Annotated in this window: 56 protein-coding genes and 3 pseudogenes (1 of these 59 only partly in view); 32 read left to right on the top strand and 27 right to left on the bottom strand. The window is 65.3% G+C overall.

From position 1 onward, the window contains the following. Positions 1–337: 337 nt before the first annotated feature. From rpsN to rpmB, 3 genes are read right to left on the bottom strand one after another with little or no spacing between them, the layout of a single operon-like run. The gene (rpsN, locus tag ABIB27_RS09310) at positions 338–643 is read right to left on the bottom strand and encodes a 30S ribosomal protein S14 (RefSeq protein WP_190991948.1); all 306 of its coding nucleotides are present in this window, start codon (positions 641–643) and stop codon (positions 338–340) included. Positions 644–647: 4 nt separating this feature from the next. Beyond that, positions 648–815, bottom strand: coding sequence for a 50S ribosomal protein L33 (gene rpmG / locus ABIB27_RS09315; protein WP_013602737.1), 168 nt, complete (start codon positions 813–815; stop codon positions 648–650). Further along, on the bottom strand, positions 815–1051 hold the full coding sequence (rpmB, locus tag ABIB27_RS09320; RefSeq protein WP_011693744.1) for a 50S ribosomal protein L28: 237 nt from the start codon (positions 1049–1051) through the stop codon (positions 815–817). Before rpmB ends, rpmG begins: the two co-directional genes overlap by 1 nt. 327 nt (positions 1052–1378) lie before the next feature. On the opposite strand from rpmB, the gene ABIB27_RS09325 reads away from it, so the two are divergent. After that, entirely contained in the window at positions 1379–2365 is a 987-nt protein-coding gene (locus ABIB27_RS09325) for a ferric reductase-like transmembrane domain-containing protein (protein WP_354217741.1), read from the top strand. Beyond that, entirely contained in the window at positions 2362–2502 is a 141-nt protein-coding gene (locus ABIB27_RS09330; RefSeq protein WP_354217740.1) for a hypothetical protein, read from the top strand. Before ABIB27_RS09325 ends, ABIB27_RS09330 begins: the two co-directional genes overlap by 4 nt. On the opposite strand, the gene ABIB27_RS09335 is transcribed toward ABIB27_RS09330, so the two are convergent. Together ABIB27_RS09335 and ABIB27_RS09340 are read right to left on the bottom strand one after the other, a co-directional pair. Further along, a complete protein-coding gene (locus ABIB27_RS09335; RefSeq protein WP_354217739.1) occupies positions 2499–3260 on the bottom strand; it encodes an SGNH/GDSL hydrolase family protein in 762 nt (253 codons plus the stop codon). The genes ABIB27_RS09330 and ABIB27_RS09335 overlap by 4 nt on opposite strands. Before the next feature lie 2 nt (positions 3261–3262). Continuing rightward, on the bottom strand, positions 3263–3754 hold the full coding sequence (locus ABIB27_RS09340) for a MarR family winged helix-turn-helix transcriptional regulator (protein WP_354217738.1): 492 nt from the start codon (positions 3752–3754) through the stop codon (positions 3263–3265). Positions 3755–3824: 70 nt separating this feature from the next. On the opposite strand from ABIB27_RS09340, the gene ABIB27_RS09345 reads away from it, so the two are divergent. Continuing rightward, on the top strand, positions 3825–4112 hold the full coding sequence (locus ABIB27_RS09345; protein WP_354217737.1) for a YciI family protein: 288 nt from the start codon (positions 3825–3827) through the stop codon (positions 4110–4112). Here ABIB27_RS09345 and ABIB27_RS09350 read toward each other — a convergent pair. Both ABIB27_RS09350 and ABIB27_RS09355 read right to left on the bottom strand, forming a co-directional pair. Continuing rightward, the gene (locus ABIB27_RS09350; RefSeq protein WP_354217736.1) at positions 4109–4951 is read right to left on the bottom strand and encodes an SGNH/GDSL hydrolase family protein; all 843 of its coding nucleotides are present in this window, start codon (positions 4949–4951) and stop codon (positions 4109–4111) included. The two genes, ABIB27_RS09345 and ABIB27_RS09350, sit on opposite strands and share 4 nt — an antisense overlap. 9 nt (positions 4952–4960) lie before the next feature. Beyond that, positions 4961–5260, bottom strand: a pseudogene (locus tag ABIB27_RS09355) (hypothetical protein); the annotation flags it as partial. A gap of 122 nt (positions 5261–5382) precedes the next feature. On the opposite strand from ABIB27_RS09355, the gene ABIB27_RS09360 reads away from it, so the two are divergent. Together ABIB27_RS09360 and ABIB27_RS09365 are read left to right on the top strand one after the other, a co-directional pair. Next, complete coding sequence (locus tag ABIB27_RS09360) at positions 5383–7356, top strand: MFS transporter (RefSeq protein ID WP_354217735.1); 1974 nt, start codon at positions 5383–5385, stop codon at positions 7354–7356. Continuing rightward, entirely contained in the window at positions 7353–7898 is a 546-nt protein-coding gene (locus ABIB27_RS09365) for a TetR/AcrR family transcriptional regulator (RefSeq protein WP_354217734.1), read from the top strand. Before ABIB27_RS09360 ends, ABIB27_RS09365 begins: the two co-directional genes overlap by 4 nt. An 81-nt stretch (positions 7899–7979) precedes the next feature. Here the strand turns inward: ABIB27_RS09365 and ABIB27_RS09370 are convergent, their stop codons facing one another. From ABIB27_RS09370 to ABIB27_RS09380, 3 genes are read right to left on the bottom strand one after another with little or no spacing between them, the layout of a single operon-like run. After that, positions 7980–11441, bottom strand: coding sequence for an ATP-binding protein (locus ABIB27_RS09370; protein WP_354217733.1), 3462 nt, complete (start codon positions 11439–11441; stop codon positions 7980–7982). Next, a complete protein-coding gene (locus ABIB27_RS09375; protein ID WP_354217732.1) occupies positions 11438–12244 on the bottom strand; it encodes a DUF4194 domain-containing protein in 807 nt (268 codons plus the stop codon). The genes ABIB27_RS09370 and ABIB27_RS09375 overlap by 4 nt, the downstream gene beginning before the upstream one ends. Continuing rightward, positions 12244–13707 carry a DUF3375 family protein gene (locus ABIB27_RS09380; RefSeq protein ID WP_354217731.1) on the bottom strand — a complete coding sequence of 488 codons (1464 nt, stop codon included), beginning with the start codon at positions 13705–13707 and terminating at the stop codon, positions 12244–12246. Before ABIB27_RS09380 ends, ABIB27_RS09375 begins: the two co-directional genes overlap by 1 nt. Positions 13708–13946: 239 nt before the next feature. Here ABIB27_RS09380 and ABIB27_RS09385 point away from each other — a divergent pair, with 239 nt between their 5' ends. From ABIB27_RS09385 to ABIB27_RS09395, 3 genes are all read left to right on the top strand, one after another. After that, positions 13947–14246 (top strand): hypothetical protein, encoded by a 300-nt coding sequence (locus ABIB27_RS09385; protein WP_354217730.1) that lies wholly within the window; start codon positions 13947–13949, stop codon positions 14244–14246. 61 nt (positions 14247–14307) lie between these two features. Beyond that, positions 14308–16338, top strand: coding sequence for an acyl-CoA dehydrogenase family protein (locus ABIB27_RS09390; protein ID WP_354217729.1), 2031 nt, complete (start codon positions 14308–14310; stop codon positions 16336–16338). Between the two features lie 51 nt (positions 16339–16389). Beyond that, positions 16390–17277 (top strand): YrzE family protein, encoded by an 888-nt coding sequence (locus ABIB27_RS09395; RefSeq protein WP_354217728.1) that lies wholly within the window; start codon positions 16390–16392, stop codon positions 17275–17277. Here the strand turns inward: ABIB27_RS09395 and ABIB27_RS09400 are convergent. Then, positions 17274–17669 (bottom strand): YchJ family protein, encoded by a 396-nt coding sequence (locus tag ABIB27_RS09400; protein WP_354217727.1) that lies wholly within the window; start codon positions 17667–17669, stop codon positions 17274–17276. The genes ABIB27_RS09395 and ABIB27_RS09400 overlap by 4 nt on opposite strands. A gap of 243 nt (positions 17670–17912) precedes the next feature. Here ABIB27_RS09400 and ABIB27_RS09405 point away from each other — a divergent pair, with 243 nt between their 5' ends. The 3 genes and pseudogenes from ABIB27_RS09405 to ABIB27_RS09415 all read left to right on the top strand — a co-directional run. Continuing rightward, a complete protein-coding gene (locus ABIB27_RS09405; RefSeq protein WP_354217726.1) occupies positions 17913–18488 on the top strand; it encodes a hypothetical protein in 576 nt (191 codons plus the stop codon). A 77-nt stretch (positions 18489–18565) separates the two neighbouring features. Continuing rightward, positions 18566–19570: an aldo/keto reductase family protein gene (locus ABIB27_RS09410; RefSeq protein WP_354253824.1), complete on the top strand. Its 1005-nt coding sequence runs from the start codon at positions 18566–18568 to the stop codon at positions 19568–19570. A 62-nt stretch (positions 19571–19632) separates the two neighbouring features. Next, positions 19633–19950: pseudogene (locus ABIB27_RS09415) on the top strand (Rossmann-fold NAD(P)-binding domain-containing protein); the annotation flags it as partial. A gap of 207 nt (positions 19951–20157) precedes the next feature. Here ABIB27_RS09415 and ABIB27_RS09420 read toward each other — a convergent pair. Then, a complete protein-coding gene (locus tag ABIB27_RS09420) occupies positions 20158–21042 on the bottom strand; it encodes a cytochrome c oxidase assembly protein (protein ID WP_354217724.1) in 885 nt (294 codons plus the stop codon). Between the two features lie 140 nt (positions 21043–21182). Here ABIB27_RS09420 and ABIB27_RS09425 point away from each other — a divergent pair, with 140 nt between their 5' ends. The 5 genes from ABIB27_RS09425 to ABIB27_RS09445 are packed head-to-tail and all read left to right on the top strand — an operon-like array spanning position 21183 to position 24776. Further along, positions 21183–21944 (top strand): phosphatase PAP2 family protein, encoded by a 762-nt coding sequence (locus ABIB27_RS09425; protein ID WP_354217723.1) that lies wholly within the window; start codon positions 21183–21185, stop codon positions 21942–21944. Positions 21945–21970: 26 nt separating this feature from the next. Then, complete coding sequence (locus ABIB27_RS09430; protein WP_354217722.1) at positions 21971–22684, top strand: DedA family protein; 714 nt, start codon at positions 21971–21973, stop codon at positions 22682–22684. Positions 22685–22688: 4 nt separating this feature from the next. After that, a complete protein-coding gene (locus ABIB27_RS09435; protein ID WP_354217721.1) occupies positions 22689–23363 on the top strand; it encodes a response regulator transcription factor in 675 nt (224 codons plus the stop codon). Further along, the gene (locus ABIB27_RS09440; protein ID WP_354217720.1) at positions 23356–24351 is read left to right on the top strand and encodes a sensor histidine kinase; all 996 of its coding nucleotides are present in this window, start codon (positions 23356–23358) and stop codon (positions 24349–24351) included. Before ABIB27_RS09435 ends, ABIB27_RS09440 begins: the two co-directional genes overlap by 8 nt. Positions 24352–24395: 44 nt before the next feature. After that, positions 24396–24776, top strand: coding sequence for an RNA-binding S4 domain-containing protein (locus ABIB27_RS09445; protein WP_354217744.1), 381 nt, complete (start codon positions 24396–24398; stop codon positions 24774–24776). Here the strand turns inward: ABIB27_RS09445 and ABIB27_RS09450 are convergent. After that, on the bottom strand, positions 24763–25284 hold the full coding sequence (locus tag ABIB27_RS09450; RefSeq protein ID WP_502909158.1) for a hypothetical protein: 522 nt from the start codon (positions 25282–25284) through the stop codon (positions 24763–24765). The two genes, ABIB27_RS09445 and ABIB27_RS09450, sit on opposite strands and share 14 nt — an antisense overlap. A 480-nt stretch (positions 25285–25764) precedes the next feature. Between ABIB27_RS09450 and ABIB27_RS09455 the strand changes: the two are divergent. Together ABIB27_RS09455 and ABIB27_RS09460 are read left to right on the top strand one after the other, a co-directional pair. Further along, positions 25765–26328: pseudogene (locus tag ABIB27_RS09455) on the top strand (HNH endonuclease); the annotation flags it as partial. Positions 26329–26567: 239 nt separating this feature from the next. Beyond that, positions 26568–27185, top strand: coding sequence for a uracil-DNA glycosylase family protein (locus ABIB27_RS09460; RefSeq protein WP_354217718.1), 618 nt, complete (start codon positions 26568–26570; stop codon positions 27183–27185). Between the two features lie 68 nt (positions 27186–27253). Here the strand turns inward: ABIB27_RS09460 and ABIB27_RS09465 are convergent, their stop codons facing one another. Together ABIB27_RS09465 and ABIB27_RS09470 are read right to left on the bottom strand one after the other, a co-directional pair. Then, positions 27254–28498, bottom strand: a complete 1245-nt coding sequence (locus tag ABIB27_RS09465; RefSeq protein ID WP_354217717.1) for a type II toxin-antitoxin system HipA family toxin — start codon at positions 28496–28498, stop codon at positions 27254–27256. Then, a complete protein-coding gene (locus ABIB27_RS09470) occupies positions 28495–28770 on the bottom strand; it encodes a helix-turn-helix transcriptional regulator (RefSeq protein ID WP_354217716.1) in 276 nt (91 codons plus the stop codon). The genes ABIB27_RS09465 and ABIB27_RS09470 overlap by 4 nt, the downstream gene beginning before the upstream one ends. A 224-nt stretch (positions 28771–28994) precedes the next feature. Here ABIB27_RS09470 and ABIB27_RS09475 point away from each other — a divergent pair, with 224 nt between their 5' ends. The 4 genes from ABIB27_RS09475 (at position 28995) to ABIB27_RS09490 (ending at position 31823) form a co-directional block, all read left to right on the top strand. Next, positions 28995–30095, top strand: a complete 1101-nt coding sequence (locus ABIB27_RS09475) for a thermonuclease family protein (RefSeq protein ID WP_354217715.1) — start codon at positions 28995–28997, stop codon at positions 30093–30095. Positions 30096–30603: 508 nt separating this feature from the next. Further along, positions 30604–31212, top strand: coding sequence for a DedA family protein (locus ABIB27_RS09480; protein WP_354217714.1), 609 nt, complete (start codon positions 30604–30606; stop codon positions 31210–31212). A 66-nt stretch (positions 31213–31278) separates the two neighbouring features. Next, on the top strand, positions 31279–31404 hold the full coding sequence (locus tag ABIB27_RS09485; RefSeq protein ID WP_354253826.1) for a type I restriction-modification system subunit M N-terminal domain-containing protein: 126 nt from the start codon (positions 31279–31281) through the stop codon (positions 31402–31404). Then, entirely contained in the window at positions 31401–31823 is a 423-nt protein-coding gene (locus ABIB27_RS09490) for an N-6 DNA methylase (protein ID WP_354217713.1), read from the top strand. Before ABIB27_RS09485 ends, ABIB27_RS09490 begins: the two co-directional genes overlap by 4 nt. An 87-nt stretch (positions 31824–31910) precedes the next feature. Here ABIB27_RS09490 and ABIB27_RS09495 read toward each other — a convergent pair whose 3' ends face one another. Continuing rightward, positions 31911–32078 (bottom strand): hypothetical protein, encoded by a 168-nt coding sequence (locus ABIB27_RS09495; protein WP_354217712.1) that lies wholly within the window; start codon positions 32076–32078, stop codon positions 31911–31913. A gap of 352 nt (positions 32079–32430) precedes the next feature. On the opposite strand from ABIB27_RS09495, the gene ABIB27_RS09500 reads away from it, so the two are divergent. The 6 genes from ABIB27_RS09500 (at position 32431) to ABIB27_RS09525 (ending at position 39194) form a co-directional block, all read left to right on the top strand. Continuing rightward, the gene (locus tag ABIB27_RS09500; protein ID WP_354217711.1) at positions 32431–33192 is read left to right on the top strand and encodes a FadR/GntR family transcriptional regulator; all 762 of its coding nucleotides are present in this window, start codon (positions 32431–32433) and stop codon (positions 33190–33192) included. 41 nt (positions 33193–33233) lie between these two features. Beyond that, entirely contained in the window at positions 33234–34298 is a 1065-nt protein-coding gene (locus ABIB27_RS09505; RefSeq protein WP_354217710.1) for an asparaginase, read from the top strand. 29 nt (positions 34299–34327) lie between these two features. Next, a complete protein-coding gene (locus ABIB27_RS09510; protein WP_354217709.1) occupies positions 34328–35752 on the top strand; it encodes an aspartate ammonia-lyase in 1425 nt (474 codons plus the stop codon). Between the two features lie 28 nt (positions 35753–35780). After that, the gene (locus ABIB27_RS09515; RefSeq protein ID WP_354217708.1) at positions 35781–37295 is read left to right on the top strand and encodes an amino acid permease; all 1515 of its coding nucleotides are present in this window, start codon (positions 35781–35783) and stop codon (positions 37293–37295) included. A 174-nt stretch (positions 37296–37469) separates the two neighbouring features. Next, positions 37470–37718, top strand: coding sequence for an SCO4226 family nickel-binding protein (locus tag ABIB27_RS09520; RefSeq protein WP_354217707.1), 249 nt, complete (start codon positions 37470–37472; stop codon positions 37716–37718). A gap of 159 nt (positions 37719–37877) precedes the next feature. Beyond that, positions 37878–39194: an ATP-binding protein gene (locus ABIB27_RS09525; RefSeq protein ID WP_354217706.1), complete on the top strand. Its 1317-nt coding sequence runs from the start codon at positions 37878–37880 to the stop codon at positions 39192–39194. A gap of 69 nt (positions 39195–39263) precedes the next feature. On the opposite strand, the gene ABIB27_RS09530 is transcribed toward ABIB27_RS09525, so the two are convergent. Beyond that, a complete protein-coding gene (locus ABIB27_RS09530) occupies positions 39264–39872 on the bottom strand; it encodes an HD domain-containing protein (RefSeq protein WP_354217705.1) in 609 nt (202 codons plus the stop codon). Positions 39873–39970: 98 nt separating this feature from the next. Continuing rightward, entirely contained in the window at positions 39971–40852 is an 882-nt protein-coding gene (gluQRS, locus tag ABIB27_RS09535) for a tRNA glutamyl-Q(34) synthetase GluQRS (RefSeq protein ID WP_354217704.1), read from the bottom strand. Positions 40853–41174: 322 nt separating this feature from the next. Here gluQRS and ABIB27_RS09540 point away from each other — a divergent pair, with 322 nt between their 5' ends. Continuing rightward, on the top strand, positions 41175–41675 hold the full coding sequence (locus ABIB27_RS09540; RefSeq protein ID WP_354217703.1) for an Lrp/AsnC family transcriptional regulator: 501 nt from the start codon (positions 41175–41177) through the stop codon (positions 41673–41675). 86 nt (positions 41676–41761) lie between these two features. Here ABIB27_RS09540 and ABIB27_RS09545 read toward each other — a convergent pair whose 3' ends face one another. Next, positions 41762–42217: an Lrp/AsnC family transcriptional regulator gene (locus ABIB27_RS09545; RefSeq protein WP_354217702.1), complete on the bottom strand. Its 456-nt coding sequence runs from the start codon at positions 42215–42217 to the stop codon at positions 41762–41764. Positions 42218–42321: 104 nt separating this feature from the next. Here ABIB27_RS09545 and ABIB27_RS09550 point away from each other — a divergent pair, with 104 nt between their 5' ends. Further along, the gene (locus tag ABIB27_RS09550; RefSeq protein WP_354217701.1) at positions 42322–42975 is read left to right on the top strand and encodes a LysE family translocator; all 654 of its coding nucleotides are present in this window, start codon (positions 42322–42324) and stop codon (positions 42973–42975) included. Here ABIB27_RS09550 and ABIB27_RS09555 read toward each other — a convergent pair. The 6 genes from ABIB27_RS09555 to ABIB27_RS09580 form a co-directional block, all read right to left on the bottom strand. Further along, positions 42972–43331 carry a nuclear transport factor 2 family protein gene (locus tag ABIB27_RS09555; RefSeq protein ID WP_354217700.1) on the bottom strand — a complete coding sequence of 120 codons (360 nt, stop codon included), beginning with the start codon at positions 43329–43331 and terminating at the stop codon, positions 42972–42974. The two genes, ABIB27_RS09550 and ABIB27_RS09555, sit on opposite strands and share 4 nt — an antisense overlap. A gap of 37 nt (positions 43332–43368) precedes the next feature. After that, positions 43369–44334: a hypothetical protein gene (locus tag ABIB27_RS09560; RefSeq protein ID WP_354217699.1), complete on the bottom strand. Its 966-nt coding sequence runs from the start codon at positions 44332–44334 to the stop codon at positions 43369–43371. A 47-nt stretch (positions 44335–44381) separates the two neighbouring features. After that, entirely contained in the window at positions 44382–44882 is a 501-nt protein-coding gene (locus tag ABIB27_RS09565; protein ID WP_354217698.1) for a DUF456 domain-containing protein, read from the bottom strand. A gap of 140 nt (positions 44883–45022) precedes the next feature. After that, a complete protein-coding gene (locus tag ABIB27_RS09570) occupies positions 45023–46222 on the bottom strand; it encodes an NAD(P)-dependent malic enzyme (RefSeq protein WP_354217697.1) in 1200 nt (399 codons plus the stop codon). Positions 46223–46512: 290 nt separating this feature from the next. After that, a complete protein-coding gene (locus tag ABIB27_RS09575; RefSeq protein ID WP_354217696.1) occupies positions 46513–47121 on the bottom strand; it encodes a TetR/AcrR family transcriptional regulator in 609 nt (202 codons plus the stop codon). Between the two features lie 103 nt (positions 47122–47224). After that, a complete protein-coding gene (locus ABIB27_RS09580) occupies positions 47225–48511 on the bottom strand; it encodes an MFS transporter (protein WP_354217695.1) in 1287 nt (428 codons plus the stop codon). A 129-nt stretch (positions 48512–48640) separates the two neighbouring features. On the opposite strand from ABIB27_RS09580, the gene rraA reads away from it, so the two are divergent. Together rraA and ABIB27_RS09590 are read left to right on the top strand one after the other, a co-directional pair. After that, entirely contained in the window at positions 48641–49135 is a 495-nt protein-coding gene (gene rraA, locus ABIB27_RS09585) for a ribonuclease E activity regulator RraA (protein WP_354217694.1), read from the top strand. A 127-nt stretch (positions 49136–49262) separates the two neighbouring features. Then, entirely contained in the window at positions 49263–50924 is a 1662-nt protein-coding gene (locus tag ABIB27_RS09590) for an MDR family MFS transporter (RefSeq protein ID WP_354217693.1), read from the top strand. A 598-nt stretch (positions 50925–51522) separates the two neighbouring features. On the opposite strand, the gene ABIB27_RS09595 is transcribed toward ABIB27_RS09590, so the two are convergent. Together ABIB27_RS09595 and ABIB27_RS09600 are read right to left on the bottom strand one after the other, a co-directional pair. Further along, positions 51523–52686: a mannitol-1-phosphate 5-dehydrogenase gene (locus ABIB27_RS09595; protein ID WP_354253827.1), complete on the bottom strand. Its 1164-nt coding sequence runs from the start codon at positions 52684–52686 to the stop codon at positions 51523–51525. Beyond that, positions 52686–54621: the 3' portion of a PTS mannitol transporter subunit IICBA gene (locus tag ABIB27_RS09600; RefSeq protein WP_354217691.1), read on the bottom strand. Its footprint extends 128 nt past the window's final position; 1936 of the gene's 2064 nt are visible here — the last part of the coding sequence; its start codon lies beyond the right edge, outside the window; the stop codon is at positions 52686–52688. Before ABIB27_RS09600 ends, ABIB27_RS09595 begins: the two co-directional genes overlap by 1 nt.

Genomic DNA, 54621 nt, shown 5'->3' on the forward strand with positions numbered 1-54621 from the left:
CCTGGCCGGAACCCGGGGCATTGCCAAGGCGATGCGGACTGCCGGACGCGATCCGGAAATCGCCCGGAACCTCACCGGACTTTGAAATAGCCCTGCAAATCAACCCCCCACAGCACCCACGACCGCGCCAACCCAGGCCAAAACCCCCACCGGCGGGCAAAACCGTGCGCCGTCGTCGTAATCAGTACCTGTGGGCTGCCCCACAGCCGCGAACGTCCGGGCGGATCTCGACAAGCTTGATCAGGTTGACCTCGATCATCAGAGGCTTAAATGCAGAAGGGCCGGCAACCATACGGTTGCCGGCACTTCTCAAGCAGTTGGAATCAGCGGTGCTGGATTACCAGGAAGACTTGGTGATGCCCGGGAGCTCACCGCGGTGAGCCATGTCGCGGAAGCGAACACGGGAGATACCGAACTTCTGGAAAGTACCGCGGGGACGGCCGTCGATGATGTCGCGGTTACGCAGACGGACGGGCGACGCGTTGCGGGGAAGCTTCTGCAGGCCGAGGCGTGCAGCTTCGCGAACTTCGTCGGTCGAGTTGGGATCAACCAGAGCCTTCTTCAGTTCGAGACGCTTTGCAGCGTAACGCTCAACAATGACTTTACGCTCTTCGTTCTTAGCGATCATTGACTTCTTAGCCATATGTTTAGCGCTCCTCTCGGAATTCGACGTGCTGGCGAATCTTGGGGTCGTACTTCTTCAGGACCATGCGGTCCGGATCGTTACGACGGTTCTTACGGGTTACGTACGTGTAACCAGTGCCCGCGGTCGACTTGAGCTTGATGATCGGACGTACGTCCTTGTCCTTAGCCACTAGAGCTTCACCCCACGAGCCAGGATTGCGGCGACGACTACGTCGATGCCGCGTACGTCGATGGTCTTGATGCCACGAGCAGAAACCTGCAGCGTGACGTTACGGCGCAGGGACGGAACCCAGTAGCGCTTCTTCTGAATGTTCGGATCGAACCGGCGCTTGTTGCGACGGTGCGAGTGCGAAATGCTGTGCCCAAAGCCCGGCTCGGCTCCGGTCACTTGGCAGTGTGCTGCCATGACTTCTCCTCAAGAATTGAAAGTAATGATCCGCATATCTGCTGCAGGATCATGCGTCTAGGCGCGACCCAAAGTGATCAGGGTGAACGGTTAGTCACGCAACTTGAGCCCCTAACTACCGGCTACCCTGGAGAAAATTACCGGGCCACCGGAGCAATTGCGCACGCTCCGCGCACTTAGCGCCTACCCAGTCTACGAGTTCCCGCAATTAAAGACCAATCCGGTTGCTGGAAGGTGTATAAGAGAGCCGGGCCTGGTCGGCCGCATCACAGCTGGCACTCCCTTGTTTTCACAGCTGTATCAAGCTTCCGGGCGCATCTTTGATACATGAAGACACAGCCCCTGCCGGCCACTCCGGCGCCAAGCCGCTCCGGCCATCCGGGGCCGCCAGTCCCCGGGCCACCCTCCCAGGAGGGCACAGCCGCTGGCCGCAGCGCCCCTGGCCGGTTTGCCCGTCAACACCGCCAGCGGATGCGCCGGGCCGACCTCCTGACGGTTATTGTTTGGGCTTCGGTGGCGACGGCCTTGGCCCTCTGGCTGGCCGACGGCGGGCTGCGGGCGGTCAATTCGTTGGCTTCCTTCTTCACCGCTGCAGGGATCGTGGCCGGCCTGGCCGGTATGGACCTGGTCCTGCTGATGCTGCTGCTGGTGGCCCGCATTCCGTTCATTGACAGGACCGTTGGTCACGACCGGGCCCTAGAGTTCCACCGCAAGCTCGGTAAACCTTCGCTGTATCTCCTCCTCGCACACGGCCTGCTGCTCGCCGTTGGCTACGGCATGGCAGAAAGGCTGGATCCTGTCAGCGAAGCGGGGGCATTGTGGACGCTGGTCCCGGACATGTGGCTCGCCTTTGTGTCCATGGCATTGTTCCTTGCAGTGGTGGTGACCTCATCGGTAGCTGTCCGGCGGCTTTTCCCCTACGAGTTCTGGTACGTGGTGCACCTGCTGACGTATGCCGCCGTCGGGACGTCCCTCCCCCACCACTTCAGCGTGGGCGGGCTATTTGCCGAGGGCAGCTGGCATCGGTGGTACTGGCTGGCGGTCTGCATCGCGACCGGCGCCGCCCTTTTCCATTACCGGTTGACCCAGCCCCTCGCAGCCACCTCCCGGCACCAGTTGACGGTGAGCCGGGTGACCGGAATCGTGGACCCCGCTGACGGCGGACTTCTGCTGGCCGGCTATCCGCTGGGCGGACGACGGCGGCACACGGCGTTGGCGACGTCGGGTTCCGCCGAGCGGGGGACCACATTTGGGGCCGGCCGCTGGATGCCACAGCTTTTGTTCAGGTTTCCGTTGCCGCGGTGGACATCGTGACGGCAGACGTCCTGGCCACGGCGATCGTCGCAAGCGGTACGCCGATGCTGGACAGGGCCGCCGACCGGTGGGATGTTGCCGTCCTCGCGGTCCGGCGTGACGGAACACTGCTCGCCACCCCGGAGTTCCGGGGCTAAGGCCGGGTCAGCCGCGGGTATTTGGGCGACAGGCCGTCGCCGGAGGACTTGCCGGTGACACGGCGTACCACCCACGGGCCGGCGAATTCGCGGACCCACCGGGCGTTCGCGCGGATGGCTTCGGTCCGGCTCAGCTCGGGAACCGGGGTCATGGGCGGGACGTCGATCGAATGGTCATGTTCCAGGACTGTGAGCACCCGCTTGGCCATGTTGGCGTGCCCGGCCGCGGACATATGCATCCGGTCCGTCGCCCACATTCCCCAGTCGTAGTATTCGCTGAACCGCCAGTAGTCCACCAGCAGCGCCCCGTGGTCCCCGGCAATGCCGCGGACCAGTTCGTTGTAGATGGCGGTGCGGCCGCGCATAGTGCTAAACACCTTGGACCCGCGGGCGTCGAAGCCCGTGAACATCACTACGGTGGCGCCGCTGGCCGTCAGCTTGCGGATGCCGGCGTCGTATTCTGCCAGCAGGTCATCGATGTCGATCCTGGGGCGCAGAATGTCATTGGCACCCGCATAAATGGTCACCAGGGTGGGGTTAAGTTCGACGGCGGCATCCACCTGCTCTGCCATGATCTGGCGGAGCTTCCTGCCGCGGATGGCCAGGTTGGCGTAGCCGAAGGCGGGATCCGCCGCGCCCAACTGCTCGGCCACGCGGTCCGCCCAGCCACGGAGTCCGTTGGGGCGGCTGGAATCATCATCGCCCACACCCTCCGTGAAAGAGTCGCCGAGCGCCACATACCGCGTGGAAAAATCCATGGCTACGGCTGGCCGTCAGTGTAGCGGAGAATCCAGTGGTCATCGTCCAGACGGGCAACAATCTTTTCGCCGATGCGGGCCAGATCGTTGACCTCGCGGTCCGACAGCGCGTCCAGGAACTTGGTGCGGACTGCCTCCACGTGCCCCGGTGCGAGGTCCACCAAAGTGGCCATCCCGATGTCGGACAGGTGCGCCGTGGTGACGCGGGCATCGTGGGGGTGCGGACGGCGCTCCAGCCAGCCGCGCTTCTCCAGCTTGGATACCACGTGCGAGAGCCGGGACAGCGACGAACTGGTACGGGCGGCCAACTGGCTCATGGGCAGGAAGTGTCCCTCGGCCTCGGACAGCATGGCCATGACGTTGTAGTCAAAGAGGGAAACCTTGCCGGCAGTGTGGAGCTGGCTGTCCAGGGCGGAGGGAAGCAGGGTGTTGATGCTCAGGATCGCCAGCCAGGCACGGCGTTCGTCGGAGTTGAGCCAGCGTGGTTCGATCATGAGTCCATTCTATGAGGACAAAGTTCTTGACGGTTCAAGTGACCCGCCCGGGCGGGGGTAGGCTGGCCGTATGTTCGTTGTGACGCTGACCTACAGGGTGCCCGAAGACATTGTCGATTATCACCGGCCCGCGCATATGGCCTGGGTCAAGCAAGCGTTCGACGACGGCGTGTTCCTCGCGTCGGGGCGCCTGGTTCCGGCGGTGGGAGGTGTGCTGCTGTCCAAGGCCGACCGGGCCACGCTGGATGCCGCACTCGCCAGGGACCCGTTTTACAGCAATGGTGTGGCGGAGTTCGAAGTCATCGAATTCACTGCCACCACCGTGGCGGAGGGCTACGAAAACATGCTGGACACCTAAGACCTTTTCGCCTTTTCGAGCTTCTCCGCGAGCTTCTTGAGGCCACCTTTCCGCGGCACCTTGACGGGCTCCGGCCAGCGCGGGTTCAGTGAATCCCCCAACGTGATGCCCCGGATCTTGCGGCCGAAGAGTGGCAGTACCCAGTCGCTGACCCAGCGCCGCTGCCGCCGTTCCCACTCGCGCAGGCTGAGTGGCGCAGGCGGGTCCCATTCCTTGGGCCGCATTTTGTGGGGCACGCCGAGCTGGTCCAGCACCTGCCCCGCGAGGTACTTGTGGCCCGCCTTGGACATGTGGAGCCGGTCCGAGTCCCACATCCGCAGGTCATGGAAGGCGTCCAGGCACCAGTAGTCCACCAGGACGGCGCCGTGCCTGGCTGCGATCTCCCGCACCCGCTGGTTGTAAATGGTATTCCGCTTCTTCAGCAGCTCCAGTACGGCCGAAACCTTGACGTCGAAGCCGGTGAACAGGACCACCGTGGCCCCGCTTCCCGCCAGCCGTGCCACAAGGTTTTCGTAGTCATCCATCAGGACGGCCATGTCCGTGCCGATATCCAGAATGTCGTTGCCGCCGGCATACAGGGTGACGAGAACTGGATTCATGGCCAGCGCCGGCTCGAGCTGTTCGGCCACGACGTGGCGCAGGCGTTTGCTCCGGATCGCCAGGTTTGCGTACTCCCACCCCGGTTCGGCCTTCGCCAGCTTCTCCGCCACCCGGTCAGCCCAGCCCCGGACCCCGTTAGGCAGCCGCTCGTTCCGGTCCCCCACGCCCTCAGTAAAGGAATCCCCGAGTGCCACAAACACCCGCCGGCCGTTCCGTGGAAGCAAAGGTTCAGGAAGCACCAGGCCAACCTAACCCGCCAAAGAAACGGCAGGGTTAACGTCGGGCGACAGGAATGCGAGAGGGTTTGGGAAGAAGAGCGGTCGGAGCCTTTTTAGCTCGGTCTTGCCCTGGCGCCGGTACCCCATGAACGCAACCTGCTTCCGGTCGATCCCGACGTCCCGCACAAGGTACCGGCGCATGCCCGTATCCACGTTGACGTCCTCGGGCTCCAGGCCTGCGCCGCCGTCGGCCGCTTTGATGCCCACCCAGCCGGGCACCGGCACCGCCGCGCGCACCGCCTCCTGCAGCAGCAGCTCACCGTGGGGGCGGACTTGGTCGTGTGACGCAATAAACAGCAGCAGACCATTGCAAGCAGGGGGTGAACGGTGGTTCACTCGTAAGGCGGTAAACGCATGTTCACCCCACCGCTCCCCCGACCGGAAAGCCACCGATGCCGCGCCCCCACGCCCCTGAATCGCAACGACGCCCCTCACCTTCCGCGATCACCGCCGTCCTGGCCCTCAGTGGCACCGTTGTTGCCCTCATGCAGACACTGGTGGTCCCGCTCCTGCCGGATTTCCCCGGGATCCTGGGCGTGACGGCCGACGACGCCTCCTGGCTGGTGACCGCCACGCTGCTATCGAGCGCCGTGGCAACGCCCATCGTGTCCCGCAGCGCGGACATGTACGGGAAGCGCAAGATGATGGTGGTGTGTCTCGCCATCATGGTGGCGGGCTCCATCGTTGCCGCCGTCGGCGGGTCCTTCCTGTTCCTCATCATCGGCCGGACGCTGCAGGGCTTCGCCTCGGCGCTGATCCCCGTGGGCATCAGCATCATGCGCGATGAATTGCCCAAAGAGAGGATGGGCTCTGCGGTTGCGTTGATGAGCGCCACCTTGGGAATCGGCAGCGCCCTGGGCCTGCCGTTGGCCGGAGTGCTGTACGAGAGCATGGGCTGGGCGTCCATATTCTGGGTTTCCGCCGCCGCAGGCGCACTCCTGCTTGTCGGCGTGGTGCTGGTGGTTCCCGAATCGAAGGTCCGCACCCCCGGGCGCTTCGACTACGCCGGGGCCCTCGTGCTGTCCGCGGCCCTGTCCACCCTGTTGCTGGCGATCTCCAAGGGCGGCTCGTGGGGCTGGGGGTCGGAGCCGGTCCTGCTCCTGTTCCTGACCGCGGCCATACTCCTGGCAGCCTGGGTCCCCTATGAACTGAAAGTCAGTCAGCCGATGGTTGACCTGCGGACCTCTGCCCGCCGGTCGGTTCTGATGACCAACCTCGCCTCGCTGCTCATCGGCTTCGCCATGTTCGCCAACATGCTGCTTACCACCCAGCAGCTCCAGTTGCCTGAGGCCACGGGCTACGGCTTCGGCCTGAGCGTGATCATCGCCGGCCTGTGCATGGTGCCGTCCGGGTTGGCCATGGTTATTTTCGCCCCGGTATCCGGGCGGATCATTCGCGTCTTCGGTGGCAAGCCCGCGCTGATGGCCGGTGCGGCGGTGATGATTGCGGGGTACGTGGGCCGTGTCTTCTTCTACGACTCGGTTGCCGCAGTGATCATCGGATCCACGGTGGTGAGCATCGGTACAGCCATTGCCTATGCAGCCATGCCCACCCTGATCATGGGGGCCGTCCCCATCACCGAAACTGCCTCCGCCAACGGGCTGAACAGCCTGGTCAGGTCCATCGGCACATCGACCTCCAGCGCCGCGGTTGCTGCTGTTCTCACGTCTGTCACCTTGACGGTCGGGGCCGCCCGCCTGCCTTCCTTCGAGGCGTTCAAGGACGTGTTCTGGATGGCCGCGGTCGCGTCCGCAGCTTCCATGCTGGCTGCAGTCTTCATCCCCCAGGCCGCTGCTGCCCACCGCACGCCAACACCCGCCGTCGCCGCCACCGAACTCGTGGTGCAGGGACGCGTTCTGGCACCCGACCACCGCCCTCTGTCTTCCGCGGTCGTGACCGTCCTGCAGACTGGCGGCGAGCCGGTGGACTGGAGCCGCCTGGACGCGGAAGGCAACTACTCGGTGGCGCTGCCCGGCGCTGGAAAATACCTGATGGTTGCCAACGCAGCGGGCTGGGCGCCCACGGCGGAGGTCATAGATTTCGACGGCCGCACGCTGCAGCAGAATCTCCGGCTGCGTGACCGTCTGGAGATCGGCGGAACGGTCACTGCCGGCGGACGGACGCTGGCCGGCGCCGTGTTGACGCTCCTTGAAGCCGGCGGCGGGCATGTGGGAAGCACGCGGACCGGTGAGGAGGGCCGGTACGCTTTCCCGCTGCCCGCGGCCGGCCGCTACGTTGTGACCATGCTGCACCCGGAAACATACGAAGCCACGGCCCAAAAGCTCACCGTGGGCATCCAGTCGACCACCCTCGACCTCGCCGCCCCACGCGCAGAGAACGCCGCCGGACAGCACGTGGGAATGTGAGCAGCCCCAGCCACGACGGGATCCTCCGCGCGGCCGGACGGCTGTTCGGGGAACGCGGCTACCGCGCGGTGACGGTGCGGGACATCGCCGCCGAAGCCGGCGTTTCTGCCGCGCTGGTCATGAAGCTGTTCCTGTCCAAGGAAAAGCTCTTTGCCGCGGTCCGGCCGGACGAATCGCAGCTCGCCGATGTGGATGTCCCGACGCCGGAACTTGGCAGGACGCTCGTGTTCCGGGTGCTGATGCGCCGGGAACGCGGGGTGCAGGAGCCGTGGGCCATCATCCCGTTCGCCGTCTTGGACGCCCCGGACCCGGAGGCTGCCCGGGCCGAGATCCGCGAACGCTACGTTGCCGCCATCGCCCAGCTGATCGGGGACTCCACGCCGGAGCGGCGTTTCGCATCCACGGTAACCGCCCTGATGACCGGCTTCGGCGAGACCGTCCGCACGCTGGGCCTCTTTGACGGCTGGAATTTTGACGAGCTGGTGGGGCACTACGGAGCAATCGTCCAGGCTCAGATCGACGCGTGCACCGCAGACCCTTAGGGAACCGCAACGCGGGGTCGGATACGGCCCATTCCGGGGGGTTTTGGGCGTTAAGTGACCCCGCGTTGCAGTAGGAAGCGGCTAGCGGAGGACGATGTCCACCGGGTTGGCCTCGGACCGCCATGCCCCTTCGGACCCGGGGTTGGGCCGGATCACCGGCGCAGTCAGCACCCCGGAGCGGTTGGTGCGCTTGTCGCGGAGGATTTCCGTGACCGAGCCCAGGTGCCGGGACAGGTCGATCACGTTTTCCGGCGCGGCCAGCAGCAGCTGGAAGCCGAACTCGTGCAGCGCCTTGATCCCGGCGCCGGCGAACTCCTCCGAGGCCAGCACAAACGCCTCGTCCATCATCACAGTGCCGTACGTGGTGAAGCCCTGCTCGGCGATGCCCAATTGGTAGCTCAGCGCCGCGGCCATGATGAAGGCAGTGAAGCGCTGCCGCTCGCCGCCGGACATCGAGCCGGTGTCGGCGTGCATGTAGACGTCGGTGCGTTTGGCGCCGCCTTTTTCAGCCGTCGTCGCACCCGGTACAGCGCGGTGCTCCTTGCACTGGATGAACAGGTGGCCGCGGACGTCCAGCACCTCGGCGCGCCAGCGCCGGTCCTCGGGCGTGGGCGATCCGAGCCGCTTCACCAGAGTTTCCAGGGTCTTGTAGCGCGCTGTGAGTTCGGCGTCGTCGTCACCCGCAGCATCCGCGCTGGCCCGCGCAGGCCGCGCGTGCCGGACTTTCAGTGCATTCTGGATGGCGTCCTTGAACTGCTTCGCAGTGGCGGGGAGCGTCTGCTTGATGTCGAGTTCCAGGAAGCTGCCCTCGTGGAAGTTAACCTCGGACAGGATGCCGTTGAGCGGCAGGATGCGGCTGGTGATGGAGCGCCGCTCCTCGTCCAGCAGGTGCAGCAAAGTGCTGAACGATTCGTGCGTGCGCTGGTTGAAGAAGTGCCGGAACTCGGACTCCTGGGCGGGCAGGCCGTCGCTGACGATGGCGTGGTAGCGGGCTTCGAACTCGCCCGCCGCGCCGATGGAGGTGCCGTGGTCCGCGGAGATCGCTGAGCCCCACTCGCGCACAAAACCTTCGAAGATCCGGGTGAGCCGCTCGGAGGTCGCCTGCCCGCGCGTCTCCGCGCTGTGCAGTTCCCCGAGCAGGGCGGTCCGGACGCGGTTGGCCAGGTTGTCGAGCTCATGCATCTCGCTGACGTCGCCGAAGTCCGTAAAGTACGGTTCCAGCGAGGTGATGGTAGCGTCCGACGGCGGCGCCTGCGCCAGGCGGGCACGCGCGGCTTCGAGCAGCGAATCGGCTGCGCTCAACTGACGGTCCAGTGCCTTGTATTCGCTTTGCAGGACGGCCGCGGCCTCGGTGCTAGCCTGGTGTTTCTGCCGCGCCGTTTCGATGTTTGCCCGCAGCGGTTCCAGGTCCGCTTGGGCCGCGAAGGCGTCCTTAAGCCGCTGCTCAATCCTGGTGAGTTCCCCGGCAGCCACCGCAGCTGACACCTGATCCCAGGGCCGGTGGTCTTCGGCGATGCGGCGAAGGGCTTCGAGCTGCCGGCTCATGCCTTGATGCGACTCTTCACGGCTCTGCGCAAGCTCGGCCGCCCTGGCCAGTTCGTGCTGCAGATCCTCCACCTGGGCGGCCACCAGCTCCAGCTTGGCGGCGTTGTCGAACCCGAGCACGTAGTCCTGCCGGCTGGTGAAGCGGTCATCCTTTTCCACCGTGTGGCGGTTCCGTTTGACCACACCGCCCAGGCTCAGGCCCTTGTCCAGCTTCCTCAGTTCGTCGGGATCCTCCACGCATGGGTACGCGAAATCGAGGGCGATCCGTTCGCGGATCCATTCCCCGGCCTCGGTCGCCGCGCCGCTCGCGAGGATGTCCAGCTTGGTGAGCAGGTCGCCGTCGCGCACGTCCTCCACGCCCAGCGCACCGCCAGCGAGCGGCTTGGACACATCCACGGCGCGCAGGGCACCGCGTACTTTGTGGCCGTTCAGGTAGCCGGTCACCGCGGCGAAGTGTTCGCCGGGAACTAGCAGGGTGGTGGCCAGGTTCCGGAGCGCACGCTCCGCCGCCGGCCGCCACTGCTCCTCCCCTTCGGCGAGGTCGATCAGCTCGCCGCCGAACGCCATCCGGTCCTCGGGAACGCCGGTGGCCGCGGCGATCGCCGCACGGTTCTCAATGCTCGACGGCGGCAGCAGGGACTTGCGCGTCTGCAGCGAAACGAGTTCCTGCTGGGCGGCCGCCAGCTCGCGTTTCTTCGTGGCGTGCCCGTCGAAGGCTTCGAAACGGAGTTCCTGCAGGGCCTGGGAATCATCCTTGAGCTCGGCAGACCTGGCGGCGGCCTGTTCATGGGCCTGTTCCCAGCCTTCGGCGGTCCACTCGAGCTGCAGGCCGGCGTCGGACAGGGCCTTGCGAGCCGCTTCCTCCACCTGCTCGCGGAGCCTCAGGCCAACTTTCGCGTTTTCCAGCGCCTGCTCGATCGCGGAGATCGCGTTGCCGCCCTGGTTGTTGTAGTCGGTTTCGAGCTGCCGCAGTTCGTTGGCCAGGCCGTCGCGGACAGAACGTTCCACGCCCAATTCCATGGCCTTGGCCTGCGCCAGCTCCTTGAACCGGGCCAGGGTTTTCTGGTGCACGGTAACCGACAGCTGCTGCTTGTAGGCCTCGAATTCCTCGCCCGCGAGGTCCCGGAGCCGGTTCGCGCCGAGCAGCGACTGCGCATATTCTTTATTCAGGGCGGGGACCGGAGCCAGCTGGTCCCGCTGCTGCCGCACATCCTCCAGCCGCTGCCTGATGGACATCAGGTTGCTGAATTCCTCCACCACGTCATCGGCCGCGGCCAGGGTTGCCGGCGCATCCAATACCTGATCGCGGAAGAAGGTGTTAACGCTGCCACCGAGCCCCTTGCCGGCCTGGATAACGCGCAGCAGCGGCAAGGCCTGGTCCGAACTGATGCCCAGAAGCCGGCGGAAACGCTCGGCAAAGGCCTTGTGCACATCGAAAACCTGGGCGTCCGGGAAGATGGTCTCCAGCGTGGCCTTGGTGAAGCGCCTGTCCGCGATGTCCTCGATGGCCGGGAGGTCCAGCGGCTTGGTGTCGATTAGGTAGAACCGCCCGACACTGGATTCCGTGCCGTTCTTGGGCACATCAAACAATGCCGACACGGTGACGCGGGTGCCCGCGGCATTATCGAACGTCAGCCCGACGGCGGACCACGTGGCGCCCGGGCGCTGGAAGGCACTGGCCGAGCCTTCGCCCACCGCCTTGTCGCCCACCTTCCCGCGCATGTACGTGTACGTGGTCCTCTTGTCCTCCACAGCACCGCCGGCGCGCTGCGCCGCTGCCTCGTTGGACCGCGGCCGGGCGTCGAAAACCCGCAGCATGGCGTCAAACAGCGTGGACTTGCCCACACCCGAGTTGCCTGTCAGCAGCGTGCCGCTGCGGTCCACGCGCATCGTGTGCGCGCCATGGAACGTTCCCCAGTTGACCACCTGCACCAACGCGAGGCGCATCTGGCCCGGGTTTGTCAGTTCACCAATCGGCAGCATGGTTGCGATGCTCACTTGGTTTCCCCTCCTGCGTCGGTGTGGTCGCCTTCCGCGTCGCTGTCCTCGTCATCCTCGGTTTCGACAGGCTCAACCTCCGGGTCCGGATCGAGGTCTATCAGTGGCTCTGTGCCGGCGGGGTCTGTTGTGGCTGCTACCAGGGCTACGATTTGGGCTGGGATGTCGCCGATGTTTTCGAAGGGGAGGGCCAGCGGGAGGGCGTTGGAGATGGTGTAGACGTCCTCCAGGCCGGTGGTGAGGAGCAGTTGGCGGGCCAGGAGTTTGGTAATGGCGCGGTTGACTACATCCGAATCGCGGAGGGCGTCCTGCTGGCCTGCTGGCTGGTAGTGGGCCACGAGGTCCGCGATTTCCTCGCGGGTGATGGTGGGATCGGTCTGGGCCGTGACGTGGCGGTCCAGCAGCAGGCGCAGGCGGAGAAGGACGATGGTCTCGACCCGGCTCAGCGCACGCTGCTGGCGCAGGATGCTGGAACGGGTGCTGCCGCCGATGGCCTCCGGGTCCACCGGTCGCAGCACGGCGATCTTGCGCTCGTGGTCCAGCTGCAGCGTCAGGAAAACCTCGGACAGCCGGCTGCGCAGGATCAGCTGGTTATCCAGAAGCGTGGTCCACAGTTTTTCGTCGCGGCCGCCATCAACATACGGGCCCTTCAGCAGCTTCACCAGGGCCTGGCGCACTTTCATTGAGAGCACGCCGGTGTCGCCCGGGAACAATGCCGCGCCGTCCACGAAGGCGTCCCGGGGCGTAGCTCCTCCGCTGCGTTCAACCACCGGAGCGGTCGCCGTCGTCATTTCTTCAGTCATCATGAATCCTTTTTGAGGGTGACCACGGGCAGGTACGCCGTGCGGGTGGTGCGGTCGATCTGTTCGAAGTCCAGGCCGCCCCAGGCGTCGCGGTCGAAGGCCGCGCCTTCCTGGAGGGCGTGGGAAAGAAGGGCGCGGATGGAGTTGATGTGCTGTTCCTCGGCCGGCAGCTGCGCCCAGGCTTCAGCCAGGGTGCAAGCGCCTGCGACGGCGGCACGGATCGCGACCGGCCGGGCTTTCCCGGTCCTCGGCGAGCGCACGCGGTCGGAGTCGCTGAAAGCGATGGGATCCGCGAGCTTCGGCGGGACGGCGAACTCGTCCGGGTCGTAGAGCTTGACCATGGCGAGGGATTCGAAGCCGGCGTTGAACAGCACCGGCCCGCGGACCAGGCCGGGCCGCTCACGTTCGTAGGGCAGGGACCTGATGGCCTGCTCGGCCTCGCGCAGGACCTTCCGGAGGCGGACGGACTGGCGGAAGTCGTCGCTCTGGACGTAGGTGTTCAGGCTCTCACTGAGCTTGCCGTAGATGCGCTGGATCTGGCCGTGCTGGTGGCGCAGCTCGGCCACCAGGTTTTTCAGGGTCTCGCGGTCCTCAGCCGAGAGGTCATCGGCGAACTGTCTGCTGAGGACCTCGCCGATCGCCGAACGGAACCGCAGCTGCTGCTGCGGGTCCTCCAGGAACGCGGTGAAGGAACGGAAGGTCCTGCCTTCAGGACTCTGCCGGAGCCGCTTGTCCGCCTTCAGCACCTGGGCCATGGTGGCGCCTTTACTCAGCGACTCCTCGATGATCTGGTTGCGCAGCGCGCCCACCAGTTCCTCAATGCGGTCGCGCATTTTTTTGTAGTCGGCGGGCAGGCTCGCGGCGAGGTCCAGGATGTTGCCGGCGGCTTCCACGGCTTCGTCGTCGTCCAAGAGGCCGTCGAAGTCGCCGGAGCTGATGTCCTGCATCAGCTGTTGCCGCTCCTCGATCTCTTCCCCGAGGGATTCCAGCCGGGCGCTCTGGTCCGGGTTGGTCTCGTTGGCGAGCTTCTCCACGTCGCCGAGCAAAGTTCCCAGCCGGGATCCGTTCAGGGTGGACCGCTCGCTGGAGAGGCTGTCCAAAAACGCGAGCACGCGCGCGGCGGGTTCGGTGACTTCGTAAACGATCTGCCCGGACTGGTTGCGCCGGGTCAGGAACTGCTTGCGCGTCCATTCGTCCGCATAGTTCCGGCCGGAAGACGTGCCGATGGCGGCGCCGCCTTGCCCGGGCTCCTGGCTCCGGAGCTGCTCAAGGAAGGAGTCGACGTCGGCGTGGAACTCCTCAAGCGGAGCCTGCGGGCGGGTGCGGGTAAACGACGCCTGCAGCACCGCGATGACCCACGGCGCGGAGCGCGTAAGCGCCCAGGCAGGTCCTTTGGTCAGGAGTTCGAGGTCCCGGAGCCGGGCGCTGATCGCGTCAGCGGATGACCTGGCGGAGCGGGGCACGCACTCTCCTTAATCTGCTGGGGGGATGGTTGGGCAGGAAACTGCCAACTACAAGGTTAACGCAGAGCCCTTGCACCCCTAACAGTGATCGTTCCGCGACCGCCCTGTGACCTACCTCCGGGTAGCATTGCGATCCCGTATCAACCCGCCTGCCAGGCAGGGCGCGTCTGGTTGGGGACGCCCGGCACCCCCTACGCTCAGTCCTATTGATTCAACGAGGCAATGGCGCAGGGGGAAGAATGCAGTTCGACTTGAGTTCAGTGGAAACGGCCACCATGGTGTTCGTCGGAACCTTGGGGTTTGCCTTGGTACTGGTGGCGTTCGTCCTGACCGCGGGGTTTATTGCCTTGGTCCTGGTCGGTGTCGGCAAGCTCGCCTGGTTCCTCGTGTCGACGTCGCTGATCGCGGTGGTCCACGGCATCAACCAGGGCTGGGACCGTCTGGTGCATCACGCCGCCACGGGATCCCCGGGGGACTTTCAAGGGCAGGCATCCCCTAGCACTGGAAGCTACCCGCGGGTAATGTTGGGAGACAGCTGAAGGGTTCTCCAACCCGGCGGATCCTGGCTTCAACCGGCCACCTGGGCGAAGGAGATACCCCATGAGCTCCGCCACTGACAGTCCCGCCACCACAGCAGTTGGCACCGAGGTTCCACCCACGGATGCCCCGGCCGCAGAGGTTCCCATCGCCGCGGACAATCTCGGGCCCGACGTCACTGCCGAGGACGCCCGCGCGCTTGCCGAGGCCTCCCGCGAAACCGGCTGGGACCGGCCAAGCTTTGCCAAGGGACTGTATCTGGGAAACTTCGACGTGAGCCTGATCCACCCCTGGCCCAAGGCAAAGGCCGAGGACGTGGAGCGCGGCGAGGCCTTTATGGAGCGGCTGACCGAATATGCGCGCACCATGTCCGGCCGGGTGATCGAACGTGATGCCAGGATTCCGGACGAATACCTCCGGGGCCTGGCAGACCTTGGCGCGTTCGGCATGAAGATTCCCCAGGAATACGGCGGCCTGGGCCTGTCCCTGGTCTACTACGGCCGGGCCCTGGCGCTCCTGGGCAGCGTCCACCCCAGCATTGGAGCACTGCTTTCCGCGCACCAGTCCATCGGCGCCCCCGAGCCGGTCAAGGTATTCGGCACCCCGGAACAGAAGCGTGAATACCTGCCGCGGTGCGCCGCCGGAGCCATCACCGCCTACCTCCTCACGGAACCTGACGTTGGCAGCGATCCTGCCCGGATGGGCAGCACCGCAGTTCCCACGGACGACGGCGAGGCCTACGTTCTGGACGGCGTGAAACTTTGGACCACCAACGGGGTGATCGCCGAGCTGGTGGTGGTGATGGCTGTGGTCCCGGCGCACACAGATGCGGACGGTACAGCACACAAGGGCGGCATCAGCGCGTTTGTGGTGGAAATGGACTCCCCCGGCATTACCGTGGAGAACCGCAACGCGTTTATGGGGCTGCGCGGCATCGAAAACGGTGTGACGCGGTTCCATCAGGTGCGCGTGCCGGCAGCGAACAGGCTGGGCCGCGAAGGCCAGGGCCTGAAGATTGCGCTGACCACGCTGAACACCGGCCGGCTCTCCATTCCGGCGCTCTGCGTTGCGTCCGGCCGCTGGAGCCTGAAGATCGCCCGCGAGTGGTCAGGCGCCCGCGTCCAGTGGGGCCAGCCGGTGGGCAAGCACGAGGCCGTGAGCAAGAAGATCGCCTTCATCGCCGCTTCGGCATTCGCACTGGACGCCGTCTTTGAGCTGTCCGCCGAAATGGCGGACGCCGGGCAGAAGGACGTCCGGATCGAGGCCGCCCTGGCCAAGCTGTGGTCCACGGAGATCAGCTACCGCATCGCCGACGAACTGGTGCAGATCCGCGGCGGCCGCGGATTCGAGACCGCCGAGTCCTTGGAAGCCCGGGGCGAGCGGGCCGTCCCTGCGGAGCAGCAGCTCCGCGACCTCCGGATTAACCGGATCTTCGAAGGATCCTCGGAGATCATGAAACTGCTCATCGCCCGGGAAGCGGTGGATGCCCACCTCGCCGCCGCGGGCGACCTCGCCTCCGTCACGGCGAGCCTGCAGGACAAGGCGAAGGCCGCCGTCGGCGCTTCTGGTTTTTACGCGAAGTGGCTGCCCAAGCTGGTGACCGGCGCCGGCATGGACCCGCGCTCCTACAGCGAGTTCGGGCGGCTGGCCAAGCAGCTGCGGTTTGTGGAGCGGTCCTCACGCCGACTGGCCCGCCAGACCTTCTACGGCATGGGCCGGTGGCAGGCCAACCTGGCCTATAAGCAGGCGTTCCTGGGCCGGGTGGTGGATATCGGCGCGGAGCTGTTCGCCATGGCTGCCTGCTGTTCACGCGCTGAAATGATCCTGCACACCGCGCCGGAACATGCCGCGAGCGCCTACGAGTTGGCTGAGGCATTCTGCGCGCAGGCCCGGGTCCGGGTGGAAGAGTACTTCGATCAGCTCTGGCGCAACACTGACGGCGGCGACCAGAAACTGTCGCGGAAGGTACTGGCCGGCGACTACACCTGGCTGGAGGCCGGCGTGCTGGATCAGTCGGAGGGCACGGGGCCGTGGATCGCGGACGCAACGCCGGGCGCCTCCACAAAGGCAAACCTGCACCGGGACTACCGCTAGCAGATAGTAAGCATCCTTGTTATCACTGGCCACCAGTGGTTGAGTTGACTCATGAGCAACCAAATGGAACCAGGGGACGGACTTCCGAGGCGCGCCCGGAATGAAAATCTGCGGAGTGAAACTGCTCGTGACGCATCCTTCGCGGGCGGGGAGCCAACGCGGGCTGCCGATCAGACGCCTTACGTTGAGCCAACCCGCGCCGATAATCAGACGGCGTACGTCGAACCGGCGTACGTCGAACCGGCGTACGCCGAACAGGATTACGTTGAGGGGGATTACCCGGCGCAGCCGTACGCTGCGGAACCGGCAGTGGATGCTCCGGTGGTGGATCCGCGCCTGACGGATCCCCAACTGACGGACCGGCAGACCGCCGTAGCCCGGGAGAAGGAACAGTTCGGCGGTGTCAAGGTGGGCTCCGCCTTCTTCGGCTGGCTGGCCGCCACTGGCATGGCCGTCCTGCTGACCGCCCTCGTGGCCGCGGCCGGTACCGCTGTCGGGCTGGCAAACAACACGGACGTCAACGAGGCCGTCAACCAGATGGCCACCAACGGCGCCGTGGGCTGGGTGGGCATCATCGTCCTGCTGGTGATCCTGTTCGTCTCCTACTATTCCGGCGGCTATGTGGCTGGCCGGATGGCCCGGTTCAATGGCGCCAGGCAGGGCATGATGGTGTGGGCTTGGGCCTTGATCGCCGCGGTTGTGGTGGCGCTGCTGGGCCTCATTGCCGGGCAGCAGTTCAATGTCCTGGCCAGCCTCAACAGCTTCCCGCGGATCCCCATCAACGAAGGTGAGCTGACGGTCACCAGCATCATCGCCGCCGTCGTCGTGGCCCTGGTGGCGCTCGTGGGCGCAGTGCTCGGCGGCCTCGCGGGCATGCATTTCCACCGCAAGGTGGACCGTGCCGGCTTCACCCCGGACGGAACATATAGCGAGAGCTAAAGCAAAGCGTCCACGTAATACCAGCGCCGGTTTTCGCGCACAAATCGGCTGGTTTCGTGGTGGACGCCGCGTTCGCCGTCGTGCCTGAAATGCGCTTTGAATTCCACGGTCCCTTCTGTGTCCAAGGGCCCGCCGCGGTGCGTGGCGAGGATGTCGAGGCGGCGCCACTCCATGGCAGGATCCAGTTCCAGGCCCGGCGGCAGGGTGTCGGGATGCCAGGTTTTCCGCAGGTATCGCGCGTCCAACAGCACAAACGCGCTGTAGCGGGAGCGCATCAGCTGTTCCGCTGTGCTGGCTTCCGCGCCGCCGCTGTGGAACCGCCCGCAACACTCGCTGTACGCCTCGCCGGAGAGGCAAATGCAGTTGCCGCCGGTGCCTGGGTTCTCGGGCAATGGTGCTCCTTTGAAGGTTGCCTTTAACGGTCCTCGGGCCTGCGTTGCGGTGGCCTGATGATCCCTTTCGACTATAGGCGGCAGGGTGCGTGTCATATCCGGTAACAGCTTAGAAACAACCTCGGGTGCACCCCGCAGGCGGCGGCTTCGCCGAAAAATAGTCCGTAAGGTAGTGGGATGGGCTGTGGCCCTTGGTGATGGGTGGCGGCACGGACCCAGCCGCGGGCAGATTGGAGAGACGACGTGGGAGATTCAACGACGATCGCTCTGCACCTGACGTTTTTCGGGACGCTCGGCGTGGCGTTCCTGATGTTCCTGGGCCTGATCCTGCTGGTGGTCCTTACGCTGGTGCTCGCCGGCGTCGGGCGGTTGGTGGCTCTAACGGTGATGGCCCTGTTTCGTCGGCTCCCCAAAAACGAAATCCTCCCGCTGGTCCGGCTGACCGGGCCGGCCGTCCGTAAGGAACCGCCGGCGCTCGCCGAGGACTGGGCCTCAGCAGTGGCCGAAGCGGACGCCCGCGCCATGGCGCGTGCACGGGCCGCTGCTCCCGAGGTCAAAGTCGCCGTTCGTGATCTTCCTGACCCTTCCACGCCGGCAGCAAAACTGAAGGCTGTGGCCCCTCTTGCGGAGTCGGCGCTGCACCAGGACAACCCGGGATGCGACACAGCCGGTGGCAACAACGCAACCGGCGAAGCCCCCCGTTCGTTCACCAAGCCTCCTGCCCCAGCAACGCTGTCCCTGCTGGATACGGGCTCGCTCGTGTCGCTGTCCGATCATGCGAACGTCTTCAAGGCTAAATTGCCGGCAGACCGCAGCTAAGCGCCTGCTACCGGTGCGCCGTCAACCGCCACGGGAAGCCCTTACCCCGGGCAACCATCTCCGCTAGCGTGGGACCCATGGAATTCAGATACCTCGGAAACAGCGGCTTCAAAGTCTCGGAAATCACGTTCGGCAACTGGCTGACGCACGGCTCACAGGTGGAGAACGACGTCGCCACCGAGTGCGTCAGGGCAGCGCTCGACGCCGGCATCAGCACCTTCGACACCGCGGACGTTTACGCCAACACCGCAGCGGAAACAGTCCTCGGTGCGGCGCTGAAGGGGGAGCGCCGCGAGTCCCTGGAGATTTTCACCAAGGTTTTCGGCCCCACCGGCCCCAAAGGCAAGAACGATCTGGGCCTGTCCCGCAAACACATCATGGAGTCCATCAACAGTTCGCTCCGCCGCCTCCAGACGGACTATGTGGACCTCTACCAAGCCCACCGGTACGATTTCGAGACGCCGTTGGAAGAGACCATGCAGGCCTTCGCGGACATCGTCCGGCAGGGCAAGGCACTGTACATCGGAGTCAGCGAATGGACCGCCGAGCAACTCCGCGCCGGACACGCCCTGTCCAAGGAGCTTGGCTTCCAGCTGATCTCCAACCAGCCGCAGTACAACATGCTGTGGCGGGTCATCGAAGCCGAGGTGGTGCCGGCTTCCGAGGAGCTGGGCGTGTCCCAAATTGTCTGGTCCCCGATGGGGCAGGGCGTCCTGAGCGGAAAATACTTGCCTGGCCAGCCTGCACCGGAAGGCAGCCGCGCCACCGATGACAAGGGCGGAGCCAGGATGATCGAGCGCTGGATGCGCGACGACGTCCTGGCCAGCGTCCAGAACCTCAAGCCCATCGCGGCGGAGGCCGGGCTGTCCATGCCGCAGCTCGCCGTCGCCTGGGTGCTGCAGAACCCGAACGTGGCTTCGGCGATCGTGGGCGCCTCCCGTCCGGAGCAGATCGCCGACAGTGCGGCTGCCGCCGGTGTGACCCTCGAGCCCGATGTGCTGAAGAAGATCGACGACGCGATCGGCTCGCTGGCTGAGCGCGATCCGGCCAAGACCAAGTCGCCCGCTACGCGCGAAGCGTAGGAGCCGCTTTGGTTTCCTTGCCAGCCCTGGCCGTGACCGGGTCCACCGGAGGCCTGGGCGGGATGGTGGCCCGGCAGCTCGCCGCGGCCGGCACCGCCCAGCGCCTGCTGGTGCGCGACGCCGACCGCGCGCCGGAGCTCGACGGAGCGGTCCCCCTGGTGTTCAGTTACGCCGCCGCAGTTGTGGCCGGCCAGGGCGGCGGAAGCTGAGGACAGGCTGGAGCAGCACTACAGCTTTAGTGCTGCCGCGGCTGCCGCCGGGGTGCAGCACGTGGTGTACACGTCGTTCTATGGCGCGGCGCCGGACTCGGTGTTCACTTGGGCCGCGACCATTTCGCCACCGCGGAGCGGATCAGGGCCTCCGGCATGAAGTACACCTTTCCGTTGATCCGAATGGTGACCGTGCGTAAACCTGTGACGAGAGGATCGACCCGCCCACCTGGAAAACCAGCCGGGCGGTTCGCCTGGTCCAAATGGACGCTGCGGTGGGTGGCGGATCCCGGCCGCCACGAGCTCGCCTGACGGGCAACAGACACCAGCGGCTGCCCGTCAAAAGCCCCATTATCTGGACAAAAACTCGGGGGTCTCTTAGCGGCCGCGCCTCAGGTGCTCCGCGTTGAGGTCTTCAAGTTCCCGGTCCGTGAGGTCGTCAAAGCTGCGGGCCTCGCGTTTGTCGCTCCTTGAGAAACGCATGAACATCAGGATGATCAGCGGCAGGTCCACGATCTCGCAGATGAACCACAGGAGATCGCCGGCCAGCTGCTGGTCCCGGAGGGCGCCCGGGAACCAGGCGGGCGCGCCCCCCGCCACAGCCGTCACCCGGTCCAGCACCTGCCCGTTGAGCCGCAGAAGGATCCCGGGGACGGCGTCGATCAGCAGCTCAATGAAGACGAAAACGAATTCCAGGGTGATGAAGGCGCTGGAACGCTGAAAATCGGCGTCTTCGATGATGGGCAACGCCATCATCAGACCCAGCAGCGGAACCCCGACCGTGAGTAGCGCCTCGGCCACCGGATCCGTTCGCAGTGTGTAGAAGAACGGCGTGAGGAACGTTGAAAAGAGGGCCAATCCCAACAGCGGGGCAGCCAGCGAGTTGCTGAAAAAACGCACCAGGCGGTGGGACAGTGTGGCGTTCAGCCGCGTGATTCCTGCGGGTGGCAGCGCTGCACGAGCCAGCGTGATCGGTTTCCCCAGGCCGATCAGCAACGGCACCACAAAGAGCATCAATGAGATCTTCAGGGTGAACGCCCACCGCAGCTCAGCGCTGTAGACGCCGGGGAAGCCGCAGGTCAGGACCGTCAGTGATCCCAGACCCAGCAGATAAAAGGCCGCGGTCCGCCACCACGGCCAGCGGCGGCCATTGGCGGCTACCGTCCGCACGCCGAGTCCGTACAACACGCCTGAGGCAACAATGAGGACGAGTGCGGCCCAGTCGATTCGCCAGGCGCCAACAACAACTTCGAGTGGGGGCACAGGCCCAAGGATAAGGGAACTTCCTTGGAAAACGCCGGGCGATCCATCAGGGACGCCATTCTTAAGGATTCCTTAACGGCATCGGGGCAGACTGGTCTGGACGCGGCCAACGGGCCGCAGAGAGCGAGCCGGAGTATTTGATGCCTGACACCGACCACAGCCCAAGTTTCCCGCCAGGCCGCGCATGCGCCGCCCCAAGTGGCGGCAGGACGCGGCTCCTCGCGCTGCCCCAAGCCCGGCTCTGGGTCCTGTGGGGGATCCTCCTGGCCGCCGCCGTCGTCATTCTTGGCATCACTGTTGCACATGTTCCCGGCATCAGCATGGACGAACTGGGCGTGGATCAGAACCTGAGCCTGCATCACATTGCCCTGCTGACCGGAGTCGCCATGGCCTTGAACCTGTTGTTCGGCCCCATGGTGGGGGTCCTGCTGATCGCCGTCGTCGCCTTGTTTTTGCTGTTGGTGCGCCGGGCGCCCGTCAATGCTGTGGCGTTCGGCCTGGTGGCGGCGTCCGGCTGGGTGGCGAGCGAATTCTTCAAGATCCTTGTGGCCAGGCAGCGTCCGAATCCCGCGTTGCTTTTCGACCCGCTGGCACCGGAAACCGGGAGCGACAGTTTTCCCAGCGGTCACGTCAGTTTCGCTGTGACCCTTGCCTTCGCTGTGTACTTCCTGGCCCGCGGGACGCGGTGGTCGAAATTCGCCGCAGTCGCAGGCGTGGTGGTGGCCGTGGTCGTGGCGTGGTCACGGCTGTACATCGGTGTGCACTACCTGTCCGACGTCGTCGGGTCGCTTCTGGCTGGCAGCGCAGCCGTGATCCTCCTGACCGGGTGCTGGAACTGGTTGGCGCCCCTGGTGTGGAACCGTCTGCCGGTCAACGCGGCAACCAGGCCATTCTTGCTCTAGGCGTTCCCGCCCTTACGAAAGGCATCATGCAGACATTTCATGCACTGGCCACGGCGGCGGCCTCCGCTGCCATGTCCTCGCCCCTCGACCCGGCCGGGCTCCTTCAGGGCCTGGGACCGGCCGCCCTGGCGGTTATCGCCGGGATGGTCTTCATCGAATCCGGCGTCCTTTTCCCTTTCCTGCCCGGGGACTCGCTCCTCTTCACGGCGGGCCTGCTTCATCAGCAATTGAACCTCACCCTCCCGCTCCTGATCGGCGTCGTCTCAGTGGCGGCGGTGGCCGGCGACCAGGTCGGTTACTTTCTGGGCCGGAAGTTCGGCCGCCGCTGGTTCAAGGATGATGCCCGGATCCTGAAGACCTCGCACCTGACCCAGACCGAGGAGTTCTTCCACCGGCATGGCGGTGGCGCGGTGGTGATGGCGCGCTTTGTGCCGATCGTGCGTACCTATGCCCCGCTGGCAGCCGGGATCGCCCACTACACGTACCGGAGATTTACTCTCTGGAACATCGTGGGTGCGGTGGCCTGGTCGGCGTCCGTGATCCTGCTGGGGTCCTGGCTGGGGCACTTCGAAATCATCGCCAACAACATCGACCTCATCGCCGTGGCCATGGTCCTGGTGTCCGTCATCCCGTGGGGCATCGAGTACCTGAAACGCCGCAGGAACAAGGGCAACGTCAGCAAGGAACCGGCCGCAGAATCCGAAGATCGGCTCGTGGAAGAGTTGGCCGGGGAAGAATAGACCCATGACAACAGATGCCCGGCCGTCCCTTCTCCTGGTCGAGGATGATCCCGTCCTGGGCCCGCTCATTGTGGAGCTGCTGGAGGGGGATTACTGCATCCGGCTGGCAGCGGACGGAAGGCTGGGGCTCAGCGCCGCACTTGGGGAGCCCTGGGACGTCCTGGTGATCGACCGCGGGCTGCCCGGCATGGACGGGATTGCCCTGATCAGCGCACTACGGGCTAAAGGGATTTCGACGCCGGTGCTGATCCTGACAGCGCTGGGCGCAACGGATGAGAAGGTCCGCGGACTCGACGCCGGCGCCAATGACTATATGACCAAACCGTTCGACGCCGGGGAGCTGGGTGCGCGCCTGCGCGCGCTGACCCGCAGCTACACTCTGCAACAACCGACGGTGAGCATCGGCGACTGGGAGCTGAACGCCGTCGCCCGTTCCGTCCGCTCCGTCTACGGTCCGCTGGTGACGCTGACCGCCAAGGAATGCGAGCTGCTGGCCGCACTCGCCACGCAACCGGACCGGGTATTCAGCCGGGACGAACTCATCCGCGCCGTTTTCCCGCCCACCGACCAACCAAGCGTGGTGGACACGTACGTCCACCACCTTCGCCGCAAAATATCAAAAAGTGTGGTCCGGACGGTCCACGGCATCGGCTACCAGATCGGGGACGGGCATGAGTAAAACAGCCGGGCCGGCCGACCGGGACCAGACCACCCTGCGAAAGGCATCGTTAAGGATCGCCCTGCGCATCAGCGCTGCCTGCGCTGTGATGGTCATCCTCCTGCTGGCCGGAGCGGCCGTCTACCTGGCGAACCAGTTGTCGCACCCCGAAGTGCCCGGCACTCCCGGTGCCGTGGCAGACTACGCCTACCTTGACTACAAAGATCTGCTCAAGGCCTTGGTCATCGCAGGAGCCGCAGGGATTGTGCTCGCCGGCCTGATCGGCTGGCTCAGTGCCCGCAGCGCCATCCGTCCTTTGGGCGAGGCAATGGCACTGCAGCGCAGGTTCGTCCAGGATGCCAGCCACGAACTTCGCACACCCCTGACCATCCTGGACGCGCGCATCCAGCTCGCCCAACGCAATGCCCCGGCCGGCTCGGAGCAGGGGAACGCGCTGGCCCGCATCAGGGAGGACACGGGAACGCTGACGGCCATCGTCAATGAACTGCTTCTGGCGGCCACAGGCGGAGCCCCGGAAGCGCCGCCCGAGCCGACGGACGTCGCTGAGGCGGCTGCCGCCGTCGCCGACAGCATCCGGCAGATCGCCCAGGACCTGGACATCCACGTTGTGGGCACGAAGGACGGCCAGTCGCTTTGCCGGATCGATCAGAACAGTCTCCGCCGCGCCGTCCTTGCCCTGGCGGACAACGCCCTCGCCCATACGCCGCGCGGAGGAAGGGTAACTATAGCTACCACTTCGAGCCACCGCAGCGCTGTCATAACGGTGACCGATACCGGATCCGGCATCACCGGCGTCGAACAGGACAGGATCTTTGATCGGTTCGTGCGGGCACCCGGTCCGGATTCCTCGCGGGGCCAAAGCAGTTTCGGCATCGGGCTGGCCCTGGTCCGGGACATCGCGACCGGTGCTGGCGGGACTGTTGGGGTCGCCAGCACGGGTCCGGGTGGAACCACCATGAAGCTCACGCTCCCGCTGGCTGCACCATGACCCCGGTGCCCCGGGCCGGCGACGCCGTATACTCGGTGCCAGCCATGACCAGCCTTCCGTCCTCCCCCGCCAGCGTCCGCCTTGATGCGTGGCTGTGGGCGATCCGCGCCTACAAAACCCGCTCCGCTGCCACTTCCGCGTGCCGGGCCGGACACGTGCGGCTCAACGGCAGCCCAGCCAAGGCCTCCGCCACGCTCGTAACGGGCGAGACCGTGACGATTCGGATGTCCGGCTATGAACGCATCCTTGAAGTCCGCCGCCTGATCGCCAAACGCGTGGGCGCCGAGGCGGCGTCGCACTGTTTCACCGACCACACTCCGCCCCGGCCGGTGGCGCCGGCTCTGGGACTTCCGCAGCGGGACCGTGGTGCAGGGCGGCCCACCAAGAAGGACCGGCGCGAGATGGAACGTCTTAAGGGCGCGTAGTTTCAGCCTGGTTCTTGACCTTGGCCTGCACGAGGTTCGCGAACGGCAGCTTTCCGTGGTCCGCGACGAAGGCGGCGTGATACGCCGCCTCAGCCCGGCTCACTTCCTCGGCAGGCAGCTCTTTCCACGCAATGATCAGTTCGTCGGTGTGTGTCAGCTGCCAGATGAGCCGGCTGTCCCAATGTCCTGGCGGCCGGCCCCTCCCGAAGTCCAAAAACTCCTTGATCTGAATGCGGAGGCCACGATTGCCCTTGCTCCCGGTCCCTGCCTTCCCGAGGTAGAGAATATCTGCGCCGTCCACCCATTCCGCCCAAATGGCTTCCGCCGGCAGGGTGGGGATCTTCTTCTTGAAAACGCCTGCGGCGCTCCTCTTCAGGAAGTGCGGCTCGAACTCATTTGTCCGGAGCACAGCGAAGACGCCCGTGCCCTGCGGAACCCTTATGATCTCAAGGCTGTCGAACGCCTTGAAGCCAGCAAAGCCGTCAGACTTGAGCGTTTTCTTGTTCATCCTGATGACGTTACCCGCCGAAGCGCCCCGGTAGGGGCCGCTTATCCACATAGCGTTCAACGGTGCCTATCATTGTCGGACCGCTCTGGAAGACTCTGCTTATGGAAGCCAGTCAGGGTCCGGCAATGGAGCAGGCGGCGGGAAACCGCGCATCCGGCCTTGCGGATGCCCTGAATATTCTCAACTCCGTCCGTGCCGGCAGTGACGGTCCAAGCGTTATCAACCGGCTGCGGGAACTTGAGGATGTGAAGTCGGCCGCTGCTGCCGCGCAGGCGCGGTTTTCGGTGGCGTTCGACGCCGTCGGGAGACGTGCGCAGGCAGCGGCTAGCGTTCCAGCGGACCAACAGGGCGCCGGTGACCGGGCAATTATTGGCGCCGTCCGCGCCCCAGCGTACCGGCGGGACCCGGGATCGGTAGCGAAGCGGGCCAGCCGGCGGTGCAGCCGGAACTCTGGTCGGCGGGCCCGGCGGGGATATGGATGCGGATGAACCCGACTTCAGAATCTGGCTTCGCCGGCTATACACCGCTCCCGGCAGCGGTGAGTTGGTTTCAATGGATTCAAAGGCGCGGCTTTTCCCGGAACGGCTACGCCATTTCCTCCACACCCGCGACGATACGTGCCGCACACCGTACTCCGATGCTCCGATCCGGCATCACGACCACATCATCCCCTGGCACAGCGACGGACCCACCAACACGCTCAACGGTCAGGGGCTTTGCGAAGCCTGCAACCACACCAAGGAATCACCGGGCTGGGCCGCCCGGCCAATACCCGGCCCGCGCCACACCGTTGAAGTGACCACACCAACCGGCCACGCTGACCGGTCAACCGCGCCGCCCTTGCCCGGAACTCCCCTGGCCCGTTGGCCCAAGGCCAACACACCACTGACCGCCGCAGGAGAGCGGCCCAACCATCGTCGGAGACTCCGGCGCCGTACCAAGTGGTTCAAACGGGCCGATTTTAGACGAGCACCTGTGATCTGGCGCCCGGCTGAAAGGACTCGAGTCGGCCCCCTGGGCCTGGCCCAGGGGGCGCGTGCCTGAACAAGTTTGAATCGGGTCCAGGTATTACGGCTGCCGTACCAGTCCTGGATGTCGTGGGATATCAAGACGTGTTCCAGTGACAAGTCACCGTCGGTTGCAGCCGGCGGGCGGTGTACCGGTCAGGAATCCACATATTGTTGCGGAGCCGTGCACGGGACGCCCTGCCCACCCGCGCGCCCAAAAGCGTAGAGTGGCATAAGACGCCTGATTCTGGACGCCTTGCTGCTGAGGGAGAGATCGTGACGATTGACTGGGACGAAAAAAAGGCCCTGCTACAGGAACCAAACATTGCGGCGGTAACGCAGCTTTGCGACGAACTGATGGAAAAGAAGCCAGGGTCCACCGTCCCGTACATCGACCCCGTGCATGACGAAGACGAATGCCGGATCGTCAGCCTCCATGTCAGCCCCGGCAAGGGCACCGAATCGGGGTTCGTCTCCCATTTCAACGATGACGAAGCCGCGCGCCGCGCCACCCAGATCTACGAACTCGCAGAGCTCGACCCCCGCTACGTCATGCCGTGGAACGCCTACCCGTGGATCCGCGATCCGGAGTTGCCGTCGGCCCTGAACGTCCAGGAAAAGACCGATGGCCTTCGGCCCTTCCGTCAGTTCTTGAAAATCAACCGCCGGGTCTCGGCTGTCATCGCCCACGGCACGGATGCGTCCACGTTCCTCACCCTCTTCGAGAAGACTTACCATTCCTCGCTGAAGAACAGCGGCATCAAGATCTATAAGGCCAGCGCGCTCGGCGGGCGGGTCTTTGCTGTTTCTGAAGCCAAGCAGGAGGACCTCCTGGCCAAGAGCGTGGAAGTCTACAAGGACGCCATGCAGCGGGCGGGCATCCAGCACCTCTAGCTGCCTCTCCCCCTCCCCTGCGAAGTGCCATCTCGGGAACCTACGACGGCGGCACTCACCTGAGTGCCTTAGCCTTCCAGCAACCGCCTGCGGTGCTTGAGCTCCTTCACCCACGCCCTGGTGACCATGTCCGGGAAGGGCGAGCCGCCGTCGTCGTTCCTTCCGGCACGTGGCACGCCGGCGAAAGCCGTACCGGACTCCAGGTCAGCGATCAGGGGACCGGACGCCTTGAAGGCGAGCTCCACCACTTGGCTGGCCGTCCGGTCGGGGAGTCCCAGGTCCGTGGCCCAGCCCAGGAAGTGCCGCCGCGAAATCCCGTTCCGCTTCCCGCTCAGGGTTAGCGCCAGGGTCTTGTCGCCGTAGACAACAGTGGAGGGGATGTCGTAGACCGGCGCGATGGTCCATTCCCCGTGCGGCTGCTGGACCATGGACACGTTCTTGGCGTGCAGGTCCCCGTTGCCGCTCAGCCACGCGAAAGCCCCCTGGAGTGCGAGGTTGCGGAGGGCGGGCAGGGGAGCGGCGCAATGGTCGGCCAGCGCGTGGCACACCGTCCCGTACCCCACGTTGTACTTGTCCGCGGGGTAGAGCTTGAGTACCTGGGCGCCGTCCTCCACCGCCAGCCGCTGGACCTGGTCATGCTTACCGCCAGGAACCGGGATACGGTCGAAACGCTCCACCAGCAGGCCCGGCCTGCCCGCGACATCCCTGATCAGCTGGACGTGGCTCACGGGGATCCGCAGCTTGGCCGCGTACCGGAACATGACAAACTCGTTCTCCACCACGTGCGGAAACTCCGGAGCGTTGAGTTTGAGGATGAACCGCTTGCCGGCGCTGGCCACGGGCAGCGAAATCATCCCGGCGGACAGCTTGTCCTGCACACCCGCCAGCGCCACCGGGTCAATCAGGTCCGGATCGCCCAGCAGCTGGTCGAAATCCATGGGCAGCTTGGTGTTGAGCTCGACTGAGTGTTCGTCCGGGTCCAGCGGTTCGCCGTGCCCGACGATCTGGACGTCGCCCACCGGATTCCCGCCGGCAGCGATGAGCAGGGCCAGGTCGTCGTCGGCGCTGGTCTTGATGGAACGTCGCAGCGCATTGAGCCTGCGGCCCTCCGGCAGCAGCCCGGTGAAATACGGCGGTGCAGCTCCAGCCCCTGAGAAAACCGGCTCGGTGGTGAGCGGCAGGGAGCTTGCGACGGCGGGTCCCCCGGTTGCAAGATACGCCGGAAGGTAGCCGAACCGGGTGCCGCCGTCGTGCCGTTCGAGGCGTGCGGCCAGCACACCCGCCTTGTAGATGTCGGCGACGCGGTGCTTCATGGCTGTGCTTCACCGACGACGTTCGGGGCAATGGCCGGGTCTGCGAGTGCGCGGGCAGCCTGGCTCGTTCTGGTGTTGAGCCGGAGTTCGAGGCCCAAGGTGTCCAGGACCGCGGTCAGGGAATCGAGCTGGACGCTCGGCTTGCCCTGCTCCACAAAACGGACGAACCGTTCCGAGACCCCGGCCATGTCCGCCAGGTCGCGCTGGGTAAGGCCCAACTGTCCGCGCCGCGAGCGCACTTCTCCGGCGAGCAAGTCGGTCAAGGGTTCCATTGGCGCCTCCGATATAGGTACGAACGTGCCGTATTTGGATTCCCGGTAAGCCTACGCCCAGTACTGCCTAGCGAAAAGCCTCAGACCGGCACGAACGTACTGCTTTCGTCAGCGATTATCCTCACTTGCCCGAAAACGTCCAGCATAGTTTGAGGAAACTTTCAGGTTCAACCAAGGTTGCTGTATCTTCACGACATGATCGCCTGTTTAGAAAAGAGCTTTGAATGAAGAAACTACTCGTTGCTTCCGTGGCCTCTGCCGCGTTGGTGGCAGGGTCCATGGTCGTCGCCTCTGCGGCGAATGCAGATTCCGGCACGGTAATCCGGATCATTGACGGTGACACCCTGGTGGTCAGCATCAACAACGGCGACCACACCATCCGACTGCTCAATATAGACACCCCGGAGACGAAGGACCCCAACCAGCCCGTGGAGTGCCTCGGCCCGCAGGCCGCGGAATACCTGGAGAGACTGCTCCCTCAAGGCACGCGGGTCAGGCTTGAGTTCGACGCCGAACGTCACGACAAATACGGCCGGACTCTCGCTGGGGTATTTACACCGGATGGTTCACTTGTAAACGCGAACATAGCCCGGGAAGGCATGGGAATCCCCGTACAGTTCGGCGGCAACAGTAAATTCATGCCGCCGGTCGAAGCGGCCTACGCGGAAGCTCGGGCGGCCAAGAGCGGTCTGTTCTCCGATCAAGTGGACTGCACGATACCTGCCCAACTTGCACAGACGACAAAGGCGCTTGAAACCGCCGCTGCAGCCGAGCCCGCAACCACGTCAACTGCTGCTGGCGCAGTGGCCACAGCCCTTGTTACGGAACTGGCAGCGGCAAAGGCCCTCAGAGCTGTTCTTGCTGCCAGCAAGGACGCCCAGAGGGCAATCTACTGGGCTGGCCTGACGGCCACCGTCACAGTGGCCTACCTTTCCACGCTCGATAACAAGGTCGCGGCTGCAGAGAAGAAGCGGGACGACACGAAGTCCCTGCAGGTCACCCTGGCATCGGCGGAAAAGAAGGCACTCGAGGACCGCCTGGCCGCTGAGGCTCAGGCCGCAGCGGAAAAGAAAGCCGCCGAGGAACGTGCTGCTGCCGAGAAGAAGGCCGCGGACGACGCAGCTGCTGCCAATGCCGCAGCAGCGGAAGCGGCCCGTCAGGCCGAAGCCGAGCGCCAACGTAGGCTGCCGGCACCCGCACCATATGTCCCGCCGGCGCCCCAGCCGTACATTCCGCCCGCGCCCGCCCCATATGTACCACCGGCTACCAAGTACACAGGTCCGCGTTGCTACGCACCGGGCGGGAAGTCTTGGCGTCCCTGCTAGGGCATTTGCGGATTGCAGCGGGTCCCAAGCGCTCTTGGGACCCGCTGTTTATAGACCCGATCCGGGCCCGGATCATTCCTCGGTCAACCCCTGGATCTCCGACATGGCATTCTGAAGCCGGGCAGCGAACCGGCACGATCGCGCCGGTTGCCGACTATGGAAAGAGCGCCAGCAGGCGGGCATCCGAACAGGAAGGGGTTGGCCGCCCCTTCCAAAGGCGAAGACGGTCACCGGCATACAAAGATCGCTGACGCCGCAGATCGTTACCGCGCAGCGCTGGGTCACGGCGTGAATGTCATCCCCCTCATTGCCGTTGCTTCGGGAACCGCTTCCATCAGACCCACGTGGCGTTGGCCTTTCACGCCCGACGCGGTGTTGGAGTTAATCGGAGATGGTGCAGTGGAAAGCCTCCCGACATTCCGTGAGGGCCCTGGCGTTCGCGAGATAGTCGCTTCAACTGTCGAAAGCTACGCCTGAAAGTTCTGCCCCGATGGCCTAGTATTTCCCCATGAGCGGCTTCATTGACGGCATCCTGAACGTCAGCCCGCTCGTGGCCTACATCGCCGTCTTCTGCCTGGTGTTCGCCGAAGACGCGCTGTTCGTCGGCTTCGTTATTCCGGGTGAAACGGCGGCTGTGCTGGGCGGGGTGGTGGCCAGCCGTGGCGAAGTTCAACTGCCGGTCATGATGATTGTCGCGGTAGCGGCCGCTGTTCTGGGCGACACCGTAGGCTACGAGGTCGGGAAGCATTTAGGCCCCCGGCTCGTGAAGTCCAAAGCGATGACCCGGCATAGGAGACGTCTAAAGAAGGCCCAGGACTTCCTGCGCCGCAGAGGCGGGTGGGCGGTCTTCCTGGGACGGTTCGTTGCCTTCTTCCGCGCTGTGATGCCCGCTTTGGCCGGCACGTCCCGGATGCCGTACGGCCGGTTCTTGCTCTTCAACGCTGCTGGCGGTCTCGCGTGGGGTATCGGCTTTGTCCTGCTGGGCTACCTGGCCGGCAATTCCTACGAGGCCGTGACCAAAGCAGCCGGCCGGGACATCGCCGTCGTCATCGCCGCAGTGGCCCTGACCGCGCTGGTGGCGTGGCGCCTGCGCGCTTGGAAGAAAGAACGCACGTAACGGAGGACGGCGGAGGTCTTGGACCGCTCGACAGGACTGTCACCCCCAGGCACAAAACTCACTGTGGTGATCACAGGTGAAATCAAGTCCCAAGTAGACAAAGTCCAAAATACGTTCTGGAGCGGCGGCATCTCCAACCCGCTGGAAGTCATCGAACAGATCACATATCTGCTGTTTCTGAAGCGTCGATGAGTGAAGATTCCACCTACCGCCACCACATGAAGGATGCTCAGTTCAAGATCCCGAACGCGGGCGTGCTGAAACACGTCGTGGACATCGTCGACAGCATCAATATGGACGGCAAGGACACCAAGGGTGACCTGTACGAGTACATGTTGTCCATGCTGGCTTCGGCCGGGACCAACGGGCAGTTCCGCACGCCCCGCCACATCTTCGACCTCATGGTGGCGCTTGAGGATTGGCCTGACCTGGCGCAGCATGCCCGCCGCGCCGAACAGTTCACCCGGGTAGATCCCCGAGCGTCCATGTTCTACGCCAGGTACACCGCCGAGCGCCTTGTTGATTGGCTGTTCAAGGTAGAGCCCGCGCTCGTCCTTCCCTACAAGGACGACCTCAACGCCCTCCTGAACGAACCCGCCTTCAAGAACTAGGCGAAGAACGGCAGCCAGCTGCCGCCGTCGTTTGCGTTCGATGCCGGCCACCTCGCCCCGGCGCCCAAAGCTCCGGTCCACCAGCAGTCACCGGAGCAGCTCCAGAAGCTGGAGGCAGAGCACAAGGCCAGAGACGAGGCCCTCACGAAAGCCGCCGCGGCCAACGAGGACCTCACAGCCCAGCTGCAGCAACTGCAGGCCGAAATTGCCCAGCAGTGGGACTACCTCGACTGGCGTTGTGAAACTGTTCGGCATTCTCCGGACTATTGAGGACCGTGCCCGCGTAGGGTGAGCAGGTTCCTGAATGGGCGCCCACAACCCCGATCGGTGGCGCCATACGGGTCAGAGCCGGCGTCGGGGAGGATGTTGGTGTCGCTGGCGGGGTTGCGGCGCTCGAAGCACTTGCCGCGCCGCCCGCGGGCTCCGGCAGGGCCGCCGGGGATCCGCATCCGGAGGCAACCAAGCACAAAATGGCAGCAGCGATCAGTGTGTTCAGTCTTATTTTCCCCATAAGGGCAGTATGGCAAGGCTATTGCGGCCTATCAACCAGGCCCCCGGGCATGTCGCGGACATTGACACAGTCTGTGACCCGTGCCATATTTAAAGCGTGAACCTGTCAGACAGCCGGACAGCAGGACAGCCTGCGCATCCCGTCCGCGAGCAGCCCCTTAGCCAGCCTTCCCCCGCGGCCGGCGTGGCAGTTCAGCCCTTGGCCCGGCTCAGTGCGGCCGAAGCGGTGTTCAACGCCATCCGTGCCGACATCGAATCCGGCGTCGTGGCAGTGGGGGGCAAGCTCAGTTCCGAGGCTTCCCTGTCACAGCAGTACGGGGTCAGCCGCTCGGTCATCCGCGAAGCCCTCCGTTCCTGCACCGCGCTGGGCCTGACGGTTACCAAAACCGGTAAGGGCACCTTTGTGGTGGCCAACAAGGTGGCAAACGACCTCACGCTCGGGCAGTACTCCGCCCGGGACCTCACCGAAGCGCGCCCCCACATCGAAGTCCCCGCCGCGGGTCTGGCCGCCCAGCGGCGGACAGACGAAGAACTGGCGACGATGCGGCACATCGTCGCCGCCATGGCCACGGAAACTGACCCTGAATCATGGGTTGCCCTGGACTCCAGCTTCCATGCCGCCATCGCCCAGGCCAGCGGCAACAAGGTGTTCGCCAGCGTGGTTGCCGATATCCGGGGCGCCCTGGCATTCCAGTCCGAGACGCTGAACATGGTGGCCGACCGCCAGCACGCCTCCGATGCTGAACACCAGCGCATCCTCGAGGCCATCGAAGCAGCATCCGCAGACGCCGCCAGCAACGCGATGGCCGAACATCTGCACGCCGTGGGCGCCGCCCTCGATTCCATCCTCAACCACTAACGCTTCAGCAAGTATCCCTTCACCAGTAACCCTAGGACTCCATGCCTGCCACTGCACTTCATGCTTCCCAGACTGCTGCCTCCGGCACCGCCGGGAACCTCCCGCAGCACGCACCCCTGGTGGTCGCTACCCGCGACGGCCTCGTGGAAAGCGTCCACTACGGTTCGGCCGTCGCGACGGCTCCGGACGGCACCATCCTGGCCGCGGTTGGCGACCCCCTGGCTCCGTTCTACCCGCGCTCCTCCCTCAAGCCGCTGCAGGCCGTGGCCATGGTCCGTGCCGGCCTGAAACTCCCCGCCGACCTCCTCGCGCTGGCCGCCGCGAGCCACTCCGGCGGGGCCAAGCACCGCGGGGGCACCCAGCGCATCCTCAGCATGCATGGCCTCACGGCGAGCGACCTCGAGAACAGCACCGACCTCCCCTACGGCACCTGCGAGCGCGAAAACTGGCTGCGTTCCGGCCTCCATGCCACACAAGTGACGCAGAATTGCTCCGGTAAGCACGCCGCCATGGCTGCCACCTGCGTCATCAACGGCTGGCCGGTCAAAGGCTATCTGGACCCGTCGCACCCGCTACAGCAACTTGTCGCGTCCACAGTTTTTGAACTCGCAGGAGAGGAACCGTCCGCCCGCAGTACAGATGGCTGCGGCACCCCGCTGTTCGCCCTCACCCTCCGCGGCATGGCCCGCGGCTTTGGCACCATCGCAGCCGCTGCAGCGGGCATATCAGGAACCCCCGACGACGGCGGGACCGCCCCACTGTCGGCGGACGCCGCCGTCGGACTCGCCATGCGGCAACACCCTGACATGGTGGCCGGCGAGCGCCGGGACGTCACCGAACTGATGCGGCTGCTCCCCGGCGCCGTGGCAAAGGACGGTTTTGAGGGTGTGCAGCTGGTTGGCCTGCCGGACGGCCGCGCCGTCGCCGTCAAGATTTCCGACGGCGGCGACCGTGCCCGGATGCCCGCCACGCTGCACGTCCTGGCGGCGCTCGGCGTCGACACCGCGCCGCTGGGTGGCATCGCTACCGCCCCCGTCCTGGGCGGCGGGCACGCAGTCGGCCTGCTGCAGCCCACCGATTTCCTGCCTGCTTTAACCCTGTCCTAACCCGTCAACGAAGCCCTGTGAGGACCCTCATGACCAACCTGACCATGCTTGATGCCGCAACAGAAACCCGGTCCGAGCACGATCTCCTGGGCGACCGCGACGTCCCCGCCGAAGCGTATTGGGGCGTCCACACCCTCCGCGCAGTGGAAAACTTCCCTATCACCGGGCAGCCGCTGTCCTCCAACATGCACCTGATCCGCGGCCTCGCCGCCGTGAAGCTCGCCGCCGCCCGGACCAACCACGAGCTTGGTCTGCTGGACGCCGACCGGGCGCGGGCGATCGAACAAGCCTGCACCGACGTGATGGCCGGAAAACTCAGCGACCAGTTCGTGGTGGACGTGATCCAGGGCGGCGCCGGGACGTCGTCGAACATGAACGCCAACGAGGTCATCGCCAACCGGGCGCTGGAGATGCTTGGCCACCCCAAGGGCGACTACGCACGGCTGCACCCCAACGACCACGTGAACCTCAGCCAGTCCACCAACGACGTTTACCCCACCGCGGTCAAGCTCGGCACCATCTTCGCCGCCCGCGAGCTTCTGGACTCCCTGGCAGAACTCGAAGAAGCCTTCGGCGAGAAGGCACTGGAATTCCGCACCGTGGTGAAGATGGGCCGCACCCAGCTGCAGGACGCCGTCCCCATGACCCTCGGCCAGGAATTCGGCACCTATGCCGTAACCATCGGCGAGGACCGCCTGCGCCTGGCCGAGGCCGAACTGCTCATCCACGAAATTAACCTCGGCGCCACCGCCATCGGCACCGGCCTGAACGCTCCTGCCGGCTATACCGAGGCAGCCTGCCGGCACCTGGCCGAGATCACGGGCCTGCCCCTGGTCACCGCCGTCGACCTCATCGAGGCCACCCAGGACGTGGGCGCCTTTGTGCACCTGTCCGGCGTGCTCAAGCGGGTGGCTGTGAAGCTCTCCAAGATCTGCAACGACCTCCGCCTGCTCTCCTCCGGCCCGCGCGCCGGCTTCGGCGAGATCAACCTGCCGGCCGTACAGTCCGGCTCGTCCATCATGCCCGGCAAAATCAACCCCGTCATCCCGGAAGTGGTCAGCCAGGTCGCCTACGAAGTCATCGGCAACGACGTCACCATCACCATGGCCGCCGAGGCCGGGCAGCTCCAGCTCAACGCCTTCGAACCCATCATTGTCCACAGCCTCCACAAGAGCATCTCCCACCTCGAAGCAGCCTGCCGCACCCTCACGGCCCGCTGTGTCCGGGGCATCACTGCCAACACCAAGCACCTCCGGCTCACCGTGGAACAGTCCATCGGCCTGGTCACCGCCCTGAATCCCCACCTCGGCTACGCCACCGCCACGGCAATCGCCCAAGAGGCACTCGCCACCGGCAAGGGCGTCGCGGAACTTGTCCTCGAGCACGGCCTGCTCACCGACAGCCAGCTCCAGGAACTCCTCAGCCCCGAACGCCTCGCCAACCTCAGCAAATAGTCCCCACATCCCCTTAAGGACACAGCGCATGACGAATCCCCCCATCCCCGACCACCTCATCGACGGCGGCCACGCCCACGCCACCGAGTCCACCCTGCACGCGGAGGACAAGGGCTACCACAAGAACCTCAAACCGCGGCAGATCCAGATGATCGCCATCGGCGGCGCCATCGGTACCGGCCTGTTCCTCGGCGCCGGCGGCCGCCTAAACGCCGCCGGACCGTCGCTGGTCATCGCCTACGCCGTCTGCGGTTTCTTCGCTTTCCTCATCCTGCGGGCCCTGGGCGAACTGGTACTGCACCGGCCGTCGTCGGGCTCGTTTGTCTCCTACGCCCGCGAATTCTTCGGCGAGAAGGCAGCGTTCGTCTCCGGCTGGTTCTACTGGATCAACTGGGCCACCACCACCATCGTGGACATCACCGCGGCCGCCCTGTACATGCACTTCTTCGGCAACTACGTCCCCTGGATGGCAGCGGTTCCGCAGTGGGCCTGGGCCCTGATCGCCCTGGTGGTGGTTCTCGCCCTGAACCTTGTCTCCGTCAAGGTGTTCGGTGAACTCGAGTTCTGGTTCGCCCTCATCAAGGTCGCCGCACTGGTCATCTTCCTCGTGGTCGGCACCTACTTCGTCATCTTCGGCACTCCCGTGGACGGCCAACAGGTTGGCCTCAGCCTCCTCTCGGACAACGGCGGCGTCTTCCCCAACGGCCTGCTCCCCATGATCATCCTCATGCAGGGCGTCCTGTTCGCCTACGCCTCGATCGAGCTCGTGGGCACCGCCGCCGGCGAGACCGAAAACCCGGAAAAGATCATGCCCAAGGCCATCAACTCCGTGGTCTTCCGCATCGCCGTCTTCTACGTCGGCTCCGTCATCCTACTCGCGCTGCTGCTGCCCTATACCTCCTACGAGAAGGGCGTCAGCCCGTTCGTGACGTTCTTTGGCTCCATCGGCATCCAGGGCGTGGACGTCATCATGAACCTGGTGGTCCTCACCGCCGCCCTGTCCTCCCTGAACGCCGGGCTCTACTCCACCGGCCGAATCCTCCGCTCCATGTCCGTTAACGGATCGGCCCCCAAGTTTGCGTCCCGGATGAACAAGGCCGGCGTTCCCTACGGCGGCATCGCCATCACCGCCGCCGTGTCCCTGCTGGGCGTCCCACTGAACTACCTGGTCCCCGCCCAGGCTTTTGAGATCGTCCTGAACGTGGCCTCCGTGGGCATCGTCATGACCTGGGCAACCATCGTGCTCTGCCAGATCCAGCTCAAACGCTGGGCGGACAAGGGCTGGCTCGAGCGCCCGTCGTTCCGGATGTTCGGTGCCCCGTACACGGGTTACCTTTCGCTGCTCTTCCTCGTCGGCGTGCTGGTGATGGTCTTCATTGATTCCCCGCTCACCATGCTGGTAACGGCCATCGCCTCTGCGCTGATGGTGGTGGGCTGGTTCGCCTGCCGCCACCGCATCCGTGAAATCGCGGCCACCGGCGAGGGCTTCACGGGCACGGCTCCCATGGTGGCCAACCCGCCTGCGGACACGTTCAAAAAGTAGCGCACCGGCGCGTTTTTAAACGTACGACGGCGGCATCCGGTTCTGATTCCACGGACCCTCAGGTGCCGCCGTCGTTCGTTTCCAAAATCCTCTTGACGCGTTCCGGGCGCAGGTCTAACGTCGGCCCCATCCTGCTGTTTCAACGGCGAAACCGAGTTAAGGAGCACCAGCATCATGCCGGAATTTATGGATGTCCATCGCAACATGACCGGAATCACCCAAGAAGCCCTTCAAGAAGCCCACGACGCCGATCTCGCCATTCAGAGCGACGAAAGCGTCGAGTTCAAGTCGGCTTGGGCCGACCCTGAGTCGGGCCTGGTCTACTGCCTGTCCGAGGCTCCGTCAGCGGACGCTGTGCGGCGCATCCATGATCGCGCGGGCCACCCCGCCGACGAGGTCCACCCAGTTCCCATCAAAGTCTGACCAGGCAACAGAGTCCGGCTGCCTTAAGTCCGCCGTAACGCAACGCTCCTGCAACCCTTCGTCGCGGGCAGGTCGCCTATGCTCAGCAGAGCGCCTCACCGTACTGCGCTGTGCATTTACGACCTGCAGTTCAACGACGAACCACCCGGGAGACACCGCATGACCAACTGGCGCATCAGGGATTTCCATTCGGCGGACCTGGACGGGATCCTGCACCTGTGGGAGTCCCTCAAGGCCTCTGATGTGGAGCCCGTTTATGCTCTCTCCGAGGTCCTGGCTTCATGCGAGAAGGACCACGCGGTTGTGGCAGTGCAGGGCGATATGGTGGTGGGCGCCGCCGTCGGACGCGCCGCCCATGACCAGGGCTGGATCGTTTTCCTGGCTACACTGCCGGAGTACCGCGGCCGGGGCATCGGCACCTCGCTGCTCGCCGCCGTCGAAAACCGGATGGCCCCGCACGGCCTCAACAAACTGTCAGCGCTGATGCCCGAGTCCGAAACCCGGGTGGAGGCGTTCCTCAGCCGCGGCTTCGCGCTCAAGAAAAACCTGCGTTACTTCGAGCGGACTATCCCCGTGCAGCGCCAGGAACTCGGCGCGCTGGGCGAGCTGGGAGGCCGGATCCTGGCCCGGGACCTCTGGGAGAATGTGGCCGGCATGCGCAAGGAAAAGGAGCTCCTGGAGCGTCGTCTGGTCCTGCCGCTCGCCGAGGCCGACCTCGCCGATGAATACGGTGTGGTGCCGCCCCGCGCTGTGGTGCTTTTTGGGCCTCCGGGGACCGGCAAAACCACGTTCGCCAAGGCTATTGCGTCCCGGCTGGAGTGGCCGTTCGTGGAGGTGTTCCCGTCGCGGCTGGCGTCCGATCCCAAGGGGCTGGCGGGCGCCCTGCGCGAAACTTTCCTGGAAATCGCCGAGCTGGAGCACTGCGTGGTGTTCATCGATGAGGTGGAGGAGATTGCCTCGCAGCGGTCCGGCGAGCCGCCGTCGCCACTGCAGGGCGTGACGAACGAACTCCTGAAAATCATCCCGGCATTCCGTGAACAGCCCGGCCGCCTGCTGGTCTGCGCCACCAACTTCATCCGCGCCCTGGACACCGCCTTCCTACGCCACGGCCGGTTCGACTACGTCATCCCCATCGGCCTCCCCGACCGCCAGGCCCGCGAAGCCATGTGGCAGCGTTTCATCCCGGCCGCCGTGGTGGACGACGTCGATGTGGAACTCCTCGTGGAGCGCACCGAAGGTTTCTCCCCCGCGGACATTGAGTACGCCGCCCGCAGCGCTTCCCAGCGTGCGCTGGAAAAAGCAGTGTATGACGACGGCGGCGCAGCTTCCGGAGGCAGCGTTTCGGTCCGTGAGGCGGTCCGGAAGGGGCCCTCCACGCAGGACTATCTGGACGCCATCGGGGACACCCGGACCACCGTCAGCGCCGAGGTCCACCAGGACTTCCTCGAGGACATCGACGCCATCGGGCGGGTGTAGCCCAACCAACGCGGGGTCAGATATCGCCCAATTTTTGCCCTCCGATGGGCGATAAGTGACCCCGCGTTGCTATTGGGGGGCGTCGTAGGAGAGGTTCTCGTAGTCGGTGTCGTCTTCCTCGTCCAGCCGGTCGTCGAGTTCTTCCAGCAGCCACGGGTTCACGCGGGCCAGGATGTTCCGGACCTCTTCCACGTCCACAGCGGCATAGAGCACCGGACGCGCATCGCGGTATTTGGTGACCGGCGGCTTGTCCGGCCATTTCTCCGCCAGCGACCTGACCCGTCCAGGCAGTGAATTGTGGGCGTTGTCCGCGATCTTCACCAGTGCGGCATCGTGGTCTTCGGCAATTTCGCGGATCCCGGATGCGTAGTCGTCGGGGTTCTCATGCAGCCGGTTGGTGACGCGCTCAATGATGTCCACAGCCCGCTCAGGTACACCCATCTCAAGCAGCGCCTGCCGCGTGATTGGTGTGTCCTCCGCAATGTCATGCAGGTATCCAGCGATCCGGATGTCGTCGTCGAAATCCGCCAGGGCGTCGCCCACCGCGAGCACGTGTTCGCGGTATGGCCGCTTGAGTTTGTCCTTCTGCCGGTTGTGCGCCACCTCAGCCAGGACCTTCGCGGTCTCAACGGTGAATCGAAGTGCTGGGGTGTGCTCCGGGGAGCGCTGGTCTGACATGGTTCCAGCCTACGACCCCCAGACCGCACTGCCCCACACAGCGTTGCGCAGCAACGTCTTCGTGCTCGCCAAGTCTGTGGTGTGTGTGGAGGATGCTGCTAGGCTCCGGGCCAAACCCACGGGTTCCGCGGTAACCTGCCGGGCAGGAATACTGGCAGGGACTGCTCCAGCCTGTCCGCCGGCAGGCCCAGGGATAGGAGGATGAGGTCCCGGACGCCGCCCGCGGTAACTCCTCCGCGGGAAAGGTCGGCCAGCGTCACGGCACCGTCCCGCTTGGCCAGCCGGGCGCCGTCGGAATTCACCACCAACGGCACATGCGCATATTCCGGAACAGGAATATCTAAGAGCTTGGCAAGATATGCCTGCCGGGGCGTGGATGGAAGCAGATCATCCCCGCGCACCACCTGATCGACGCCCTGAGCGGCATCATCCACCACCACGGCCAGGTTATAGGCGGTCACGCCGTCGTTACGGCGCAGGACGAAGTCGTCCACCACGCCCGTAAATTCCCCGAGCAGTAAGTCCTGCACAGTGCATTCGGTGACGGCAGAGCGGAGCCTTATGGCCGCCGGCCGGGTGGAGCGTTTGTACTCCAGCTCGGCAGGGTCGAGGTACCGGCACGTTCCCGGGTAGGCTCCCTGCGGTGCATGCGGGGCCGATGGCGCATCCTGGATCTCCCGGCGCGTGCAAAAGCACTCGTACGTCAGACCCGCGTCGCCGAGCCGGCGGATCGCCTCGTCGTACACCGCGCCGCGGTCTGTCTGGCGGACGACGGCGCCGTCCCACGTCACGCCGATGGCTGCCAGATCGCGGAGCTGCTCGGCCTCCGCGCCGGCCCGCGCCCGGTCCAGGTCCTCAATGCGCAGCCGGAAGTCCCGGCCGGTGGATCGGGCAAAAAGCCAGGCAAGAATCGCGGTGCGGAGATTGCCCACATGCAGTTCCCCGGAGGGGCTGGGGGCGAAGCGTCCGGCTGGAGTCATAAACCCAGCCTACGCAAATGGGCCTGAAGTGACCCCGCGTTGCAGTGCGGCGGGACAACACAAGAGCCCCTCAGCTACCGATGACGCCGGAAATCCGGCGCCCGGGAGTTCAGGGGCTCTCGTCGTGGTTGGAGAATGACTTTGGTGTGAACAAGTGTCATCAGCGGCGGCCTCTTTGCGGGAAGCGTGGTCCAGTTTCCGGGTGGTGTGCCGGGGAGCCTGTAAGCCAGCAGGATCAGCGGTAGCCTTTCGCCTGCATGTTGCCATAATTTGAGCAGACGTCCTACAGTTGGCACAACCGGCAAGGAATACTCTGGTCAGAATGACCAATATTCACCGTGAAAACCGACAGGAAGTGATCAGATTGCAGGAACTGGACGCCACAGACAAGCGGATCCTCAACGCCCTCGACGTTGACCCCCGCATTCCCATCATGGTCCTCGCCCAGCGGCTGGGCCTGGCGCGCGGGACGGTGCAGTCGCGCCTGGAGCGGATGACGGCGTCGGGCGCACTCCGCCCCAACAGCAGCCGGGTGCTCCCCTCCGCCCTGGGCCGCGGAGTGGCGGCAGCTGTGAGCGCCGAACTGGACCAGAGCCACCTCAACGAAGCCATCGCCGCGCTCCGGAAAATCCCCGAAGTCCTGGAGTGCCATGCCCCCGCCGGTGACACCGACCTCGTCATCCGTGTCGTGGCCACCAGCCCGGACGATCTCTACCGCGTTTCGGAGGAAATCCGGCTTTGTCCTGGAATCGTCCGTACGTCCACCAGCATGTTCCTGCGCGAGGTCATCCCCTACCGGACCACAGGGCTGCTCGGGCCATAGACTATCCCGAAACAGAAGACCGGCGCGGGGTCACTCTTTGCCCGTCGGAGGGCCACAGATGGGCCATAAGTGACCCCGAGGTGGAGTTAGACGGGCGGGCCGGCGTTGGACTTGAGGTTCTTCATCACCAGGGTGGACGTCAGCCGCTCCACGCCAGGCAGGGACGTCAGCTCGGCGTCGTAGAAACGCTGGTATGCCGGCAGGTCCTCGGCGATGACCTTCAGCAGGTAATCCGGGGAGCCGAAAAGCCGCTGCGCCTCGACGATGTTGGGGTTGTCCGCCACCCGGTTCTCGAAGACTTCCATTGTGGAGCGATCCACCTGGCGCAAGGTGACGAACACAATCGCCTCAAACCCCAGTCCCACGGCCGCGGGATCGATGTCCGCCTTGTAGCCGCGGATCACGCCCGAGGCTTCCAAATCCCGCAGCCTTCGATGGCACGGCGCCACCGTCAGGCCCACCTTGGCGGCGAGCGCCGTGGCAGTCATTCGGCCGTCCTCCTTGAGGTACCGCAAGATATTCCTGTCAATGTGGTCAATCACGCAAGAATATTACCAAGAGGCCTGTCTCATGGGCGAAAAAGGTAAGCACTTATGGCCACAAACTTCATAGGGTTTGTCCTGTAGCCATCGGACAGGAGCCCACCATGAACCCTCAGCTGTTTTTCGCATTTGTGCTGGTCGCGGCGGCCCTCGCCTGCACCCCCGGGGTGGACTGGGCCTATTCCATCACGGCCGGACTGCGGCAGCGCAGCTTCGTCCCGGCCGTTGCCGGCCTCTGCGGGGGCTATGTCCTGCACACCCTGCTGATGGTGGCGGGCCTGGCGGCGCTGCTGTCCGGCATGCCTGGCCTCCTGGGCTGGATCACCGTGGCAGGGGCCGCCTACCTCCTGTGGCTGGGTATCAGCACCCTCCGCTCCTGGCGCGGGGCATCCTTCAGCGCGGCAGCCGCCGTCGGGAAGCCTGCCAACCAGCTCCGGACCTTCCTGCAGGGAATGGGCACCAGCGGCATCAACCCCAAGGGGCTGCTCTTCTACGTGGCGCTGGTGCCGCAGTTCGTCAGTCCGGAAGCCGCCCTCCCCCTGCCGGTACAGTCCGGGCTGCTGGGACTGACGTTTGTCCTGCTGGCCGGGACCGTCTACACCTGCGTGGCATTGCTGGCCCGCAAGCTCCTCACATCCCGCCCCGGCGCCGCCCGCGCCGTCACGCTGGCCAGCGGCATCATCATGATTGCCCTGGGCGCTGTGCTACTGGCCGAGCAAGTGGTGCCGCTCGTTGCCGGGCTCACGGCGCAAGCCTAGTCTTTGCGTTCCATGAACCATTCCGTGAACTGGGACGCGCGGCCGTCGGGCTCCAGCCGGATCACCCACAGGTTCTCGTAGCTGGGCCGGTCCCCCAGATAGTGCGTGATGCCCTGCACGAAGGCCAGGTCCCCGTCGACTCCCAGCACCCACCACTCGAAGGTCCATTCGTCGGGTTCGTCCCGCTCAACCAGCCAATGGTCCACGATCTGCTCGCGCCCCCGCCACGGATCCTTGTCGTGGGGCCGAGTGGCGTAGACAGCATCCTCAGTGAACAGCGCCCCGATGTCGTTGGGCTCGTTGGTGGTCCATGCCGCGATGTACTTTTCCATCCAGGAGCGGGCTGCGTCACTCATGCCTCCGTTGTACCCCGCGGCGGCTGGCTCCACAAGGTCATTTCCCGTCCAAGTTCTCCCACTCCTGCTCCCACAGCCGGCGCTCGTCGACGTCCTTGCGGATAACTTCGAAGGTTTCCAGCTCCGCCGGCCGGCCCCGGAGCCAGTCCCGCGGGTTGAGGGATTTGCGGCCGTTGTCCAGCACCAGCAGGGCGCGGTCGGTCAGGGCGTCGTTGCGGAGCACCACGTCTGTCTTCCGACGGCGGAGCACCTCCTTGAGTGCCTCGTGCGCCTTGGTGTGGGCTCCGAGCCGCCGCAACGCCCGGCCGCGGAGGAGCAGCAGCGCGGCCGACAGGTCATCCGAATTCAGCAGCCCCTCAGTCCAGATCACCACTTCCTTATCCCGGCCCAGCGCAAACGCCAGCGCACAGCGCGCCAGTGCGGAGGGCAACGACGGCGGCAGCCCGGCCACCGTCTGCAGCGCGGCCTCCAGCTGGCCCGTTTCCCGCAGGCAGTGCGCGAGGGCGAGGAAGACCGCTTCCTGGCCGAACAGCACGGGAACTTCGATGCGCTCGGCGACCTCGACGCGGCTGACCACCCGCGTCAGGTACGTTGCCGCGTACTGGTTGGCGTCGTCGTCGTTCCTGATGGACAGGCCCCGCTGGAGAAGTTCGGAAGCGCGCAGGTAGCCGCCGTGTTGGTACGCCAGGAGGCCGGACATGACAGAACAAAGGCCCGCCCAGCCGGGGTAGGTCCGGCCCACAGCAATGAGCCGTTCCGGTTCCCTGTTGGCGAAGATGGCGTCATGGACCGCCCTGGCCGCTTTCCCCGGCATCAGCCTGAGCCGGGGCACGTCCCCGTCGACGGTGATCAGCGCAGCATCACGGCCGCCCAGCACCCCGTGGAGCAGGCCGCCCACACTGCCGGCAAGTTCCCGGACGGGGGTCTGAAACTGGACGTTGCCGAACGGCGTCAGGTCCCGGCCGTCCCGGTAGATCGGTCCTCTGGCATCCCCCACGCTCATCTCTCCATGCTACGTGGCAGCCCCGCGTGGCGCTGCACGCGGCCGGCCTACGTAACCGCAGCGATCCACACTCCGATCACCCAGGTGCTGGCTGCCAGGCACGCCAGCCCGAACTCCGCGAGCATTCCCAGTCCGGTGGCCTTCAGGGCCGCCCAGCTGGTGGTGGTTGCGGTGCGGACCTGCCGGGTCCGGCGGAGCTCACTGAGCAGCAGGCCGGCGGCAAACCCGATAAAAAGCCCCACCACGGGGATGATAAACATACCGATCACGCCAGCAGCCAGGCCCACCACTACGCTCCTGCTGGGGATGCCTGCCTGCTTGAGCTTCCGCCCGGTCAGCACGGCACCCGCCGACAGTCCGGCGACCACAAACACGATGCCCACCGCGAAGATCACCCAGCCCACGGTGCCGGCGCCGCCCCAGATTGCCCACGCCAACAGGCTGAGACCGATCAGGAAGCTGCCGGGAAGCACGGGGACGATGGTGCCGGCGACTCCCACCAGGATCGCCAGACCACACAGGATGCTTACAATGGTTTCGGAATTCATGAGCCCAGTTTAGGGTGGCACCCGCGTCCGGACTGGCACCCGGCCCACCATCTGTCCGGGTAAACGCCCGACGGCGGCGCCTCTCCTTTGAGAGGGGAGGCACCGCCGTCGGGCGTTAGGGCAGGGTGCGGCTGCGGAGGTTATTCAGCGTCCACGGCGGCGGCCACGGCGGCCGTCACTGCGGGGGCAACGCGCGGGTCCAGCGGGCTGGGCACGATGTAGTCAGCGGACAGGTTATCTTCGGCCAGGTCCGCAATGGCGCGCGCCGCGGCAAGCTTCATGGCGGGCGTGATCCTCCGGGCGCCGGCGTCCAGCGCGCCGCGGAAGATTCCGGGGAACGCCAGCACGTTGTTGATCTGGTTGGGGAAGTCACTGCGGCCGGTGGCTACAACGGCGGCGTACTTGGTTGCCACCTCGGGCAGGACTTCGGGGTCCGGGTTGGAGAGGGCGAACACGATGGAATCAGCGTTCATCAGCTTCAGGTGCGCTTCGTCCAGCTTCGAGGAGGAAACCCCGATGAACACGTCCGCGCCGAGCAGTGCATCGCCGGGGCCGCCAGTGACGCCGCGCGGGTTGCCGCGCTGTGCCATCTGGGACTTCTTGCTCTGCGGGTCGGCGGCGATGTCGGCCCGGGCGCTGTTGATGACACCCTTTGAGTCGAGCAGGACGACGTCCTCGAGGCCTGCTGTCAGCAGGATTTCGGCGACGGCGATGCCCGCTGCACCGGCACCGGAAACTACGACGCGGAGGCTGGCGAGTTCGCGGCCGGTGACCTTGGCGGCGTTCCTCAGGGCGGCGAGGACCACCACGGCGGTGCCGTGCTGGTCATCGTGCATGACCGGGCAGTCCAGCGCCTCGATGAGCTTTTCTTCAAGTTCGAAGCAGCGCGGTGCGGAGATGTCCTCCAGGTTGACGGCGCCGAAGCTGGGGCGGAGACGGACGAGGGTTTCCACGATCTCGTCAACGTCCGTGGTGTTCAGGACCACGGGGATAGAATCCAGTTCGCCGAAGGTCTTGAAGAGGGCGGACTTGCCCTCCATGACCGGAAGTGAGGCGCTGGCGCCGATGTTGCCCAGGCCAAGCACGGCGGTGCCGTCGCTGACCACTACCACCAGACGCTGCGCCCAGGTGAGGGTTTTGGCGAGCTCCGGGTTGGCGTGGATGGCGCGGCTGACTTCGGCCACACCGGGGGTGTAGGCGATGGAAAGGTCGCGCTTGTTGGATAGCGGGACGGTGCTGCTGATCGAAAGCTTGCCGCCCTGGTGGGCATCAAAAATCTCTGCTTCGGTCAGGACTGTGGCTGCGGAATTGTCAGTGGGTGCGATTGCGTCAATGGACACGTCGTTGTCTCCTGGTGCTAGCCGTGGGCGCACGGCGCAGAATGGCTCAAGCACAGGGTGGCTCAAGGTGGTCGGTATTCACACTTCATAGGCCCGGTGGTGGCGGGCCCGGAGTGAGGTCCTTGCCGATGTGGGTTGCGAGCCACTCCGGTCCAGCAATAGTAATCAGCGGTTGGAGGCGGAATTGGCCGTCACTCCGCCTCGGTTCGGTGCCAAATCGATTAATCAGAACTTTTGCGATCCACATCACGGCATAAAGACGGATTTAATCGCCAGCCGGTCTAGACCAGTTACGCCGACCGGTGCGCTGCGCGGGTGTTCGGAGTCACGGGAGCAAGCAGGGTGCAGGCCTTTTTGAGGTCCTCTTCGGCCTCAAAGAGCGACAGTCTGCGGTTACGGACGGACTGGACCAGACCAGCTACCGTCAGCAGGAGCACCCGGGCCGCCACGGCGTCGTCGGAGGCTGCGGCCACCGCGTTTTCACTGAGCGCGTCGATTTCCTGCAGAAGCCCAGTGGCGTCCCTGCCTTTGAGGTACACGCTGCGGGCCAGGCACTGCTCGACGGCAGGCTGCATCACCCTCATGTGGAAGATCTCCATGACCACGCCCGTGAGGGCACGGCCGCCGAAGCTGTCAGCCGAAGCGCGGGCCCGGGAATGCAGCTCGTCCAGCTGCTGGCGGTAGAGGGACAGCATCAGGTGCGTTGGGGAGGGGAAGTACCGGTAAACAGTACCGAGTGGGACGCCGGACTTTTCCGAAATTTCCGCCAGGTCCACGGACTCCAGCCCTGTACGGGCAAACCCACCGGCGGATTCCAGGACGCGTTTATAACGCAGCCTCTGGCGTGGAGTGGAGGGCCGGGCGGCCATGGGCGGATGGGCGGGAAGGGTCTCGGGCATCAGCATTCCGGGGTAGTGAATTTATGGTGCAGCGGCCGTCGGATCCCCATCCCGGGCGCCCTGCAGTCCGCGTCAACTATACGGCACGCGGCGATAGTGCGCCTTAGTCAACACCCTTGATCTTGACCACGAACACAGCGCCCAACAGGCCGATGACAGCCGCCGTGGTGAACAGTGTGAAGTACCCCCCGAAGTAGGTCACGGCGAGGAATGCGAGGCCGGACGCGAACACCTGGGGCAGCGAGTTGGCCACGTTGATGACCCCCATGTCCTTGCCGCGGTCGGCAGCCTGCGGCAGAACCTGCGTCAGCAGCGCGAAGTCAACGGCAAGGTAGGCGCCGAACCCCACGCCCAGGATGCCGGCTCCAATAAGGGCGCCGGTCCACACGGGGAAGAAGGCCAAGATCAGGCCTGCCATGGCGATGGTGACGGAGGAACCGATGACAAACGGCTTGCGCTTGCCCACGCGGTCGCTCAATGGTCCGGCGAGCACCGCCGTGATCATCACCATCACCGCATAGATTCCGGTGAGCATCAGGACACCGACCGCAGGGTCCTCATGCTTGATGACGTCCCGCAGGAAAAAGAGCAGGTAGACGATGGTGAGCTGATTGCCCACGTTGACCAGGAAGCGGGTGAGCCACGCCCACGCGAAGTCAGGGTGGCGCGCCGGGCTGATCCAGAAGCCTCGGAGGAAACCGCCCCAGGTAAACGGCGGTCGGGCTTCGCGCGGGAGCGGCGGATCATTCCGGTGGAGGAGGTACGGCAGCACGGAGAACAGCAGGGCTGCCGCACACATGCTGTAGCCCACCATGAAGTTTCCCGAGACGACTGCCCCGAAGACGGCGCCGAGCAGGATGCCCAGCGTCTGGCCCATTGCCGCCAGGCCGCCCACGCCGCCGCGCTGCAGCACCGGCACGCGGTCCGGGACGGCGGCGGTGATGGCGGCGTAGGCGGCGTTGGCGCCCAGCTGGACCAGGCACCAGAACAGGACCATCAGGGCAACAGCGGTAGCACCGGACATCGCCAGCAAGGCAGCGGTTGCCAGGATGGCACCCGCCAGGACCCACGGCGCACGACGGCCGAAGCCTGAGACCGTCCTGTCGGACAGTGCACCAAACAGCGGATTGGCCACCAGCGACACGGCGGCGCCGCACCCTATAACGAGGGACAGGATGGCTTCCTTATTGGCCTCGTCGATGCCGATGGCCTGTTGGCCGATAAATATGTTGATGGGACCAAAGAAGGCCGCGTTAATACCGACGTTGACGAGCACTAGCCCGGTGACCCAGCGCGCGGTGACCTTCGTCGTCGGCTCGGCGAGCGCCGCCGCCGAACTTGCCGCCGCAGGGCTGGGATCCGCTGCTGCGGGTGTGTCGGGCAGGCTCATAACTGGTTCCCCCTGGAACGGTTGGCGATCAGAAAATCAGACTATCGTGGGCATCAATGCCCGCTTGTCATACGGCGCACGCCGGGCGGCGGGTCGCCCCGAACACGACACCGGACACCTGGAGATGCAATGAACGCACCTGCCCAACGCCCCGCCAACACAGTCAGCACCGCCGACCTCTACGACGAGCGCGGCGAGGACCTGGCTTCCGTGGCGCTCCAGTTCCAGTCCCTTGGCGGCCGTTCGCACTTCAGCGGCCCGGTCCGGACCATCCGCTGCTTCCAGGACAACGGCCTGGTGAAATCCACCCTGGCCACGCCGGGCAACGGTGCGGTCCTGGTGGTGGACGGCGGCGGCTCCCTGGGCACGGCGCTGATGGGGGACATGATTGCCGAGAGCGCCGTCGCGAACGGGTGGGCCGGCGTCGTCATTAATGGCGTCATCCGCGACCGCGAAGCGATTGCCGCGCTGGACCTCGGCGTCAAAGCGCTGGGCAGCAATCCGCGCAAGAGCGCCAAGGCAAGCGCTGGCGAAGTTGACATGGATGTGATATTCGACGGCGTGACCTTCCGTCCCGGGGCCACCGTCTGGTGCGATCCGGACGGCATCCTCGTGGAGCGCTGACAGCGGGTGCCCGGGGGGTGCCGCGGATGGGCGCCAATAAACTGTGGGCTGGGGAACAATTCGGGACGTAACATAGTTACTGAAAGCAACTATCAGCTTTGATCCCTTTTTCTTCTTTGGAGAAGCCATGTCCAAGACATCCGCCGCGCGGGCCGCCGGCGCAACCCTGACCCGGCGTCAGATCGTCACCGTGATGGTGGGACTCATGCTCGGCATGTTCCTGGCTTCGCTGGACCAGACCATCGTGTCCACGTCGATCTACACCATCGCCAATGACCTCGACGGACTGTCGCTGCAGGCGTGGGCCACTACGGCGTACCTCATCACCTCCACCGTCAGCACGCCGCTGTATGGCAAGCTCAGCGATATCTTCGGCCGCCGTCCGCTGTACCTCACCGCCATCGCCATCTTCCTGGTGGGCTCGCTGTATGCGGGTTCCGTGAACTCCATGACGGAACTGGCAATCGCACGCGGCATCCAGGGGCTTGGTGCCGGCGGCCTGCTGGCCCTGGCGCTGACCATCATCGGCGACATTGTGTCGTTGAAGGACCGGGCCAAGTACCAGGGCTACTTCATGTCCGTGTTTGGCATCTCCTCAGTGCTTGGCCCGGTGGTGGGCGGCGCATTTGCCGGCTCCGCCAACATTCTGGGCTTTGACGGCTGGCGCTGGGTCTTCTTCATCAACCTGCCTATCGGCCTGGCCGCACTGACCGTGGTGTTCCTGTTCCTGCATCTGCCGGCCAAGCACGTGAAGCAGAAGATCGACTACTGGGGCGCGGCAGCCATCACCCTCGGGATCGTCCCGCTGCTGCTCGTGGCCGAACAGGGCCGCGGCTGGGGCTTTGCGTCCCTGAACTCGTTCCTCTGCTACGGCCTGGGCGCCGTGGGCATCGTCTGGTTCCTGCTGGCGGAGAAGCGCGCCGGCGACTACGCCCTGATCCCGCTTCGGCTCTTCCGGAACGTGACCTTCGGACTGTCCTCGCTGCTGAACTTCATCATCGGCATCGGCATGTTCGGGGCCATCGCCATGCTCCCCATGTACCTGCAGCTGGTCAAGGGGCTTACGCCCACCCAAGCCGGCCTCATGATGATTACGTTCACTGTGGGCATCCTGACAGGTTCCATTACCGCCGGACGCACCATCTCGGCGTCGGGCACGTACCGGATCTTCCCCATCGTGGGAACCGCCATCCTCACCGCCGCCGCGCTGGTGATGGGTTTGTCCCTGGGCGTGGACACCGGGCTGTGGGTGCCCGGCGTGATCGCGGTGTTCTTCGGCATGGGCCTGGGTTTCTGCATGCAGCCGCTGACCCTGGCCATGCAGGTGTCCGTGCCGCCGAAGGACATGGGCGTGGGCACCTCCTCCGCCGCGTTCTTCCGGTCCATGGGCGGCGCAGTGGGCACGGCGGTGTTCATCTCACTGCTCTTCAGCGTGGCCGCCAGCCGGATCGCTGACACCATGAAATCGGCAATGACTGACGCGTCGTACCTTGCCGTCCTGAGGGATCCTGCCGTGGCAGCGGACCCTGCCAACACGAAGCTCTACGAGTTCTTCCAGAACGGCGCGTCCGACGATTCACTCAACGACACCAGCTGGCTGCACTCGGCCAACAGTGTCCTCACCCGCCCCATCACCGAGGGCTTCGCCTACGCCATCGACACCGTCATGCTCACCGCGGCGGTGCTCACCGGCGTCGCGTTCCTCATCAGCTTCGCCCTGCCGAAGAAAAAGCTGACGGACCCCAAGTCCGCTCAGGAGGCAGGCGCTGCGACGGTGGCCGCGCACTAGCCTCTCGGCTGCGTAACGTGCGTTCGCACGGGAACCCGGGCTTTCCCGGCGTGCCCGGCGTGCCCGGCCCAAAAGCCTGCTACATGTGGCACCCGGCCCGTCGCACTCAGAGGTTAGACTCGGCCACTGAACGCCGGACCGACGCATAATCGGAACCGACTCAACGACGCGACGATGAGAACTACAGCGACGCCATCGGCGCCTACGTGGTGGCGGCTGTGCTGGCGCTTATTTGTCGGGTTGACCGGCTGGTTCGGCCGGCTCCTGGCCATTGTCCCTAAACCGGTGATGGCCGCGGTGCTGGCCGGAGTCCTATTCCCCTTTGTCCTGAAAGCCGTCCCCGATTGCCGTCGAGGCGGCCGTGATCCGCTACGGAGCGCCAGTCGCAGCGTGAGCTTCATGCCCTCATGGCTGGCTTCGAGCCGCGCCCGACGTCGGCAGTCAGCAGAGGGTGCAGCGCACCTTGGTTCGGGGTCATCGCACCAGCATTCCGCAGCCGACCACGGCACTCACCGTGAGTGCCGTCGTCGTGCGTTTAAGTGCGCGAGCGTTTCCGTAAAACGCACATCCAGTGAGAGAGCGTTTCGGTTTATGGGACCTAGGCGGGCGCCTTCGCCTCCTCTGCCTGGCGCTCTTCCACCAGCGTGGACACGGCCGCGAACAAGGGGTGATCGGGCGCCAGCCCCGTGATTCGGGCAGTGGCGTCGGCCGGGGACGACGACGCCAGGATTTCCGCGAGTTCCGTTGCTTCGGTGTCGGCAGGATCGGTGAAGCGCAGCGCCGCGGCGATGGCACCCAGCAAGGCCTCGGGCACGATCCCGCGTTCTGCCAGCTCGGCCGCCGGGCCGATGAACCGCTCGTGCCGGCTGAGTTTGCGCATCGGGGCGCGGCCCACGCGGTTCACGGCGTCAGGCAGGTGCGGGTTGGAAAACCGGACCAGGATCTTCTGGACGTAGGCTTCCTGCTCGTCGTTGCTGAACCCGTGTTTGGCCACCAGCAGCTGCTTGGTCTCCTCCAGGACCGCGCGGACGTCTTCCGCCACGTCCTGATCGGCCATGGCATCGGAGATTTTCTCCAGCCCGGCTTCAAACCCGAAGTACGCTGCGGAAGCGTGCCCGGTGTTCACGGTGAAGAGCTTCCGCTCGATGTAGGGCGAGAGGTCGTCCACGAAGGTTGCGCCCGGAATTACCGGCGCCGCATCACCAAAGGCGGTCCGGTCGATGACCCATTCGTAGAATGTCTCCACCGTGACATCCAGGCCCTGCCCGGGCTCCTGGTTAGGCACGATCCGGTCCACTGCGGTGTTCGCGAACACCGCCATGGAGCCCAGGGAGCCGGCGGCGTCGTCCCACAGCGCCGCCACTTCTGCCCGCAGGATGTCCGTGGCGTTGATGGCGTTCTCGCAGGCCATGACCTGCAGCGGCGCCAGCCCGGCCTCCCGCGCCGCGATGCCCTTGGTGATGGCCGGCGCCACGAATTTCAGGATATGCGGCCCAACGGCGGTGGTGACCATGTCCGCCGTCGCGATTTCCCGCACCAAGTCCGCTTCCTGGGTGCCGGAATTCAGCGCCCGGAAACCGTCTACTGTCCGGACCGCAGGGTTCTCCCCCACCTCGTTGACGTGGTAGCTGTCCGCTGCTGCCAGCTGGGTGATGAGGGCGTCCGCGACGTCGGCGAACACCACCTCATACCCGGCCTGATGCAGCAGCAACCCCACAAACCCGCGGCCGATGTTCCCGGCGCCAAAATGTACTGCCTTCACTATGCGTTGACCTTTCCGAACAGCTCCAGGACTTCTTCCACCGATGTCGCGGCCTCCAACTGGGCCACCTGGGCCTTGTTGGTGAAGACTTTGGCGATGGAGGACAGGATGTGGAGGTGCTCGTTGTTGATGCCGGCAACGCCCACCACGAACTTGACCTGCTTGCCGTTCCAGTCGATGCCGTCCGGGTAGCGGATCACGGAAACCGCCGACTTCATGATGTGGTCCTTGGCCGCGTTGGTGCCGTGCGGGATCGCCAGGAAGCTGCCCATGTACGTGGACACGGATTCCTCACGCTCGTGCATCGCCGCGATGTAGTCCTGGTCCACGGCGCCACGGTCCAGCAGGAGCCGGCCGGCCTCGTCGATCGCGGCATCGCGCGTAGTGGCCATGCCGTTGAGGATGACGCTGCGGGACACCAGGATGTCGGAAGGCGCGACGGCGGCAGCCGGTTCTGCACCAACCGGAACATCGGCGACGTGGGCGCCGTGGCCCGCCCTGGCGGCTACGGCGGCGCCGGTTCCGCTGGTTCCGCCGGCCCTTTCAGTGTCAGCGCCGGCGGTTGCCTCAGTATTGCTTTCCCTGACGAGTTCCACGATCTCGTCGTACCTCGGGCTGTTCATGAAGTTGTCCACGGAGAAGTGTGCTGCGCTGGACGTGGCGGGCTTGGCACGCTCGGTCAGGTCCTGGTGGGTGATGACGACGTCGTACGTGTCCCTGAGGTTGGCGATGGCGGCGTTGGTGACCTTGACATCCGGGAACCCGGCAGCCTTGATCTTGTTGCGGAGCACCGAGGCTCCCATGGCGCTGGAGCCCATCCCGGCGTCGCAGGCGAACACGATGTTCTTGATGGGGCCGGCCAAGACGGCCGTGCCCACGCCGCCACCCCGCACCGCACCGGCGCCGGTCAGCGCTGAGGATACGGCGCTCTTTTTGCCCTTCATCGCCTCCATCTTGGACGTGGCGTCGTTAAGGTCCACCTCGTCGCTGTGCTTGGTGGTTTTCAGGATCACGGAGGCCACGAGGAACGAAACCGCCGTAGCCAGCACCACTGCGAGGATCACTCCGACGTAGCTGTCACGGGAGGTCTGGGCCAATACCGCGATGATCGAGCCAGGTGCCGCCGGCGCAACCAGCCCGGAGCCGGTGAAGGCCAGGGTGGCAATGCCCGTCATGCCGCCGGCGATGGAGGCCAAGATCAGCAGCGGGCGCATCAGGACGTACGGGAAGTAGATTTCGTGGATGCCGCCGAGGAAGTGAATGATCGCGGCGCCCGGCGCCGAAGCCTTGGCGATGCCCTTTCCGAAGAACATGTAGGCCAGCAGGACGCCCAGCCCGGGGCCGGGGTTGGCCTCGAGCAGGAACAGGATGGACTTCCCCTGGTCCAGTGACTGCTGGATGCCCAGCGGGGTCAGCACGCCATGATTGATGGCGTTGTTCAGGAACAGCACCTTGGCGGGCTCGATGAAAATACTGGTGAGCGGCAGCAGGCCGTTGTTGACCAGGAACTGCACCACGTTGCCGGCGCCGGTACTGAAGGCCTGCACCAGCGGGGAGATGCCATAGAAGCCGAGCATCGCGAGCAGCGCACCCAAGATGCCGGCGGAGAAGTTGTTGACCAGCATCTCGAAGCCCGGGCGGATTTTGCCCTCCCACAGGAGGTCGACCTTCTTCATGGCCCAGCCTCCGAGGGGGCCCATGATCATGGCGCCGATGAACATCGGGATGCCGGCGCCCACAATGACGCCCATGGTGCCGATGGCGCCCACCACGCCGCCGCGGACGTCGTAGACCATCCGGCCGCCGGTGTAGGCGATCAGGAGGGGCAGCAGGTAGGTGATCATGGGGCCCACGAGGCCGATGTTCGGCTTCCCGCCAGTTTCGCCAAAACCGCCCAACTGCGGGACCGGGATCCAGCCCTTCTCAATGAAGAGG

Source organism: Arthrobacter sp. UYEF21, assembly GCF_040546085.1.
Taxonomy (GTDB): domain Bacteria; phylum Actinomycetota; class Actinomycetes; order Actinomycetales; family Micrococcaceae; genus Arthrobacter.

Excerpts from the sequence above, each read along its gene's own strand:
- ABIB27_RS09520 (WP_354217707.1), top strand. The coding sequence starts at position 37,470 with ATGCCGGAATTTATGGATGTCCATCGCAACATGACCGGAATCACCCAA.
- ABIB27_RS09430 (WP_354217722.1), top strand. The coding sequence starts at position 21,971 with ATGCAGACATTTCATGCACTGGCCACGGCGGCGGCCTCCGCTGCCATG.
- ABIB27_RS09465 (WP_354217717.1), bottom strand. The coding sequence starts at position 28,498 with ATGAAGCACCGCGTCGCCGACATCTACAAGGCGGGTGTGCTGGCCGCA.
- ABIB27_RS09480 (WP_354217714.1), top strand. The coding sequence starts at position 30,604 with ATGAGCGGCTTCATTGACGGCATCCTGAACGTCAGCCCGCTCGTGGCC.
- ABIB27_RS09575 (WP_354217696.1), bottom strand. The coding sequence starts at position 47,121 with ATGCCCGAGACCCTTCCCGCCCATCCGCCCATGGCCGCCCGGCCCTCC.
- rpmB (WP_011693744.1), bottom strand. The coding sequence starts at position 1,051 with ATGGCAGCACACTGCCAAGTGACCGGAGCCGAGCCGGGCTTTGGGCAC.
- ABIB27_RS09510 (WP_354217709.1), top strand. The coding sequence starts at position 34,328 with ATGACCAACCTGACCATGCTTGATGCCGCAACAGAAACCCGGTCCGAG.
- ABIB27_RS09540 (WP_354217703.1), top strand. The coding sequence starts at position 41,175 with ATGACCAATATTCACCGTGAAAACCGACAGGAAGTGATCAGATTGCAG.
- ABIB27_RS09335 (WP_354217739.1), bottom strand. The coding sequence starts at position 3,260 with ATGGATTTTTCCACGCGGTATGTGGCGCTCGGCGACTCTTTCACGGAG.
- ABIB27_RS09345 (WP_354217737.1), top strand. The coding sequence starts at position 3,825 with ATGTTCGTTGTGACGCTGACCTACAGGGTGCCCGAAGACATTGTCGAT.
- ABIB27_RS09490 (WP_354217713.1), top strand. The coding sequence starts at position 31,401 with ATGAGTGAAGATTCCACCTACCGCCACCACATGAAGGATGCTCAGTTC.
- ABIB27_RS09325 (WP_354217741.1), top strand. The coding sequence starts at position 1,379 with ATGAAGACACAGCCCCTGCCGGCCACTCCGGCGCCAAGCCGCTCCGGC.
- ABIB27_RS09450 (WP_502909158.1), bottom strand. The coding sequence starts at position 25,284 with ATGAACAAGAAAACGCTCAAGTCTGACGGCTTTGCTGGCTTCAAGGCG.
- ABIB27_RS09475 (WP_354217715.1), top strand. The coding sequence starts at position 28,995 with ATGAAGAAACTACTCGTTGCTTCCGTGGCCTCTGCCGCGTTGGTGGCA.
- ABIB27_RS09555 (WP_354217700.1), bottom strand. The coding sequence starts at position 43,331 with ATGAGTGACGCAGCCCGCTCCTGGATGGAAAAGTACATCGCGGCATGG.
- ABIB27_RS09440 (WP_354217720.1), top strand. The coding sequence starts at position 23,356 with ATGAGTAAAACAGCCGGGCCGGCCGACCGGGACCAGACCACCCTGCGA.
- ABIB27_RS09525 (WP_354217706.1), top strand. The coding sequence starts at position 37,878 with ATGACCAACTGGCGCATCAGGGATTTCCATTCGGCGGACCTGGACGGG.
- rraA (WP_354217694.1), top strand. The coding sequence starts at position 48,641 with ATGAACGCACCTGCCCAACGCCCCGCCAACACAGTCAGCACCGCCGAC.
- ABIB27_RS09590 (WP_354217693.1), top strand. The coding sequence starts at position 49,263 with ATGTCCAAGACATCCGCCGCGCGGGCCGCCGGCGCAACCCTGACCCGG.
- ABIB27_RS09515 (WP_354217708.1), top strand. The coding sequence starts at position 35,781 with ATGACGAATCCCCCCATCCCCGACCACCTCATCGACGGCGGCCACGCC.
- ABIB27_RS09445 (WP_354217744.1), top strand. The coding sequence starts at position 24,396 with ATGACCAGCCTTCCGTCCTCCCCCGCCAGCGTCCGCCTTGATGCGTGG.
- rpsN (WP_190991948.1), bottom strand. The coding sequence starts at position 643 with ATGGCTAAGAAGTCAATGATCGCTAAGAACGAAGAGCGTAAAGTCATT.
- ABIB27_RS09375 (WP_354217732.1), bottom strand. The coding sequence starts at position 12,244 with ATGACTGAAGAAATGACGACGGCGACCGCTCCGGTGGTTGAACGCAGC.
- gluQRS (WP_354217704.1), bottom strand. The coding sequence starts at position 40,852 with ATGACTCCAGCCGGACGCTTCGCCCCCAGCCCCTCCGGGGAACTGCAT.
- ABIB27_RS09530 (WP_354217705.1), bottom strand. The coding sequence starts at position 39,872 with ATGTCAGACCAGCGCTCCCCGGAGCACACCCCAGCACTTCGATTCACC.
- ABIB27_RS09470 (WP_354217716.1), bottom strand. The coding sequence starts at position 28,770 with ATGGAACCCTTGACCGACTTGCTCGCCGGAGAAGTGCGCTCGCGGCGC.
- ABIB27_RS09435 (WP_354217721.1), top strand. The coding sequence starts at position 22,689 with ATGACAACAGATGCCCGGCCGTCCCTTCTCCTGGTCGAGGATGATCCC.
- ABIB27_RS09565 (WP_354217698.1), bottom strand. The coding sequence starts at position 44,882 with ATGAATTCCGAAACCATTGTAAGCATCCTGTGTGGTCTGGCGATCCTG.
- ABIB27_RS09505 (WP_354217710.1), top strand. The coding sequence starts at position 33,234 with ATGCCTGCCACTGCACTTCATGCTTCCCAGACTGCTGCCTCCGGCACC.
- ABIB27_RS09395 (WP_354217728.1), top strand. The coding sequence starts at position 16,390 with ATGAGCAACCAAATGGAACCAGGGGACGGACTTCCGAGGCGCGCCCGG.
- ABIB27_RS09580 (WP_354217695.1), bottom strand. The coding sequence starts at position 48,511 with ATGAGCCTGCCCGACACACCCGCAGCAGCGGATCCCAGCCCTGCGGCG.
- ABIB27_RS09390 (WP_354217729.1), top strand. The coding sequence starts at position 14,308 with ATGAGCTCCGCCACTGACAGTCCCGCCACCACAGCAGTTGGCACCGAG.
- ABIB27_RS09385 (WP_354217730.1), top strand. The coding sequence starts at position 13,947 with ATGCAGTTCGACTTGAGTTCAGTGGAAACGGCCACCATGGTGTTCGTC.
- ABIB27_RS09560 (WP_354217699.1), bottom strand. The coding sequence starts at position 44,334 with ATGAGCGTGGGGGATGCCAGAGGACCGATCTACCGGGACGGCCGGGAC.
- ABIB27_RS09340 (WP_354217738.1), bottom strand. The coding sequence starts at position 3,754 with ATGATCGAACCACGCTGGCTCAACTCCGACGAACGCCGTGCCTGGCTG.
- ABIB27_RS09495 (WP_354217712.1), bottom strand. The coding sequence starts at position 32,078 with ATGCCGAACAGTTTCACAACGCCAGTCGAGGTAGTCCCACTGCTGGGC.
- ABIB27_RS09550 (WP_354217701.1), top strand. The coding sequence starts at position 42,322 with ATGAACCCTCAGCTGTTTTTCGCATTTGTGCTGGTCGCGGCGGCCCTC.
- ABIB27_RS09360 (WP_354217735.1), top strand. The coding sequence starts at position 5,383 with ATGCCGCGCCCCCACGCCCCTGAATCGCAACGACGCCCCTCACCTTCC.
- ABIB27_RS09410 (WP_354253824.1), top strand. The coding sequence starts at position 18,566 with ATGGAATTCAGATACCTCGGAAACAGCGGCTTCAAAGTCTCGGAAATC.
- ABIB27_RS09425 (WP_354217723.1), top strand. The coding sequence starts at position 21,183 with ATGCCTGACACCGACCACAGCCCAAGTTTCCCGCCAGGCCGCGCATGC.